This window comes from Streptomyces sp. AC627_RSS907, from assembly GCF_019049165.1.
This window is the reverse complement of record NZ_JAGMUE010000019.1, coordinates 1-49,966: the sequence shown is the minus strand read 5'-3', so window position 1 is coordinate 49,966 and position 49,966 is coordinate 1. Positions and strand designations below refer to the sequence as shown.

42 protein-coding genes, 1 tRNA gene and 2 pseudogenes are annotated in these 49,966 nt (G+C 72.9%); 10 read left to right on the top strand and 35 right to left on the bottom strand.

Going from position 1 to position 49,966, the window contains the following annotated elements; translation table 11 throughout:
* Positions 1 to 251: 251 nt before the first annotated feature.
* Entirely contained in the window at positions 252 to 1,802 is a 1,551-nt protein-coding gene (gene dacB, locus KUM32_RS06115; RefSeq protein WP_217140761.1) for a D-alanyl-D-alanine carboxypeptidase/D-alanyl-D-alanine-endopeptidase, read from the bottom strand.
* A 124-nt stretch (positions 1,803 to 1,926) separates the two neighbouring features.
* Between dacB and KUM32_RS06110 the strand changes: the two genes are divergently transcribed.
* Both KUM32_RS06110 and KUM32_RS06105 read left to right on the top strand, forming a co-directional pair.
* Positions 1,927 to 2,418: an inorganic diphosphatase gene (locus tag KUM32_RS06110; protein ID WP_064731883.1), complete on the top strand. Its 492-nt coding sequence runs from the start codon at positions 1,927 to 1,929 to the stop codon at positions 2,416 to 2,418.
* A gap of 122 nt (positions 2,419 to 2,540) precedes the next feature.
* Positions 2,541 to 4,253 carry a threonine/serine exporter ThrE family protein gene (locus KUM32_RS06105; protein WP_217140760.1) on the top strand — a complete coding sequence of 571 codons (1,713 nt, stop codon included), beginning with the start codon at positions 2,541 to 2,543 and terminating at the stop codon, positions 4,251 to 4,253.
* A 130-nt stretch (positions 4,254 to 4,383) separates the two neighbouring features.
* Here the strand turns inward: KUM32_RS06105 and KUM32_RS06100 are convergent, their stop codons facing one another.
* Positions 4,384 to 5,301, bottom strand: coding sequence for a DedA family protein (locus tag KUM32_RS06100; RefSeq protein WP_217140759.1), 918 nt, complete (start codon positions 5,299 to 5,301; stop codon positions 4,384 to 4,386).
* A gap of 134 nt (positions 5,302 to 5,435) precedes the next feature.
* Here KUM32_RS06100 and KUM32_RS06095 point away from each other — a divergent pair, with 134 nt between their 5' ends.
* A complete protein-coding gene (locus KUM32_RS06095) occupies positions 5,436 to 5,801 on the top strand; it encodes a YbjQ family protein (RefSeq protein WP_217140758.1) in 366 nt (121 codons plus the stop codon).
* 21 nt (positions 5,802 to 5,822) lie between these two features.
* Here KUM32_RS06095 and KUM32_RS06090 read toward each other — a convergent pair whose 3' ends face one another.
* Positions 5,823 to 6,584 carry a MerR family transcriptional regulator gene (locus KUM32_RS06090; RefSeq protein WP_217140757.1) on the bottom strand — a complete coding sequence of 254 codons (762 nt, stop codon included), beginning with the start codon at positions 6,582 to 6,584 and terminating at the stop codon, positions 5,823 to 5,825.
* A gap of 238 nt (positions 6,585 to 6,822) precedes the next feature.
* On the opposite strand from KUM32_RS06090, the gene KUM32_RS06085 reads away from it, so the two are divergent.
* A complete protein-coding gene (locus KUM32_RS06085) occupies positions 6,823 to 7,662 on the top strand; it encodes a CPBP family intramembrane glutamic endopeptidase (RefSeq protein WP_217140756.1) in 840 nt (279 codons plus the stop codon).
* A gap of 119 nt (positions 7,663 to 7,781) precedes the next feature.
* Positions 7,782 to 8,033: pseudogene (locus KUM32_RS43255) on the top strand (glutamate decarboxylase); the annotation flags it as partial.
* 174 nt (positions 8,034 to 8,207) lie between these two features.
* Here KUM32_RS43255 and KUM32_RS06080 read toward each other — a convergent pair.
* The 6 genes from KUM32_RS06080 to KUM32_RS06055 form a co-directional block, all read right to left on the bottom strand.
* Positions 8,208 to 8,936, bottom strand: a complete 729-nt coding sequence (locus KUM32_RS06080; RefSeq protein WP_217140766.1) for an ABC transporter permease — start codon at positions 8,934 to 8,936, stop codon at positions 8,208 to 8,210.
* A gap of 50 nt (positions 8,937 to 8,986) precedes the next feature.
* Positions 8,987 to 9,928 carry an ATP-binding cassette domain-containing protein gene (locus KUM32_RS06075; protein ID WP_217140755.1) on the bottom strand — a complete coding sequence of 314 codons (942 nt, stop codon included), beginning with the start codon at positions 9,926 to 9,928 and terminating at the stop codon, positions 8,987 to 8,989.
* Positions 9,929 to 10,004: 76 nt separating this feature from the next.
* Positions 10,005 to 10,646 (bottom strand): PadR family transcriptional regulator, encoded by a 642-nt coding sequence (locus KUM32_RS06070; protein WP_217140754.1) that lies wholly within the window; start codon positions 10,644 to 10,646, stop codon positions 10,005 to 10,007.
* 10 nt (positions 10,647 to 10,656) lie between these two features.
* Complete coding sequence (locus KUM32_RS06065; RefSeq protein WP_217140753.1) at positions 10,657 to 11,202, bottom strand: DinB family protein; 546 nt, start codon at positions 11,200 to 11,202, stop codon at positions 10,657 to 10,659.
* Between the two features lie 140 nt (positions 11,203 to 11,342).
* Positions 11,343 to 12,803 (bottom strand): aldehyde dehydrogenase family protein, encoded by a 1,461-nt coding sequence (locus KUM32_RS06060; protein ID WP_217140752.1) that lies wholly within the window; start codon positions 12,801 to 12,803, stop codon positions 11,343 to 11,345.
* Between the two features lie 65 nt (positions 12,804 to 12,868).
* On the bottom strand, positions 12,869 to 13,693 hold the full coding sequence (locus KUM32_RS06055) for a helix-turn-helix transcriptional regulator (RefSeq protein ID WP_217140765.1): 825 nt from the start codon (positions 13,691 to 13,693) through the stop codon (positions 12,869 to 12,871).
* A 397-nt stretch (positions 13,694 to 14,090) separates the two neighbouring features.
* On the opposite strand from KUM32_RS06055, the gene KUM32_RS06050 reads away from it, so the two are divergent.
* Positions 14,091 to 14,582 carry an ATP-binding protein gene (locus tag KUM32_RS06050; protein ID WP_254405105.1) on the top strand — a complete coding sequence of 164 codons (492 nt, stop codon included), beginning with the start codon at positions 14,091 to 14,093 and terminating at the stop codon, positions 14,580 to 14,582.
* Positions 14,583 to 14,619: 37 nt separating this feature from the next.
* Here the strand turns inward: KUM32_RS06050 and KUM32_RS06045 are convergent, their stop codons facing one another.
* The 5 genes from KUM32_RS06045 to rpmG all read right to left on the bottom strand — a co-directional run bounded on the left by KUM32_RS06045 (position 14,620) and on the right by rpmG (position 17,082).
* The gene (locus tag KUM32_RS06045) at positions 14,620 to 14,889 is read right to left on the bottom strand and encodes a DUF397 domain-containing protein (protein ID WP_217140750.1); all 270 of its coding nucleotides are present in this window, start codon (positions 14,887 to 14,889) and stop codon (positions 14,620 to 14,622) included.
* A gap of 334 nt (positions 14,890 to 15,223) precedes the next feature.
* A complete protein-coding gene (rpsR, locus tag KUM32_RS06040) occupies positions 15,224 to 15,457 on the bottom strand; it encodes a 30S ribosomal protein S18 (protein ID WP_217140749.1) in 234 nt (77 codons plus the stop codon).
* 4 nt (positions 15,458 to 15,461) lie between these two features.
* A complete protein-coding gene (locus KUM32_RS06035) occupies positions 15,462 to 16,658 on the bottom strand; it encodes a GTP-binding protein (RefSeq protein WP_217140748.1) in 1,197 nt (398 codons plus the stop codon).
* Positions 16,655 to 16,909 (bottom strand): type B 50S ribosomal protein L31, encoded by a 255-nt coding sequence (locus KUM32_RS06030; RefSeq protein ID WP_217140747.1) that lies wholly within the window; start codon positions 16,907 to 16,909, stop codon positions 16,655 to 16,657. Before KUM32_RS06030 ends, KUM32_RS06035 begins: the two co-directional genes overlap by 4 nt.
* An 8-nt stretch (positions 16,910 to 16,917) precedes the next feature.
* A complete protein-coding gene (rpmG, locus tag KUM32_RS06025; RefSeq protein WP_019329852.1) occupies positions 16,918 to 17,082 on the bottom strand; it encodes a 50S ribosomal protein L33 in 165 nt (54 codons plus the stop codon).
* A gap of 196 nt (positions 17,083 to 17,278) precedes the next feature.
* Between rpmG and KUM32_RS06020 the strand changes: the two genes are divergently transcribed.
* The gene (locus KUM32_RS06020) at positions 17,279 to 17,896 is read left to right on the top strand and encodes a hypothetical protein (protein WP_308408602.1); all 618 of its coding nucleotides are present in this window, start codon (positions 17,279 to 17,281) and stop codon (positions 17,894 to 17,896) included.
* Positions 17,897 to 17,975: 79 nt separating this feature from the next.
* On the opposite strand, the gene KUM32_RS06015 is transcribed toward KUM32_RS06020, so the two are convergent.
* Positions 17,976 to 19,139: a DUF2786 domain-containing protein gene (locus KUM32_RS06015; protein ID WP_308408601.1), complete on the bottom strand. Its 1,164-nt coding sequence runs from the start codon at positions 19,137 to 19,139 to the stop codon at positions 17,976 to 17,978.
* 239 nt (positions 19,140 to 19,378) lie between these two features.
* Here KUM32_RS06015 and KUM32_RS06010 point away from each other — a divergent pair, with 239 nt between their 5' ends.
* Positions 19,379 to 20,161, top strand: a complete 783-nt coding sequence (locus tag KUM32_RS06010; RefSeq protein ID WP_217140746.1) for a Clp protease N-terminal domain-containing protein — start codon at positions 19,379 to 19,381, stop codon at positions 20,159 to 20,161.
* Positions 20,162 to 20,220: 59 nt separating this feature from the next.
* The gene (locus KUM32_RS06005; RefSeq protein ID WP_217140745.1) at positions 20,221 to 21,909 is read left to right on the top strand and encodes a bifunctional 3'-5' exonuclease/DNA polymerase; all 1,689 of its coding nucleotides are present in this window, start codon (positions 20,221 to 20,223) and stop codon (positions 21,907 to 21,909) included.
* Positions 21,910 to 21,975: 66 nt separating this feature from the next.
* On the opposite strand, the gene KUM32_RS06000 is transcribed toward KUM32_RS06005, so the two are convergent.
* From KUM32_RS06000 to bldG, 14 genes are all read right to left on the bottom strand, one after another.
* A complete protein-coding gene (locus tag KUM32_RS06000; RefSeq protein WP_217140744.1) occupies positions 21,976 to 22,629 on the bottom strand; it encodes a response regulator transcription factor in 654 nt (217 codons plus the stop codon).
* A 4-nt stretch (positions 22,630 to 22,633) separates the two neighbouring features.
* The gene (locus tag KUM32_RS05995; RefSeq protein WP_217140743.1) at positions 22,634 to 24,238 is read right to left on the bottom strand and encodes a histidine kinase; all 1,605 of its coding nucleotides are present in this window, start codon (positions 24,236 to 24,238) and stop codon (positions 22,634 to 22,636) included.
* Between the two features lie 79 nt (positions 24,239 to 24,317).
* Positions 24,318 to 25,583, bottom strand: coding sequence for a Clp protease N-terminal domain-containing protein (locus tag KUM32_RS05990; RefSeq protein WP_217140742.1), 1,266 nt, complete (start codon positions 25,581 to 25,583; stop codon positions 24,318 to 24,320).
* A gap of 182 nt (positions 25,584 to 25,765) precedes the next feature.
* Positions 25,766 to 25,842: transfer RNA gene (locus KUM32_RS05985), tRNA-Thr, on the bottom strand.
* Between the two features lie 124 nt (positions 25,843 to 25,966).
* Entirely contained in the window at positions 25,967 to 27,592 is a 1,626-nt protein-coding gene (locus tag KUM32_RS05980) for an alpha/beta hydrolase (RefSeq protein WP_217140741.1), read from the bottom strand.
* Between the two features lie 125 nt (positions 27,593 to 27,717).
* Positions 27,718 to 28,923 (bottom strand): DNA polymerase III subunit delta', encoded by a 1,206-nt coding sequence (locus tag KUM32_RS05975; protein ID WP_217140740.1) that lies wholly within the window; start codon positions 28,921 to 28,923, stop codon positions 27,718 to 27,720.
* Between the two features lie 146 nt (positions 28,924 to 29,069).
* Positions 29,070 to 32,441, bottom strand: a complete 3,372-nt coding sequence (gene tmk, locus KUM32_RS05970; protein ID WP_217140739.1) for a dTMP kinase — start codon at positions 32,439 to 32,441, stop codon at positions 29,070 to 29,072.
* A 133-nt stretch (positions 32,442 to 32,574) separates the two neighbouring features.
* Complete coding sequence (gene topA, locus KUM32_RS05965) at positions 32,575 to 35,412, bottom strand: type I DNA topoisomerase (protein WP_217140738.1); 2,838 nt, start codon at positions 35,410 to 35,412, stop codon at positions 32,575 to 32,577.
* A gap of 270 nt (positions 35,413 to 35,682) precedes the next feature.
* The gene (locus tag KUM32_RS05960) at positions 35,683 to 35,880 is read right to left on the bottom strand and encodes a hypothetical protein (protein WP_217140737.1); all 198 of its coding nucleotides are present in this window, start codon (positions 35,878 to 35,880) and stop codon (positions 35,683 to 35,685) included.
* A gap of 157 nt (positions 35,881 to 36,037) precedes the next feature.
* Entirely contained in the window at positions 36,038 to 37,555 is a 1,518-nt protein-coding gene (locus KUM32_RS05955) for a class I SAM-dependent methyltransferase (protein ID WP_217140736.1), read from the bottom strand.
* A 46-nt stretch (positions 37,556 to 37,601) separates the two neighbouring features.
* Positions 37,602 to 38,192 carry a small secreted protein gene (locus KUM32_RS05950; RefSeq protein WP_217140735.1) on the bottom strand — a complete coding sequence of 197 codons (591 nt, stop codon included), beginning with the start codon at positions 38,190 to 38,192 and terminating at the stop codon, positions 37,602 to 37,604.
* Between the two features lie 205 nt (positions 38,193 to 38,397).
* Positions 38,398 to 40,803 (bottom strand): sodium-translocating pyrophosphatase, encoded by a 2,406-nt coding sequence (locus KUM32_RS05945; protein ID WP_217140734.1) that lies wholly within the window; start codon positions 40,801 to 40,803, stop codon positions 38,398 to 38,400.
* A gap of 327 nt (positions 40,804 to 41,130) precedes the next feature.
* Positions 41,131 to 41,562, bottom strand: coding sequence for an ATP-binding protein (locus tag KUM32_RS05940; RefSeq protein WP_217140733.1), 432 nt, complete (start codon positions 41,560 to 41,562; stop codon positions 41,131 to 41,133).
* Between the two features lie 107 nt (positions 41,563 to 41,669).
* Entirely contained in the window at positions 41,670 to 42,011 is a 342-nt protein-coding gene (gene bldG / locus KUM32_RS05935) for an anti-sigma factor antagonist BldG (protein WP_003975386.1), read from the bottom strand.
* Between the two features lie 82 nt (positions 42,012 to 42,093).
* On the opposite strand from bldG, the gene KUM32_RS05930 reads away from it, so the two are divergent.
* Entirely contained in the window at positions 42,094 to 44,844 is a 2,751-nt protein-coding gene (locus tag KUM32_RS05930; protein WP_254405103.1) for a DEAD/DEAH box helicase, read from the top strand.
* 52 nt (positions 44,845 to 44,896) lie between these two features.
* Here KUM32_RS05930 and KUM32_RS05925 read toward each other — a convergent pair.
* From KUM32_RS05925 to KUM32_RS05900, 6 genes and pseudogenes are all read right to left on the bottom strand, one after another.
* Positions 44,897 to 45,244 (bottom strand): annotated as a pseudogene (locus tag KUM32_RS05925) (Rv3654c family TadE-like protein); the annotation flags it as partial.
* A 353-nt stretch (positions 45,245 to 45,597) separates the two neighbouring features.
* Positions 45,598 to 46,017 (bottom strand): TadE family type IV pilus minor pilin, encoded by a 420-nt coding sequence (locus KUM32_RS05920; protein ID WP_217140732.1) that lies wholly within the window; start codon positions 46,015 to 46,017, stop codon positions 45,598 to 45,600.
* Positions 46,004 to 46,231 carry a DUF4244 domain-containing protein gene (locus KUM32_RS05915; protein ID WP_217140731.1) on the bottom strand — a complete coding sequence of 76 codons (228 nt, stop codon included), beginning with the start codon at positions 46,229 to 46,231 and terminating at the stop codon, positions 46,004 to 46,006. Before KUM32_RS05915 ends, KUM32_RS05920 begins: the two co-directional genes overlap by 14 nt.
* An 88-nt stretch (positions 46,232 to 46,319) precedes the next feature.
* Positions 46,320 to 47,117: a type II secretion system F family protein gene (locus tag KUM32_RS05910; RefSeq protein ID WP_217140730.1), complete on the bottom strand. Its 798-nt coding sequence runs from the start codon at positions 47,115 to 47,117 to the stop codon at positions 46,320 to 46,322.
* The gene (locus KUM32_RS05905; protein ID WP_217140762.1) at positions 47,114 to 47,989 is read right to left on the bottom strand and encodes a type II secretion system F family protein; all 876 of its coding nucleotides are present in this window, start codon (positions 47,987 to 47,989) and stop codon (positions 47,114 to 47,116) included. Before KUM32_RS05905 ends, KUM32_RS05910 begins: the two co-directional genes overlap by 4 nt.
* Complete coding sequence (locus tag KUM32_RS05900) at positions 47,986 to 49,158, bottom strand: TadA family conjugal transfer-associated ATPase (RefSeq protein ID WP_217140729.1); 1,173 nt, start codon at positions 49,156 to 49,158, stop codon at positions 47,986 to 47,988. The genes KUM32_RS05905 and KUM32_RS05900 overlap by 4 nt, the downstream gene beginning before the upstream one ends.
* Positions 49,159 to 49,966: the final 808 nt, after the last annotated feature.

Sequence of the window (49,966 nt, the reverse complement as noted above, 5' to 3'; positions counted from 1 at the left end):
ACCATGCCGGAAGATGCGCCGATGCTCGTCATGCGTCAACGGTACGTGAGCGCCGCCCCTGGGGGCAGGCTGTGCGGGGCGGTGGGGTGGGCGGCGGGCGGGCGGTGCCACGGGGCGGCCGGTGGGGTGGCGACACCGGTGCGGGGCGGGGTGGGACGCGCGGCCCGGCGCGACGGGTGCCTCCCCGGCCGTTCGGCACGGAGCGAGGCACGGCCGCCGGCGGCCACGGCGTCCCGGCCACGGCGTCCCGGCTACGGCGTCAGGGCCGTAGCCGCCCGGTCCAGCGCCCTCTGGGCGGCCCACGCGTCCGTCGTGTCGTGCGCCAGGAAGGCGAAGCCCAGCAGGCGGCCGTCGGCGGTGACCACCGTGCCGGCGAGGGTGTTGACGCCCGTCAGGGTGCCGGTCTTGGCGCGGACGTGGCCGGCCGCTCCGTCGGTGTAGCGGTCGGCCAGCGTGCCGGTGAAGCCGGCGACCGGGAGGCCCGTGAGGACGGGGCGGAGCTCGGGGCGGGCCGGGTCGGCGGCCTTGGCGAGCAGGGCGGTGAGCAGGTCGGCGGTGATCCGGTCCGTGCGGTCCAGGCCGCTGCCGTCGTGGAAGCGAGCGCCGCGCACGGGGAGGCCCAGCTGTTTCAGGCGGGCCGTGACGGCGGCGGAGACACCGTCGAAGTCGGCGGGCTCGCCGGTGGCCACGGCGGTGTGGCGGGCCAGGGCCTCGGCGAGGTCGTTGTCGCTGTTGGTCAGCATCCGCTCGACCAGGGCGGTCACGGGGGGCGAGGAGACGGTGGCGAGGGTGTCGGCGCGGTCGGTGGCCTCGGCGGGGCCCGGGGGCGACGCGGTGATGCCGTGCTCCTCCAGGAAACCGGCGAAGGTGCCGGCCGCGTCCGCCGCCGGGTCCGCCGCGCGGGGGGCCGGGCCGCTGGTGGAGTCGTCCGTACGGGCCTCGTCGGCCATCAGGGCGGTGACGCGGGCGAGGTTCTCGTTGACGCCGATCGGGTGCGTCTCGGTACCGGAGTAGAGCGTCGTGTCGTACGACAGCGTCACCTTGCGCAGGTCCCGCTTCTTCAGGGCCGTGGCGGTCTTCTCGGCGAGGGCGCGCAGGCTGGCGAGGCCCCGGGCGTCCTCCCGCGCGGTGAGGGTGGGGTCGCCGCCGCCGATCAGGACGAGTTCGCCGGTGCCGGGCTCCAGGGCGGTGCGGGTGGTGAGGCGGTGGTCGGGGCCGAGGGCGGTGAGGGCGGCGACGGCGGTGGCGATCTTGGTGGTGGAGGCCGGGGTGAGGGGGAGGCCGGCGCCGAGGCCGTAGAGGCGCTTGCCGGTGGTGAGGTCGACGACGGCCGCCCCGCGGCGGGCGCCGAGCGCCGGGTCCTCCAGGAGCGGGCCGAGGACGTCACTCACGGCCTTCCCGCCGGGCGCCGCCTTGGCGCCGCCCGGCACGCCGTCCGAGGCGCCGCCGAGCCCGGCCAGGACGGGTCCGGCGCTGGGAGCGGGGCGGGGCGCTCCGGACGTCGTACCGGAGTCCGCGGTTCCGTGGCCGTGATCCGCGTCACCCGCCTGCTCCCACGCGACGGCCCGGTCCCGCTCGGCCGTACGCTGACCCGTGGAGTCCCAGGGGCCGGCGGCGGTCACCACACCGGCGGCCAGGGCCAGCCCGGCCGTGGCGGCACCGGCGGTGTACTGCCAGGTCTTCGGCCTGGTGATCCGGGCGAGCTGCGGCACGGTGGCCCGTGCGAACCGCGCGATCCGCGGTTCGGCGGCCCGCACGGCACGTGCGAGGCGCGGACGTACGGCGTCCGCTGCCCGCGCCACACGCGGTCTCGCGGCCCGCCAAGGCCTCAGCTCTGGCACTACCACCAGCCCCTTTCGCGATCACACACCTGCGTGAGGGACACTTAACCACCAGAACGATGTGCTGATCATGGAGGAGCGTCCGGTGGAGTTCGACGTCACGATCGAGATCCCGAAGGGTTCGCGGAACAAGTACGAGGTGGACCACGAGACGGGTCGGATCCGCCTGGACCGTCGGCTCTTCACCTCGACCGCCTACCCGACCGACTACGGCTTCGTCGAGAACACCCTCGGCGAGGACGGCGACCCGCTGGACGCGCTGGTCATCCTGGACGAGCCGACCTTCCCGGGCTGCCTCATCCGCTGCCGCGCGATCGGCATGTTCCGGATGACGGACGAGGCCGGCGGCGACGACAAGCTGCTGTGCGTCCCGTCGACCGACCCGCGCGTGGAGCACCTGCGGGACATCCACCACGTGTCGGAGTTCGACCGCCTGGAGATCCAGCACTTCTTCGAGGTCTACAAGGACCTGGAGCCCGGCAAGTCCGTCGAGGGCGCCAACTGGGTCGGCCGCACCGACGCCGAGATCGAGATCGAGCGGTCCTACAAGCGTTTCAAGGAGCAGGGCGGCCACTGAGCAGCACCCCTCCCGCCCATCCTGTGACGGGCCGCACGCACACGCGTGCGGCCCGTTCGCGTTTGGGTACGCATACTGAGGGCTACAGGGGGGCCGTGCACGCATCAGGGAGCGCTACGCAAGTGACGGAGGCGGAGGACCGCAAACCGCAGACGGACGAGGCCCGCAGTGCCTTCCGGCAGCCCGGTGGGGTCGCGACGCCGGCCGACGGCGAGTCGTCGACGACGTCCGAGTTCGAGATCCCGCAGGGCCTGGCCGTCCCGCGGCACACCGGCACGGAGTCCGAGACCACCTCGGAGTTCGCGCTGCCGGAAGGGCTGGACGTGCCCCCGGCGCCGCCCGCCGAGGGCGAGGGGTCGGCGTTCAGCACGCCGAGCACGTACAGCGCGTGGACCGCGCCGACCGCGTTCACGCCGGCGAGCGGCGTCCCGATGCTGAGCCTCACCAAGGACGTGCCCTGGCAGGACCGGATGCGCGCGATGCTGCGGATGCCGGTGGCCGAGCGGCCCGCGCCCGAGACGGTCCAGCGGCACGACGACGAGACGGGCCCCGCCGTGCCGCGCGTGCTCGACCTGACGCTGCGCATCGGTGAGCTGCTCCTGGCGGGCGGTGAGGGCGCCGAGGACGTGGAGGCGGCGATGTTCGCCGTCTGCCGTTCCTACGGTCTGGACCGCTGCGAGCCGAACGTCACCTTCACCCTGCTGTCGATCTCCCACCAGCCGTCCCTGGTGGAGGATCCGGTGACGGCCTCGCGGACGGTACGCCGCCGGGGCACCGACTACACCCGGCTCGCGGCCGTCTTCCAGCTGGTGGACGACCTCAGCGACCCGGAGGCGCACATCTCCCTGGAGGAGGCCTACCGGCGCCTCGCCGAGATCCGCCGCAACCGGCACCCCTACCCCACGTGGGTGCTGACCACGGCGAGCGGTCTGCTGGCGGGCGCGGCCTCGCTGCTCGTCGGCGGTGACGTGATCGTGTTCTTCGCCGCCCTGTTCGGCGCGATGCTCGGCGACCGGCTGGCCTGGCTGTGCGCGGGCCGGGGGCTGCCCGAGTTCTACCAGTTCGCGGTGGCCGCGATGCCGCCGGCCGCGATCGGCATCACGCTGACGCTGGCGCACGTCGACGTGAAGGCGTCCGCGGTCATCACCGGTGGCCTGTTCGCGCTGCTGCCGGGGCGGGCACTGGTCGCGGGGGTGCAGGACGGTCTGACCGGGTTCTACATCACCGCCGCCGCGCGTCTGCTGGAGGTCATGTACTTCTTCGTCAGCATCGTCGGCGGGGTGCTGATCGTGCTGTACTTCGGCGTCCAGCTGGGCGCCAAGCTCAACCCGGACGCCGCACTGGGCACGGGCGACCAGCCGGTGGTGCAGATCCTCGCGTCGATGCTGCTGTCGCTGGCCTTCGCGATCCTGCTCCAGCAGGAACGATCCACCGTGCTGGCGGTGACGCTGAACGGGGGCGTCGCCTGGTGCGTGTACGGCGCCATGCACTACGCGGGCGACATCTCACCGGTGGCCTCCACGGCCGCCGCGGCGGGACTGGTGGGCCTGTTCGGACAGCTGATGTCCCGGTACCGGTTCGCGTCGGCGCTGCCGTACACGACCGCGGCGATCGGGCCGCTGCTGCCCGGTTCGGCGACGTACTTCGGGCTGCTGGCGATCGCGCAGAGCGAGGTCGACGCGGGACTGCTGTCGCTGTCGAAGGCCGTGGCGCTGGCGATGGCCATCGCCATCGGGGTGAACCTCGGCGGGGAGATCTCCCGGCTGTTCCTGAAGGTGCCGGGGGCCGCGAGTGCGGCGGGGCGCCGGGCGGCGAAGCGGACGCGGGGCTTCTAGCACCGGGGCGCCCCCGGGCCCGGGGTTTCCTGCCGGTCGACGGGCGCGGGCTCGTCATGGCTGGTCGTGGCTGGTCGCGCCCACGCCGCGGAGCCGCACATCGATACGGCCCCGCGCCCCCTGGACGGGTTCAGCGCCCCTGGTTGTAGGGGTACTGCCCGCCCTGCTGGTCACCGTAGGGCTGCTGCTGTCCGTACCCCTGCTGGTCACCGTAGGGCTGCTGCTGTCCGTACCCCTGCGGGTACTGCTGGGCGTACTGCTGCTGCTGGCCGTAGTCCTGGTCGCCGTAGCCCTGTCCGTACTGCTGCTGGGGCTGCTGCGGCTGCTGGTACGGGTCCACGCGGCGCAGCTGGGTCGTCGCGTCGTCCATGACCGGGTACGGGGGCTGCTGCTGGGCCGCCGGCGGCCGCGGCTCGGTGGCGGCGGCGCGCTTCTTCTTGCCGCGTTCGCGGAGGTACTCGATCGCGATCGGGACGACCGAGACCACGACGATCAGGACGAGGATGGCCTCGACGTTGGTCCGGATGAACTCGATCTGGCCGAGCCAGTAGCCCGCGAGGGTGACGCCCGTGCCCCAGGCCACGCCGCCGATGACGTTGTACGTGAGGAAGGTGCGGTACTGCATGCGTCCGGCGCCCGCCACGATGGGGGCGAAGGTGCGCACGATCGGCACGAAGCGGGCCAGGACGATCGCCTTGGGGCCGTACTTCTCCATGAACTCGTGGGCCTTCTCCAGGTTCTCCTGTTTGAAGAGCTTGGAGTTGGGGCGGTTGAAGAGCCTGGGGCCGAAGAACTTGCCGATCATGTAACCCACTTGGTCACCGATGACGGCGGCCAGCACGATCAGGACGCACACCAGCCACAGCGGCTGGCTGATGTACTCGCCCTGGGCGACGAAGAGGCCCGCGGTGAACAGCAGCGAGTCGCCGGGCAGGAACGCGAAGAGGCCGGACTCGGCGAAGACGATCAGCAGGATGCCGGGCAGACTGAAGGTCTCGATCAGATAGTCCGGGCTGATCCACTCGGGGCCGAGCGCAAGCGTGGTCACGGGATTGTGGCTCCTGCTGCTGGGGGAGGCGGGCTGGACCTGGCTGCCCAAACGTACAACGCAGCCGTGGCGTACCAGGTTCCACGGGGGTTTTCGGGGTGCACTGTGACGCGGCCCGGGGAAACCTGAGAACCATGGGTATTGAAGAATACGGCGGCGGACAGAGTCCTCAGCCCGAGGTACTCGTCGTGACCACGAACGACCTGCCCGGCCACCGCGTGCAGGAGGTGCTCGGGGAGGTCTTCGGGCTGACCGTGCGTTCCCGGCACCTGGGGAGCCAGATCGGTGCGGGGCTGAAGTCGCTGGTCGGCGGTGAGCTGCGCGGTCTCACCAAGACACTGGTCGAGACCCGCAACGAGGCCATGGCGCGGCTCGTCGAGCAGGCACGCGCGCGGGGGGCCAACGCGGTACTGGCGTTCCGCTTCGACGTGACGGAGGCGGCGGACGTGGGCACCGAGGTGTGCGCGTACGGGACGGCGGTGGTCGTGGCCCGGGAGTGAGCCGGGTCACGACCACCGGCCTCAGGCCGTGTGCCGGGCGGCGTTGGCGAGGATCGCGTCGCGCAGGTAGACGGCGAAGCCCGGCCGGGCTGCGTCGAGGTTCCGCGTGAAACGCTCGTCCGAGACGTACATCTCGCCCAGGCAGGTGTGCATCTCGTACCCGCAGTCGTAGTGGTTGCGGGCGATCCCCTGCCGGTGGTCCTCGGCGGCGTCCATGGCCGCCTCGGAGTCGGCGGGCTCACCGGCCTCCATCAGAGCGACGAAACGCCGGGTGAGCTCGTCGGCCTCGTCCTGGATGCGCTGCCAGTCCTCCTTGGTGTACGAGGCCGCGCGCTGCTGCGACTGGCGGTAGGCGTCGGTGTGCCCCCAGCGTTCCCGCACCTCCTCCCGGTGCTCGTCGGGGTCGAAGTCACCGAAGACCTCGAACTTCTCCTCCGGCGTGAGGTTGATCCCCATCGTGCGTGCCTCCATGGCGTGCTCCACGGCCGCCGCCATCTTCCGCAGCTTCTCGATCCGGGCGGTCAGCAGCTCGTGCTGGCGGCGCAGGTGCGCGCGCGGGTCCGCGGCCGGGTCGTCGAGCAGGACGGCGACCTCGTCGAGCGGGAAGCCCAGCTCCCGGTAGAACAGGATCTGCTGCAGCCGGTCGAGGTCGGCGTCGCTGTAGCGCCGGTGGCCCGCGTGGCTGCGCTCGCTCGGTACGAGCAGGCCGATGTCGTCGTAGTGGTGCAGGGTGCGCACCGTCACTCCGGCGAAGCCGGCCACCTGTCCCACGGAGTAGCTCACTTCCGCTCCCTTCTGTGACGCCCTCCACGCTGCCGCCTCACGCGACGTGAGGTGCAAGCCCGGGCGTCCGCGTGCCCCACCGTGAACGGCCCCGCCTTTCGCGGCGCCCGGCGCCCCGTGTCCCCCGTAGGAGCTACCCGGACTGTCCACTCGGGGGTGATTCGGGAACGTCGCCGCCTACGTAGCGTTCGTGGCAGGTCGCCGGAAGGCACGCGGCCGTTGCCCTACGGAGGTCACCATGAGTACGACGCGCACCGCGCCGCTCCAGCCCACAGGCCGGGAGGGTGGCCGGTTCTCCCAGTCTCCCCTCGTCTGGATGCTGACCGGGATAGTGGGTGTGGGTGCGGTGTCCGGGCTCACCTCGGCGGGTGGGGTGGTCGCCGTCCTGGGTGCGGTCATGGCGGTTGCCGCCTACTGGGCGGTCATGCGCTTCGTCGCCCGGCGGAGCATGCCGGAGCTCGCGAAGTCGGGGGCCGTGCCACAGACGTTGTTCGGCGCCGCGATCGGCTTCGGGTTCATCACCGTGTCGATGCTCATGCTCCTCACCGAGTTCTCGTTCGCCGAACGGCCCGGTAACGGCCTGTCGATCGTGGCGAGCATGGCCGCGATGCAGGTCGGCGCCGCCGTGACCGAGGAACTCCTCTTCCGCGGCCTCGCCCTCCAGGCGCTGGAGAAGCTGTGCGGCAGTTGGGCGGCTCTGGCGATCACCGCGGCGGTGTTCGGCGGTCTGCACCTGGCCAACCCGGACGCCACGCTGTGGACCTCGACCGCGATCGCCATCGAGGCCGGCGTCCTCCTCGGCGCCGCGTTCCTGTGGACGCGCAACATCTGGTTCGTCGTGGGCCTGCACTTCGCCTGGAACACCGCCCTGGGCCTGATCGGCATCCCGGTCTCCGGCCACGCCTCGGAGGGTCTGATGACCACCACCCCGACCGGCCCCGGCCTGCTGACCGGCGGAGAGTTCGGGCTGGAGGCGTCGATCGTGCCCGTCATCGTCAGCCTGCTGATCGCGATCCCCATGCTCATCGCCGCCCGCCGGCGGGGCAACCTGGTACCCATGCGCCGCAGGCACAGCTGAACACCCGTCGCCCGACGGCCACGAGATCTCGCCCCCGTTCGCCGTGCGAGCGGCGGCGAGATCGCCGTATGTCCACGCCTGAGGCCGTGGCACACAGGTGGTCGCGCAGTACTGCAACGGCGTACGACGTCTGCGACGCGTCCCGGCGGCTTCGGGAGGGCGGCCGGCTGATGGGCGGCGTACCGGTTCCCGCCCCACCGCGAGGTCCTGTCGGTGCCGCGGGTGGTGTGCCGCAACGGCTTCTCGGCCGACATGGCCGGCCTGCTGCCGGCCCGCTGCCGGCGGACCTGGAGCGGCGGCTGCCGGAGCCGCGCCGGCAGCCGCACCCGCTGACCCGTGACAGGGGCGCGGTGACCGGGTTCCACCACTGACGGGTCCGCCGACTGGTCAGGAGGGGAACTCGCCGCTCCTGGCCCCCGTGACGGACGCACGCACGCCCGAGGCCCTGACCGGTGCTGCCGCATCGCGGAGAGCAGAGGAGCCCGCCGTCCCGCGCATGCGGACGTCAAGGCCGGTTCGCGGCAGGACGGCCGGCGTCTGCGCGCTCACCGGCTGAGCCGTGTGAAGCGCGCCACCGCCAGTGGGAAGAACACCGCGAGGAGTGCCAGCGGCCATGCGACCGCCGCCCACACCTGGCCCGCCTCACCACCGGGGCTGCCGAACAGGTCGCGGACGGCGGTGGCGGTCTGGGACATCGGGTTCCACTGGACGACCGTGCCCAGCCAGCCCGGCATGGAGTCGGGCGTGGCGAAGGCGTTGGAGAGGAAGCCGACCGGCCAGACCAGGATCTGCACCGCCTGCACCAGCTCGGGCTTGCCGGCCAGCAGGGCCAGGAAGATGCCGATCCAGAGCATGGCGAAGCGGAAGAGCAGGAGCAGGCCGACCGCGCCGAGGAAGGCGCCGGGGCCGCCCTGAGCCCGCCAGCCGAGCGCGTACCCCACGCCGGTCAGCACGGCGAGACCGAGTGCCGACTGGAGCATGTCGGCGGCGGAACGGCCGACCAGGACGGCCCCGTCGGCCATCGGCAGGGAGCGGAAGCGGTCGATGACGCCCTTGTCGAAATCCTGGGTGACGGCGATCATCGTGCCCTCCAGGCCGAAGGCCATGGTGAGCGCCAGCATTCCGGGGACCAGGTAGTCGACGTAGTCGCCGTTCACGCCCCGGCCGCCGCCGACGAGGTAGCCGAACATCAGCAGCAGCATGACGGGGAAGACCAGGTTGACGACGACGGTGACCGGCTGCCGCGCCCAGCGGGCGAGCTCCCGGCGGGTCATGGTCCAGGAGTCGGTCAGGGCGTACGTCGCGGCGTCCTTGGTTTTCGCGCTCACACGGCCTCCTTCGTGCGGTCGGTGAGGTGCAGGAAGACCTCGTCCAGCGTCGGCCGGCGCACGGCCACGTCCTCGGCCGTCAGACCGGCCTCCTCCAGCGCCCGTACGACGGCGGAGAGCGCCGCCATGCGGTCGGCGACCGGGGCGCTGATCAGCCGGCGGTCGGGGTCGACGCGGACGCCCGTGAGCGGCAGCAGTGCCACCGCGGCGCCGAGCTGTCCGGCGTCGCGCAGGACGACGTCGACGCGGTCGCCGCCGGTGGCCGCCTTCAGCTCGTCGGCCGTGCCGTCGGCGACGACCCGGCCCGCGTCGACGACCGAGATGCGGTCGGCGAGCTGGTCGGCCTCCTCCAGGTACTGGGTGGTGAGCAGGACCGTCGTACCGCCGCCGACCAGAGAGCGGACCGACTCCCACACCTCGGCACGGCCGCGCGGGTCGAGGCCCGTGGTCGGTTCGTCCAGGAAGAGCACCTCCGGTTCGGTGATCAGGGACGCGGCCAGGTCCAGGCGGCGCCGCATGCCGCCGCTGTAGGCGCTGACCGGTTTGCGGCCGGTGTCGGCGAGGTCGAAGCGCGCCAGGAGTTCGTCGGCACGCGCGCGGGCCCGCCGGGCGCCCAGGTGGTGGAGGCGGCCGAACATCTCCAGGTTCTGCCGGCCGCCGAGCTCCTCGTCGAGCGCCGCGTGCTGGCCGAGCAGGCCGATGCGCAGCCGTACGGCGTACGCCTCGCTGACGACGTCGTGGCCCGCCACCTCGATCCGGCCCGCGTCGGGGCGCAGGAGGGTGGACAGGATGCGGACCAGGGTCGTCTTGCCCGCGCCGTTCGGCCCCAGCACCCCGTGCACCGTGCCTCGCGCGACCGTCAGGTCGAGTCCGTCCAGCGCGTCCTTGCTGCCGTATGTCTTGCGTGCCCCTTTGACGGTGATCACCGCGTCGGCCACTGACACCCCTCCGATTAATCAAACTTGACTACCGACCCGGGACCATATCCCCGCCGATCCCCTTAGTCAAACTTGATTAGTCGCGGTCTCCCGGGTGCCGCTCCCCCGTCGCGTACGGGTTCTCCTCGCCCTCCCCCAGGACGCCGACGAACGGCTCGCCCTCTCCGGCGAAGGTGTACGCCCCGCCCCGGATGCGCTCGACGAGCGCACGCGTCCACTCCGCGCCGGTGTCGGCCGAGTGCACCCAGAAGTTCATGATCTCGCCGATGTGACCGAACTGCCCGGGGCCGCCCTCGGGCGTGTAGTACTCGGTGACGGCCTTGCGCCACTCCCGGATGGCCCGGATCCGTTCCTCCAGGAGGGCGAGCACCTCGTCGCGGCCGAGGTCGACCATCAGGCCGAGGCCGGCGGAGAGCACGTCCGGCTTCTGGTCGTAGGCGGTGAGGGACTTCCGGAGCAGGGCGAAGTACTCCTCGGTGCCCTCGTCGGTGATCTCGTACTCGGTGCGCGGCGGGCCGCCGGCGGTCGACGGGGCGATCTCGTGCGCGTGCAGCAGGCCCTGCTTCGCCATCTGCTTCAGCGCGTGGTAGATCGAGCCGGGCTTGGCGTTGGACCACTCGTGCGCGCCCCAGTACTCCAGGTCGTTGCGCACCTGGTAGCCGTGGGCCCGCCCGTGCTGGCGGACCGCGCCGAGCACCAGGAGACGCATCACTGACATGGGGTCCAGGTTAGGCCTGGGCGCCCTGTTCCCCCGCCACCAGGTCCCAGGCCACGGCGCCGTCCAGGGACTCGCGGATGATGTCGGCGTGGCCGGCGTGCCGGGCCGTCTCGCGGATCAGGTGCAGGCACAGCCAGCGCATGGAGACGTGCTCGTCCGGGGGGAACCAGGGCTCGTCCGGCAGCGGGAAGGTGTCGTCCAGGCTGGGTACCGAGCGGATGAACGCCTCCGTCTCCGCGGCGACCTCCTCCCAGTACGCCAGTTGCGAGGCGACCGTCTCGTCACCCACGAGCCGAAAGCACTCGTGCCAGTTGGTCTCGTCCCGCTTGACGGCCGGCGGCTCCTGCCTGGCGCGGGCGATCCAGCCCTGCTCCACCTCGGCGACGTGCTTGAGCAGTCCGGCCAGGGACAGTTCGCTGGCGCTCGGACGGGACGCCGCCTGCTCCTCCGTCAGCCCCTGCACCGACCGGCGGACGCCGCCGCGCTGCTCGGCGAGGAAGGACAGCAGCGCTCCGCGCTCGTCGCCCTGGGCTTCGGCTCGTACGTGAGTGACCATGACCGGCCGCCTTTCGTCGGTTTCGGTTGCGATCGCGGCTTCGGAAGGGGGCTTCCTTGCCTGGCACCGACGACGCTACGGGCCCTTGCGGTCAGCTTCTGTCCGCAAGGGCCCGGGTGTTCCGGCACGATCCGAAAGGCCTAGAAGGGGAACCCGCTCCGGCCGTGCTGGACGGAGATCCACTTCTGCGTGGTGAAGGCGTCCAGCATCGTGTGGCCGTTCAGGCGGCCGATGCCGGAGTGCTTCTCGCCGCCGAAGGGCACGATCGGCTCGTCGTGCACGGTGCCGTCGTTCACGTGGAACATGCCGGTGTCGACCTGCCGGGCGAAGCGCACGCCGCGCTCGATGTCACCGGTGTGCACGGCGCCGCTCAGGCCGTACGGGGTGTCGTTGACGAGGCGCAGGGCCTCGTCCTCGCCGTCGAACGGGACGAGGAGGGCGACCGGCCCGAAGACCTCCTGCCGCAGCAGCGCGGAGTCGGCGGGCAGGCCGGTCAGGACCGAGGGCTCGACCAGGTTGTCCGTGGTCGAGCCGTGCAGCAGGGCGGTCGCGCCCTCGGCGACCGCCTGCTCGACGACGGCGGAGAGGGCGTCCGCCTGCGAGGAGTTGATCACCGGGCCGATGACGGTCGACGGGTCGCGCGGGTCACCGACCTTGAGGGCCCTGACCTTGGCGACGAACTTCTCGGTGAACTCGTCGGCGACCGAGCGGTCGACCAGGATGCGGTTGGCGGCCATGCATACCTGGCCCTGGTGGACGTACCGGCTGAAGACGGCGGCGTCGACCGCGTAGTCGACGTCGGCGTCGTCGAGGACGACCAGGGCGCTGTTGCCGCCGAGTTCCAGCACCGAGCGCTTGAAGTGGGCGGCACAGACCGTGGCCACATGGCGGCCGACCTGGTCGGAGCCGGTGAAGGAGATCACCTTCGGGACCGGGTGTTCCAGGAAGGCGTCGCCTATCTCCGCGATGTCGGTGATGACGACGTTGAGCAGGCCGCCCGGCAGGCCGGCGTCCTCCAGGATCTTCGCGACCAGGGTGCCGCCGACGACCGGCGTGTTCTGGTGCGGCTTGAGGACCACGGCGTTGCCGAGCGCGAGCGCCGGGGCGACCGACTTGAGGGAGAGGAGGAACGGGAAGTTGAAGGGGCTGATGACGCCCACGACGCCGACCGGCACCCGGTAGACGCGGTTCTCCTTGCCGTCGACCGGGGAGGGGAGGATCCGGCCCTCGGGCCGCAGCGCCAGGTGGATCGCCTCGCGCAGGAACTCCTTGGCGAGGTGCAGCTCGAAGCCGGCCTTCAGACGCGTGCCGCCGAGCTCGGCGGCGATCGCCTCGCTGATCTCCGCCTCGCGCTCCTCGACGAGCCGCAGCGCCTTCTCGAACACCGCGCGGCGCGCGTACGGGTTGGTCGCCGCCCACTGCTTCTGCGCGCGCTCGGCCGCCCGGTACGCGGCGTCGACCTCGTCGACCGTGGCTGTCGTGATCGAGGCCAGCTTCTCGTTGTCGTACGGGTTGAAGTCGATGATGTCCCAGGAGCCGGTGCCCGGGCGCCACTCGCCGTCGATGTACTGCTGGGCGAGGTCGGTGAAGTACGACGACATGTGTTCCCTCAATCCCCTAGCTGCCGCTCGGAAGCCGCCTGATGGGGTGTCATCGTACTTATGTTTCAAGAGAGTTGGAGGAGACCCCGGAGAAGGTCACGGCTCTGGTCCGGGCCCGGACTGTCCTGCTGCAGTTCCTTCAGCGCCGTCTCGTACTGGGTGACGTCCTCGTGCTTGTCCAGGTACAGCGCGCTGGTGAGCTGCTCCAGGTACACCACGTCCGACAGGTCCGACTCGGGGAAGCTCAGGATCGTGAACGCGCCGCTCTCGCCGGAGTGCCCGCCGAAGCCGAACGGCATGATCTGCAGCCGGATGTTGGGGCGTTCGGACATCTCGATCAGGTGCTGGAGCTGGCCGCGCATCACCTCGCGGTCGCCGTACGGGCGGCGCAGCGCGGCCTCGTCGAGGACGATGTGGAACTCGGGCGCGTTCTCGGCGACGAGATGCTTCTGCCGCTCCAGACGCAGCGCCACCCGCCGCTCGACGTCCGCGTCCGCCGCGCCCTTCATGCCGCGCCGGACGACCGCGCGGGCGTACTCCTCGGTCTGCAGCAGGCCGTGCACGAACTGCACCTCGTACACACGGATCAGCGAGGCCGCGCCCTCCAGGCCCACGTAGGTGGGGAACCAGCTGGGCAGCACGTCGGAGTAACTGTGCCACCAGCCCGCGACGTTGGCCTCCTTGGCCAGGGAGAGCAGGGAGGAGCGCTCCTGCTCGTCCGTGACGCCGTACAGCGTCAGCAGGTCCTCGACGTCCCGCGTCTTGAAGCTCACCCGGCCCAGCTCCATCCGGCTGATCTTCGATTCGGAGGCGCGGATCGAGTAGCCCGCCGCCTCGCGCGTGATCCCCCGCGTCTCACGCAGTCGCCTGAGTTGTGATCCGAGCAGCATGCGCCGCACCACCGATCCGGGCTCTCCCGCGCTCACGTTCGCCAGCCTCCCCAGCCGTCTTCAGGGGCCGAAGTCTGCCACTAAAACACTCCGAGCAGTACTCGCCCGGTTACGGAAACGGAATCGGGCCATCACAAACGCGCAGGTCCCTGCACGGAAGGAGCCGACGACGGCCCCCGAGCGCGGCTGAACGAGGCTGAACGAGATGAAGAGGAGACGAAGATGGCGGAAAAATTGACCAACAAGCGGTACGGTCAGGTCCATTTCGGTCACGTGCACGTGCATCTGCCCTTGCATCTGCGGTACGCATCCGAAACCATGGTCCCGCACCACCGCGCCGCATCGCTACGACCGCGAATTCCCGGGAGTGCCTCGCATGGGGACGAATGGATCGACCATGCTCGAGCCGTTACGGCAGGGCCTTCCGCCACTCGATCCCGCGGCCGTGTCCAACGCCGCCTCCTGCTCCCTTCCACCCCGTTACGACGCGGTGCGCGAGGCCCGGCGGTTCACCCGCAGGACACTCGACGGCTGGGACACGGGCGACCGCTTCGACGACGTGTGCCTGGTCGTCTCCGAACTGGTCACCAACGCCCTCCGGCACGCGCTGCCGGCGAACACCCCGCGGCAGGCGGACCGGACCGGTCCCGTCCGGCTGCATCTGATGCGCTGGACCGGGCGGCTGGTGTGCGCGGTGCGCGATCCCAGCCACGACAGCCCGGTGGCCCGCGAGACGGACGACTTCTCGGCGGAGTCGGGACGGGGCCTGTTCCTCGTCGACTCCTTCAGCGACAGCTGGGGCTGGCACCCGCTCGCCGGCACGCTCGACGGCAAGGTGGTCTGGGCGCTGTTCCGGCTCCACCAGTCCGGCGAGCACCCCTGCGGATGACGGACCGCGGTGCCTCCAGGTGCCGCGGTCTCGCGGCTCAGCTCGCGACCAGGTGGTCGAACTCGCCGTCCTTGACGCCCAGCAGCATGGCCTCGATCTCGGCGCGCGTGTAGACGAGCGCGGGACCGTCGGGGAAGCGGGAGTTGCGCACCGCCACCGCGCCGTCGGGCAGCCGCGCGAACTCCACGCAGGAACCCTGCGAGTTGCTGTGCCGGCTCTTCTGCCAGGCCACGTCGTGCAACTGCGTGGCGGCCATGCCGTTGTACACGCCGGACGCGTCGTCAACGTCGTACACGTCGTGGTCCACAGGTCGCTCCCCGGTGGTGCACTGGCTGATGTGGCCATTGATGCAGTGGTCAACTGGTCCGGATCATAGCCCCGTTCACGTGCGGATGCATGAGCAAATGCACGTGCACGCGCGGTGCTCTTTCGGTTACAGCTTTGACGACCGCTTTACCGAGCCTTGTCCTCTTTGACGCCCGCTCCGAAGAACTCGTTCCCGCTTGTTCCCGCTTGTGCCCCGGAATTCGTCAAATATGCAACGAACCGGGGGCCCGCTCCCCGAGCGGGCCCCCGGTCGCGGTCGCGGCGCCGGCCTGCGGCACGGCGCGCACGGCGCGGCACGGCGCATACGGCGCGGATCAGCGCGCGGGGTACGGCAGCAGTGCCATCTCCCGCGCGTTCTTGATCGCCCTGGCCAACTGCCGCTGCTGCTGCGACGACACGCGGGTGACGCGACGGCTGCGGATCTTGCCGCGGTCGGAGATGAACTTCCGCAACAGGTCGGTGTCCTTGTGGTCGACGTACGTCACCCCGGCCTGGTCCAGCGGGTTGGGTCGTTGCCTGACGGGCTTGCGGTCGCTCGTGCGGGGCATGGGGTCAGACCTCCAGGAGGGTGTCGAAGGCGGACGGCAGCCGCTGCCAGGCGGCCCGTCCGGCGGCGTACTCGGCGTCGGTCAGCAGGCAGGACTCCAGGAGCCGTTCCAGGCCCTCGCGGTCGAGGCCGGGCGACGTGAAGACCAGGTGCTGGCAGCGGTCGCCGTGCTCGGGGTCCCAGTCCAGCGCGGCGGCGGCCCGGCGCACCGGCGGGACCAGGTCCCAGGCGGCGTCGGGGAGCGCGGCGAGCCAGGGCCCCGCGCTCTCCACGCAGAGGGCTCCGCCGGCGGCGTCCCAGTGCAGCAGCGTGTCCGTCCTGTCGGCGAGCCAGAACCGGCCCCGGCTGCGGGCGGCGGCGCAGGTCAGGTCCTCCAGCGCCGCGTACAGCCGCTCCGGGTGGAAGGGGCGGCGCCGGCGCCAGACGAGGGTGGCGACACCGTGCGCGTCGGCCTCGGCGGGCAGCAGGGCGCAGGCCGGATGCTGGGCCGCCGCCGCGGCCTCCACGTCGAAGCCGGCGAGGGCGGCCCGTGCGAGCTCCGGTCCCGCCGCGCCCGCCGGATCGCCGTGGCCGGTCGGGACGATCGGGACCTGCCGTGCCGTCGGGTGCAGCTGGGCCAGCAGCTCGCGGTCCTCGTCGTCGGCCACCGGTACGTCGGCGTCGGAGCCCGCGCCGGAGTCGGCGACGGCCAGGACGGGGGCGTACTCCAGCTGGCGCGCGAAGGTGTCGGCGACGGTGCGCTGGTCGGTGGCCGCGGCGGCGAGACCCCGCTCGGCGAGGTCGTCGCCGTTGCCGAGGTACGGCAACACCAGCGCCGGGTCGACGGCGGTGATCACGCCGGTGACGGTGAAGCCGCCGGCCGTCACCACCTCCGCCATCGCCTTGGGCTCGACGGAGTCCCACAGCTCGACGACGGCCAGCGGGGTGCCGCCGGCGTCCGCGAGCCGTTCGAGCTCGGGAACGAGGTCCTCGCGCAGGGCGCAGCACGCGCAGTCGTCGACCAGGGGCGCCTCGCCGGCGGACAGGACGCCGGTGGCGTCCCGGACGGTCCGTACGACCGTGCCCGCGGGGGCCGTCGCCAGGTCGTGGTGCAGGACGACGCTGCCGGGCACGTCGGCCAGCAGCCGGGCGACGGCCGCCCGACGGGCGTCCGCGTGCAGCCCGGCGACGATCACCACAGGCAGCGCCGCCGGAGCGCTCATGCCCCGCCCTCCTTCCCGTACCGCCGCTCGAAGCGCTCCACGCGTCCGGCGGTGTCCAGGACGCGGGCGGTGCCGGTGTAGAAGGGGTGGCTGACGTTCGAGATCTCGACGTCGACGACCGGGTAGGTGGTGCCGTCCTCCCACTCGATCGTCCGCTCGCTGGTCATGGTCGAGCGGGTGAGGAAGGCGTGGTTCGCGGCGCGGTCGCGGAAGACGACCGGACCGTACTGCGGGTGGATTCCCTCGCGCATGGCGGTGGTCAGCGCTCCTCTCGGAAATCGACGTGCCGGCCGGCGACCGGGTCGTACTTGCGCAGGACGAGCCGGTCCGGGTCGTTGCGGCGGTTCTTGCGGGTGACGTAGGTGAAGCCGGTGCCGGCGGTGGACCGGAGCTTGATCACCGGACGGAGTTCGTTGCGAGCCATGCCCACATCTTACTGAAAATGAATTCCATTAGCCGTCCAGGAGGGGCGGGCCTGAAAGAGAGGTGCGTCACCGTGTCCGCGCCCTGCGTGCCGACAGCCCCGGGGCGCGAACCCCACCCGCGTGCGCGAGACGTCCTGGTAGCTTGCGGCTGTCTTGGGGCCGACCCGGCCGTCCGGCTACAGCTTGGAGCTTCCGGTGACGTGGGTGACTGCGGAGAGCACGGCGAGTACGGCGAGCGTGACGAGTGCGGCGAACGTGCGGAGTACGGCCGCCCGTGCGCCGGGTCCGGGCGGCTCGCGCCGGCGCGCGCGACGGCCCTTCCGGGCGGCGGCCGCGGCCGTGGGGCTGGTCGGCGCGCTGGTGCTGACCGCGTGCACCGACGAGGGTGGCTCCGATGACGGCGCGGGCGGGGGCGACGCGCCCTCGGCCGTTCCCAGCGGGTCCGCGAGCCCGTCCCCGAGCCCGTCCGCGAGCGCGGATCCGGGCGCCGGCACCGGTGGCGGGCTGGACGGCAGCTGGCTGGCCACCACCGGCGGTGATGCCGTCGCGCTGATGGTCACGGGCGACAAGGCCGCCCTCTTCGCCACGGGCGGAGCCGTGTGCAGCGGCACCGCCGACGAGGGCTCCGGCGCCCGGACGATCCGCCTGAAGTGCACGGACGGCAGCGACGACCGGGCGACCGGGACGGTGGAGTCGGTCGACGGGACGTCGCTCACGGTGAAGTGGCGGGGCGCCCTCGGCGAGGAGACGTACACCAGGTCCGAGGGCGGTTCGTTGCCCCCGGGGCTGCCGACGGCCGGTCTCGGCTCCTGAACCGCGCGCCGGCGTCCACGCGGGGCAGGACGACGGCCGCGCGGGCCGGGGCCCCGCACCCGTCCCGCACGGGCGTCGCCTACGGCAGCGGCCGCCGGTGGCCGACCCGGGCGCGGTCGGCCGCGCGGGTGCCCTCCGTCCAGCCCGCCGCGTCACCCGCACCGCGCAGGCGGGTCGTGGTCGTCTCCGGGAACATGCGCTCCAGACGATCGGTGACCGCGACCTCGCGGGAGGCCAGGACCGGCAGGAGGTCCACGTCCGTCTCCGTACCGGTCTGGGCGGTGGCCGCCTCGGCCGCCGCCCGGAGCCGGGTTCCCGCGCGGTGGGCGTAGGCGGCGAGGAACGACTGACGGAAGGTCTTGGTCCGCTTGCGCCCGCCCGCACGCTGGGCGGCCTCCGCCTTCGTCATCGCGGCCTCGGCCTGCACCAGCAGCGAGGTGTAGAGGAGTTCGACCGCCTCCAGGTCCGCCTCGAAGCCGACGACAGTGGAGAAGCCGAGAGGTTCGTTCCACACGGCCCGGCAGTGGTTGGCGTCGGCCACCGCGTCCAGCAGGACCGCCTTGGCCTGCTCGTACGGCGGCTCCACCCCGATCCGGCACGCGCCCGGGGCGTCGGGCGCGGGCGCGTGGGCCGCCAGCAGCGCCTCGTCGATGCTGTGCCGGGCCATCAGCTCCTGCGCCTTGGCGCTGAGCGCCTCCGCCTCCTCCGGATATCCGGTCGCCTCCGCCTTGGCGAGCAGTGCGCGGATGCGGGCGAGGGCTCGGGACTCCGGCCGGCTCTCCCGCCGAGGGTCCTCCTCCTTCCCCGGCCGCCCCGTTTCCCCCGTTTCCCCCGATTCCAGGGGTTCCAAGGAGGGCAGGCGCAGCAGCAGGCGGTACAGCTCCAGTACGGCGGTGGCGTGCGAGAAGCGGTCGGTACGGGGCGGCGCCTGATCCGGTACACCGGCGAGCTGCGCGGCCCAGCGGGGACCGCGCGGGCGGTCGTCCGGCGCCTGGGCCCGGATCAGCGCCGCCACCAGCCCTACGTGGACGTCGTCCAGTTCGCGCCGCACGATCCGTATGAGGTCGGCGGGCTGCCAGCCGCGTCGCCAGGCCGAGGCCACGAACTCCTCGCCCCGGCGGGCCAGTTCCGCGTCCGCCGCCGGGTCGGCCGCGAGTAGCGAGGCGGCGCTGTCGAGGGCGGCGTCGGCGGTGTCGTACAGGGCGGTCTCGAAGGCACGGTCGATGGTGCGGGACGTACTCACCCGGCGATGGTGCCACGATCCCCCGGAACGTCTCACTCCGCGGAATTCACCCGGGCCCGCGCCACCCGGGACCGCGCCCACCCGGCGCCGCGCCCACCCGGCGCCGACCATGGCGCGCATGGTGGGCATGACCCTCCACACGGCTTTCCTCATCGCCGCCTTCGCCCAGTGCCCGTGCCGTCCGACCCCACTGTCAACCAGTGGTTGACAGTGGTCGAGGCGCAACCTACGGTTGACACATGACGACGAACCCGAGCATCACGTCATCCGTACGGCTCGACGAACTCATCACCGCGATCAAGAAGGTGCACGCGGAGCCCCTCGAACAGCTCCAGGACGCCGTCATCGCCGGCGAGCACCTCGGCGAGGTGGCCGATCACCTCATCGGACACTTCGTGGACCAGGCCCGGCGTTCGGGTGCGTCCTGGACGGACATCGGCAAGAGCATGGGCGTCACCCGGCAGGCGGCGCAGAAGCGCTTCGTGCCGAAGGAGTCGGCCGGGCTCGACCCGAACGAGGGCTTCAACCGCTACACACCGCGTGCCCGCAACGTGGTGATGGCCGCGCACAACGAGGCCAAGGCCGCGCACCACGCCGAGGGCCTGCCCGAACACCTCGTCCTCGGGCTGCTCGCCGAGCCGGAGGCCCTCGCCGTCAAGGCGATCGCCGACCAGGGCGTCACCCCCGACGCGGTCCGCGCGGCGGCGACCGCCGTGCTCCCGCCGGCCGTCGAGGAGGCCCCCGACCTGGTGCCGTACGGCCCGGCGGCCAAGAAGGTCCTGGAGCTCACCTTCCGCGAGGCCCTACGCCTGGGCCACAACTACATCGGCACCGAGCACCTCCTGCTCGCCCTGCTGGAGCACGAGAACGGCGAGGGCGTCCTCAGCGGCCTCGGCCTCACCAAGGCCAGGACCGAGGACTGGATCGCCAGGGTGCTCGCACAGATCCAGATCCAGCACACGGACGGCGAACAGGGCGATCGGGGCGTGCAAGGCGAGCAGGGCGCGCGCGAGGAGGGCTGAGCCCGCGTGACAGGGGCGTTGTCAGACCCCCTGTCAGACCCCCCTGTCAGACTCGCGGTATGGCCGAACGGTGGGCGCTCGCCGTGGCCGAGGACGGTGGTGTGGACGTCGCCCCCCTCGGCCCCGACGGGCTGCCCGCCGGCCCGGTGCGCCGGGAGCCCGGCCCCGCCGAGGCCGTGCGCGGCCGGCCGCACGCCGCGCGGTGGGTGTGGCGGTCCACCGCGGAGGTCTACCCGCGCCTGCTCGCCGCGGGGGTGCGAGTGGACCGGTGCTACGACGTGGAGGCCGCCGAGACCCTGCTGCTCGGCCACGAGGGGCGGTACGGCGAGCCGCGCTCGGCGGCGGCGGCCCTGGCGCGGCTGCGCGGCGGCCCTGTGCCGCCCGACCCGCCGCAGCGCTCCGCCGAGCCGGGCGCGCAGTCCCCTCTCTTCGAGCCGCAGGGCGTCCGCCTGCCGCTGGACGACCTGCTCGCCGTCTACGCCGAGCAGCAGCGCCGCCACGACCGGTCCGCCCACCCCGACCGGCTGCGGCTGCTGACGGCGGCCGAGTCCGCGGGGACGCTGGTGGCCACCGAGATGAACCGGGCGGGGCTGCCCTGGCGGGCCGACGTGCACCGCGAGGTACTGCACGACCTGCTCGGCGAGCGGTACGCGGGAGGGGGCGAGCCGCGCCGCCTGGCCGAGCTGGCGGAGGAGGTGTCCGCCGCCTTCGGCCGCCGGGTGCGGCCCGACCTGCCCGCGGACGTCGTCAAGGCGTTCGCACAGGCCGGGATCAAGGTCGGCTCCACCCGCCGGTGGGAGCTCGAGTCGGTCGACCATCCGGCCGTGCAGCCGCTGATCGAGTACAAGAAGCTGTACCGCATATGGGTCGCCCACGGCTGGTCCTGGCTGCAGGACTGGGTGCGCGACGGACGGTTCCGCCCCGAGTTCCTCGCCGGCGGCACCGTGACCGGCCGCTGGGTGACCAACGGCGGGGGCGGGCTGCAGATCCCCAAGGTCATCCGGCGGGCCGTCGTCGCGGACCCGGGCTGGCGGCTGGTGGTCGCGGACGCCGACCAGATGGAGCCGCGCGTGCTGGCGGCGATCTCCCGGGACCCCGGTCTGATGGAGGTGGCCGGCCGGGAGACCGACCTCTACCAGTCGGTGTCCGACCGCGCCTTCTCCGGCGACCGTGCCCAGGCCAAGCTCGCCGTGCTCGGCGCGGTCTACGGCCAGACCTCCGGCGACGGCCTGAAGAACCTCGCCGCGCTCAGACGCAGATTCCCCAGGGCGGTGGCGTACGTGGACGACGCGGCCCGCGCGGGCGAGGAGGGGCGGCTCGTACGCACCTGGCTGGGGCGCACCTGCCCGCCGGCGGCCGGAGCGGCCGACGGCGCCGAGGAGGCGGGGCTGCCGCAGGACGGCCCCTCCGACGCCCCCGGCCCGCAGGAGTGGGTGCCCGGCTACGCCTCCACCAACGCCCGCGCGCGGGGCCGCTTCGCCCGCAACTTCGTCGTCCAGGGCAGCGCCGCCGACTGGGCCCTGCTGCTGCTCGCCGCGCTGCGGCAGGCCTGCGCGGACAAGGCGGCGGAGCTGGTCTTCTTCCAGCACGACGAGGTGATCGTGCACTGTCCCGAGGAGGAGGCCGACGCCGTCGTCGCCGCGATCCGGGAGGCGGCGGAGCTGGCGGGACGGCTGACGTTCGGCCGGACACCGGTGCGGTTCCCGTTCACGACGGCGGTGGTGCGGTGCTACGCGGACGCCAAGTGACCGCCGGGCGGTGACCCGGGTGATGCCGGTGGTTCCGGTGATACCGGCGGCCCCCCAGGGGGCGGTTCAGCGATCGGTGAGCAGCCCGGCGTCGTGCGCGAGGACGGCGGCCTGCACCCGGTTGGCGCAGCCGGTGCGGGTGAGGATCCGGCTGATGTGCGCCTTGACCGTGCCGGCGCTCAGATACAGCTCGTCGGCGATCTCCGCGTTGGACAGGCCCGTACCGAGCAGCCGCAGGACGTCCCGTTCGGCCGGGGTCAGCTCTTCGGTCCTGCGCAGGGCGGCCTCCGTGTCCCGGCCGGACCGTACGTGCCGGTCCAGCAGTTGCCGGGTGATACGGGGGGCCAGGACCGGTTCGCCCCTGGCGGCGAGCTGCACGGCGCGTATCAGGTCGGCGGGCCCGGTGTCCTTGAGGAGGAAACCGCTCGCGCCGGCCCGCAGGGCGCGTGTCACACTCGCCTCCTCGCCGAACGCCGTCAGCATCACGACACAGGTGCGGGGCGAGAGCCGGGCGATCTCCTCGGCGGCCGTGATTCCGTCACCGGCCGGCATCTGGATGTCGAGCAGGGCGACGTCGATGTCCTGGGTGCGGCAGGCGGCCACGGCCTCCTGGCCGTCGCCCGCCTCGGCGACCACCTCGATGTCCTCGGCGTTCTCCAGGATCAGCCGGATCCCCACGCGCATCAGCGCCTCGTCGTCGGCGACCAGGACTCGGATCATCAGCTCATCTTAGAGCCGCCATCATCAGCAGGACGATGAGGAATCCCGCCGTCGGCAGGACCACGAGCAGCGCCGCGCAGCCCGATCCCAGGACACGCGGCCAGGTCAGGATCTCGTCGGGCAGCGGGGCACGGGCTCCTGACGGCCCTAGGCGGCCGGGGGCGCCGGGGGGTCCGGGATGACCGGGGGGCCCAGGGTGACCGGGGGGCCCAGGGTGACCGGGGGGCCCGGGGTGACCGACGTGGCCGGGGGGTTCCACGAGGTGCCCTCCGCCGCCGGGATCCCCCGCGCCGCCGGACGTGAGGAGCGGCGTTCCCGGCGCGGTGCCGTCGAGGGACCGGTGCCCGTGGACGGGCAGCCAGGCGGCCAGACGGAACCCACCGTCCGCCAGGGCGCCCGCCTCGAACGTCCCGCCGAGCAACGCGATCCGCTCGTGACAGCCGGCCAGCCCGCTGTGGGTCCCCCCGTGGGAGTGGACCGCAGCACGCGGTGCCTCGTTGGTGACGGACACCCCGACCCCCCTGTCCGTGGCCCTGACCTCCACCCTGGTGGGCGCGCCGGACGCGTGTTTCAGCACGTTCGTCAGCCCTTCGCGGACCACCCGGTGGATCGCCTGCCGCGTGCGGAGCCCCACCTCGACCGTGTCGGGCACGGCCCAGTCCAGCTGGACGGTACTGCCCGTCTGCCGGGATTCCGTCACGAGGGCGGTGATGTCCTCCCGCGTCCCCCGCTCGTCCCCGGCTCGGTCCGCCGGGTCCGCCAGGTCCGCGTGGCGCAGTACCCCGAGGACTTCGCGGAGTTCCTCCATGGCCGTACCGGCGGTCGTGCGCAGCAGCTCGGCCTGCGCGACGAGGGCCGGCGCCTGTCGCGCGGCGGCGAACTCGAGGGCCCCGGCGTGCACCGAGATCAGGCTCAGACGGTGGCCCAGGAGATCGTGCATCTCTCCCGCGATCCGGTTCCGTTCCTCCATCCGGGCCGCGGCGGCAGTCAGCGTGCGGGCCTGCTCCAGATAGGCGTTGCGCTCCCGCAACAGGCTGACCAGGGGCCGCCGACGCCCCAGCAGGGTTCCGGAGAGGGCGGGGAGCAGCAGAAGCAGGACCACGGAGAGCGCGGTGCCCGCCAGCGCCACCGGCAGCGCGTCGGACCGGACCAGGGCGTCGGCGACGGTCAGGACACCGACGACGGCGCAGGCCGCCCCCACGGTCCGCCACGCGCGCCGCGGCGGTGCGATACGGCGGGTGGCGGACAGCACGATCAGCGGCAGCACCACCAGCGACCACACGTTGTCGCCCGCGACCAGCACGGCGGAGCCCAGGACCGCCGCGACCGGCGCCCCGCGCCGGGCGGGGACGAGCAGCGCCGCCCACAACGCCTCCAGCACCGCCGTCACCGGCCGCTCCGGGGGCACCAGCAGCAGCGGGACCAGACCGAGGGCCGCCGTCAGGGCACAGAGCAGGGCCTCGACGACGACCGTACGGCGCCCCGCGGCACGCACCCCGCTCCAGCCCCCGGCCACCTCCCGGCGGACCGCCCCCCATATGCCGGCCGTCGTGCGTCCCGGATGTCCGGACGGGCGCGACGGCCGTGCGGCCTCGGACAACCGACTCATGACCAACTCCTGCTCGCCACCGTGCGTCTTGAGGGAGGAACGGTAGCCGCGCCGTTCATCGCAGGGCGTGCCCCGGGGGTCACACGGCCGCCCGGAGGGCCGGCTCCGCCCGCAACGCGGCCACGTCCACCTGCTCGGCGGCCAGCAGCCGTACGACCGTGCCGCCGGACCCGGCGTCCCCGTCCGGCGCCGGCTCGTCGAGCAGCGCGGACAGCAGGTGGACCGTACCGACCGTGGGCGAACCGTGCTCGGCGGCGGTCAGCCGCGCGACGGCCTTGATCCGGTCGGCGGCGGCGGTCAGCGGCGAAGGGTCGTCGTCGCCGTCCCCGGCATCACCGCCGTCGTCACCACCCGGTGCGCCGGGTATGCCGGCGGACGGGATCGCCGCGGCCGCGGAGACGAGAGCGTCCTGCCGCACGCCGTGCCGGCGCAGCAGCTCCGGAGCCGCGTTGGCGTCCGCCAGACTCGCGGGGAGGGAGCGCCCGGCGACGTACAGGGCCCGGTCCAGGGCCAGTATCCCCAGCAGCAGATCCACCGGCTCCGCCGCGAGGCGCCCGCACCGTACCGCTTGCCGCACGGCCTCGACGGACACCGCGAACAGGAACGGTGAGCCGTCCAGGCCGGCGCCGGAGGTCCACGACGTGAGCGCCCGCGTGAGCCGGTTACCGCTCTTGCCCAGCGTCCCGGCGCGGCGGAGCAGGGTGACGCCGCGGGACTCCACCCCCTCGGTCTCCGCCGGGGCGGCGGCGTCCAGCCGGTCGAGCGCGGTCGCCGCGGCGGCCGGGTCCAGCCGCTCCAGCAGCAGGGCTTCGCCCGCCCTGCTGTCCGGCACCTCCAGCAGGGCACGGGCCACATGCCGGCACCGCACCGAGACCGTCCCCTCGGCACGGGCCGCCCGCAGCGCGAGCAGCAGGCAGGCACGCATCGCCCCGGTCATCCGGGGCGGCACCCGCCCGCTCTCCGGGGCCGGTCCGCGCCGTCCAAGCCCATGCCGCCACCACGCCTCACGCCAGGCGGCGTCGACCTCCGCCTCGTCGACCTGCCGATCGGCGACGACCGGCGCACCGTGCACCTCGTCGTCCCTCGCCCAGCCCTCGCCCGCGTGACCCCGGATCCGGCCGCTGAGGGAACCGGCCTTCCGCATCCCCGGGGCGATCGCCGCTCCCGCGTCCGTGTCCCCCATCACGAGCTCCCCCAGCAGGGTGTCCGTCCCCACGGCCGGCAACCCGCTCCTGTCGGCACGGCGCATCGTCTGTACGAGCAGGTCCATGACGTCCGGCTCGAACTCCGTGGTCACCCCGGCCATCGCACCGGCATGGGCCCCCATCGCCCCTCGCTGCTCCATCGAGCGTCCTCCTCGCACCGCGTCGGTCTGCTTCGAACGACGCTAGGCGCCCCCCTCCCGCCACCGCGTCGGCCGACCGGCCACACCCGCGATCCGACCGGCCACACCCGGCGTCCGGTCATCGGACGGACGGAACAAAAAAAGACCCGCAGGCCAGAAAGATCTGACCTGCGGGTCTCCAGTGGAGCCGCCTTCGGGATTCGAACCCGAGACCTACGCATTACGAGTGCGTTGCTCTGGCCATCTGAGCTAAGGCGGCGCGCTGCGCACCCATGGTGCGATCAGCAACGTCGGTAAGTCTACACAGTTTCGCGGGGTGCTTCGTACCCGCCCCGGAGGCCGGGGTTCCGGTGCTCCGGGGCGGGAGGGCGGGCGTGGCCCGGTTACGAGCAGCGCTTGCCGTCCTCCGGTGCGGTGCCGTCCAGGAGGTAGGTGTTGATCGCGGAGTCGACGCAGGCGCTGCCGCGGCCGTAGGCGGTGTGGCCGTCGCCCTCATGGGTGAGGAGGCGGCCGGAGGCGAGCTGGCCGGCCAGGGCCTGCGCCCAGCGGTACGGGGTGGCCGGGTCGCGGGTGGTGCCGACCACGACGATCGGGGCGGCGCCGGCGGCCTCGATGCGGTGCGGCTCCCCCGTGGGCGCCACCGGCCAGTACGCGCAGTTCAGGGAGGCCCAGGCGAGGCCCTCGCCGAAGACGGGGGACGCCTTCTCGAAGTCGGGGAGCGCGTCGCGCACCTCGTCCGGGGAGGAGAAGGCCGCGGGGAGGTCCAGGCAGTTCACCGCGGCGTTGGCGAACATCATGTTGCTGTAGCGCCCGCCGGCCTCGCGCTCGTAGTAGCTGTCGGACAGGGCCAGCAGGCCCGCGCCGTCGTTCTTCTTCATCGCCGAGGTCAGCGACTCGCGTAGTTGCTGCCAGGCGCCCTCGTCGTACATCGCCGCGATCACGCCGATGGTGGCGAGGGACTCGGTGAGCCGGCGGCCGTCCGCGTCACCGGTGGGGGCGGGCCGCGCGTCCAGCTTGGCGAAGAACGCCTTCAGGTTCCTGCCGACCTGGTCGGGGGAGGTGCCCCGGCCGCCGAGCGGGCAGTCCGGCTGCCGTACGCAGTCCTCGGCGAAGGCCCGGAACGCCGTGTCGAAGCCCGCCGTCTGCTCCAGGTTGAGCCGCCGGGCGGGCAGGGACGGGTCCATCGCGCCGTCCAGAACCATGCGGCCCGCCCGCTCCGGGAACAGACCGGCGTACGTCGCCCCCAGGAACGTGCCGTACGAGGCTCCGACATAGGTCAGCTTGCGGTCGCCCAGGACCACCCGCAGTACGTCCATGTCCCGGGCCGCCTCCACGGTCGAGACGTGGCGCAGCAGCTTCGGCGCGTCCGCTCCGCAGCCCTCGGCGAAGTCCTTGTAGGCGTCGACCAGCACGTCCGTCTCGCGCTCGTCGTCCGGAGTGACGTCCGTCTGCGTGTACGCGTCCATCTCGCGGCCGTCGAGGCACTCCACGGGCTCGCTGCGGGCCACGCCCCGCGGGTCGACCGCGACCATGTCGTACCGGGCGCGGACCTTCGCCGGATAGCCGATGCCCGCGTACTGCTGGAGGTAGCCGATCGCCGAGCCGCCCGGGCCGCCCGGGTTCACCAGCAGCGAGCCCAGCCGCTCGCCCGGACCGGTGGCCTTCTTGCGGGCCACGGCGAGCCGGACGTCCCCCTCGGCCGGCTTCGCGTAGTCGAGCGGGGCCTTCATGGTGGCGCACTGGAAGCCGGGGACACCGCAGTCGCGCCAGCTCAGCTTCTGCTCGTAGTACGGCGACAGCTCGGAGGGCGTGCCCTCGGGCAGCGCGGCCAGAGTGGTCTTCGCCGCCTCCGTCGACCCGGCGGCCTGCGCCGCCTCCGCCGCCGAACCGGCGGACGTCGACGCGCCCCCGGCCGAGCATGCGGTGGCGAGCAACGCGGCGGCGAGAAGCGTGGCTCCGGTACGAGGGCCGCCGATGCGTGTCCTGCGGTGTGTGCGCCTTGAGTGCATCCAGCGAGCGTAACTCTCCGCGATCATCCCGATGCGGTGCGTGCCCGACGTGGCTCGTACGAGTTACGCCGTCAACCGCTCCCGGTCTCCCGGCCCCTCCCGTGGTCTCCCCCGTCCCCGGAGGCTCAGCCCGCTCTGAGCGCCATCGTCATCGCCTCCACCGCGAGCAGCGGCGGCACATTGCGGTCGAGGGCCTCCCCGCAGGCGGCGATCGCCTCGATGCGGCGGAGCGTGGACTCCGGAGAGCTGTCACGGGCAAGACGCTCCAGGGCGTCCTCGGCGTCGGTGCTGGCGATCGCCACCCGGGAGCCGAGCTGGAGGGCGAGAACGTCGCGGTAGAAGGCGGTGAGTTCGGCCAGCGCCAGGTCCAGGCTGTCGCGCTGCGTGCGCTTCTTGCGGCGCTTCTGGTCCTCCTCCAGGTCCTTCATCACGCCCGCCGTGCCGCGCGGCAGCCGGCCGCCCTGGGCCGCTCCCAGCGCCGCCTTCAGTTCCTCGGTCTCCTTGGCGTCCCTCTCCTCGGCGAGTTCCTTGGCGTCGGCGGCCGCCGCGTCGACCAGCTCCTGCGCCGCCCTGAGCGCGCCCCCGACGTCGTCGACCCGCAGTGGCAGCTTGAGCACGGCGGCCCGGCGCTCGCGGGCGGCCGGGTCGGTGGCCAGGCGGCGGGCCCGGTCGACGTGGCCCTGGGTGGCACGGGCCGCCGCGGCGGCGACGTCCGGCTCGATGCCCTCACGGCGTACGAGCATGTCGGCGACGGCCTCGACCGACGGCGTGCGCAGGTTCAGGTGGCGGCAGCGGGAGCGGATCGTGGGCAGCACGTCCTCGACGGACGGGGCGCACAGCAGCCACACCGTGCGGGGAGCGGGCTCCTCGACGGCCTTGAGGACGGCGTTGGCGGATCTCTCGTTCAGCCGCTCGGCGTCCTCGACGAGGATGATCTGCCAGCGGCCGTTCGCCGGCGAGGTGAACGACTTGCGGACGGTGTCCCGCATGTCCCCGACGCGGATCTCCGCGCCGACTGCGGCCACCGTGCTGACGTCGGCGTGGGTGCCGATGAGCGCCGTGTGGCACCCGTCGCAGAACCCGCAGCCGGGGACGCCGCCGAGCGCGCGGTCGGGGCTCACGCACTGGAGCGCGGCGGCGAAGGCCCGCGCCGTCTGCGTCACCCCCGCGCCGGGCGGTCCGGTGAACAGCCAGGCGTGCGTCATGCTCGACGCCTCGGGGAGCGGTCCGGCGGCCGCGGCGGCGGTGACGAAGGCGTCGGCGTCCCGGGCGGCGGCGGCGAGCCGCTCGCTCACCGTCTCCTGCCCGACGAGGTCGTCCCACACGGTCATGGGTCACGCCGTCCTTCCGTCACACGCCGTTCTTCCGTCACGCGCCGCCGCATCGTCCGCGCCGCGCCATCCATTGTGGAGGCCCCCACTGACAACGGGCGCCGACGGGACGGGCCGGCGACGGCGGCGGGCCGGCGACGGGCCGCTCAGCGGCGGCCCCGGCCCCTTCCCCGGCGTCCTCCGTCGTCGTCGCCCCCGCTGCCCTGACCGCCGTCCCGGCCACCGTCCCGGCCGTCGTCACGCGGTCCGAGCAGCTCGTCCGCCAGGGACGGCAGGTCGTCCAGCGGCGTCTCCTCGGCCCAGTCCGAGCGGTGCCTGCGGGACGCCACGGCCCCGGGGTCGATCTGGGGCAGCTCGCGGGTGCGGTCCTCGGGCTCGACGAAGCGGTCGGGCCGGACGGCGGGGTCTTCCTTGCGGAAGTAGTCCACCGGGACCCGGTCGACGGGGTCGTCCCCGCGCACGGGCGGCAACACGGCCGTCTCGTCGGCGTCCCCCGGTGTCACGGGCGGCAGGACCGCCGTCTCCTCCGCGGCCCCCGGATCCACCGCCGGCAGGACCGCCGTCTCCTCCGCCGCGCTCGGCGGGACCGGCGGCTTCGGCAGCTCCGCCGTCACCTCGGACTCGGACGGGGCGGGCGCCCCGGCCGTCCGCCCGTCGTCGCCCCGCGCGTCCGTGCGGGGACCGGCGTCACGCGTACCGTCGTCGGCGTCGGCGTCACGCGTACCGTCGTCGGCGTCACGGTCGTCCCGCACCGGCCGCAGTACCGTCGTGTCCTCCACCGAGCCGCCGGAGGTGTCCGCCGGTGACACGACCGGTGTCGGCACGGTCACCGCGTCCGAAGGGGCGGCGGCCGGCGCCGGACGGGGCGCGTCCGCCGCGGGAGGGGCCGTCGGCCTGGGACCGGCGGCGGCCGCGGCGGCCGCCTGCTCCGCCGCCCGGCGTGCCTCCTCGGCCCGCATCAGGGCCTCCTCGGCCTTGCGCTGCTTCTCCAGGCGCCGGGCCTCGGCCTCGGCCCGCAGCCGTTCCTCCTCCTCGGCCTGCTTGCGACGCCGCTCCTCCTCAGCCCGGCGCCGCGCCTCCTCCTCGGCTCGTGCCTTCTCCTCCGCGAGGAGCCGTGCCCGCTCCTCCTCGGCCTTCCGACGGGCTTCCTCGGCCCGCTGACGGGCCTCCTCTGCCTGCCGTTCCGCCTCCCGCCGCTGCGCCTCCTCCAGCTCGCGGCGCTTGCGCTCCTCCTCCTCGGCGCGCAGCCTCTCCAACTGCTCGAGGCGCTCGCGCTCCAGGCGCTCCTCCTCGGCCTTGCGCGCGGCCTCCTCCTCGGCCTTGCGCCGCGCCTCCTCCTCGGCCTTGCGGCGCGCCTCCTCCTGGGCCTTGACCTCCGCCTCGGACAGCGGCAGCACCTGGTCGAGCCGGTGGCGTACGACAGTGGTGACGGCCTCGGGCTCCTGGCTCGCGTCGACGACGAGGTAGCGCCCGGGGTCGGCCGCGGCCAGCGTCAGGAAACCGGAGCGCACGCGCGCGTGGAACTCGGCGGGCTCCGACTCCAGCCGGTCCGGCGCCTCGGTGAACCGCTCGCGCGCGGCCTCCGGCGAGACGTCCAGCAGGACGGTGAGGTGCGGTACGAGCCCGTTGGTCGCCCAGCGGTTCATCCGGGCGATCTCGGTCGGCGAAAGGTCACGGCCGGCGCCCTGGTAGGCCACCGAGGAGTCGATGTAGCGGTCGGAGATCACCACCGCGCCGCGCTCCAGAGCGGGCCGGACCACCGTGTCGACGTGCTCCGCGCGGTCGGCGGCGTACAGCAGCGCCTCCGCGCGGTGCGACAGTCCGGCGCTGGAGACGTCCAGCAGGATCGACCGCAGCCGCTTGCCCACCGGGGTCGCTCCCGGCTCACGGGTGAGCACGACCTCGTGCCCCTTGCCCCGGATCCACTCGGCGAGGGCCTCGGCCTGGGTGGACTTCCCGGCGCCGTCGCCGCCCTCCAGGGCGATGAAGAACCCGTTCGCCGCGGGCGTCGGCACCGGGTCGTCGCCGCCGAGCAGCGCGTCCCGCAGGTCATGGCGCAGCGGCACCCCGGAGCGGTCGTCGACCTTGGCCAGCACCAGCGCGGCCACCGGCAGCAGCAGCGCGCCGACCAGCATCAGGACGAACGCGGCACCGCCGTGCGCGAAGACGAACTTGCCGTTCTCCAGGCGGTGCGGGCCGATCGCCGCCGCCATCACGGGGGCGATCACCGCGCCGAGCGCCACGCACACCCGGACGACCGCGTGCAGGTGCTCGGTGGTCCGCGCCCGCCGGTGGTCCTCGGTCTCCTGGTCGAGCAGCGCGTGCCCGGTGTTCGCGCTCACGCCGGCGCCGACACCGGCCAGCGCGAGGAGCAGCAGCACGGTGGTGTCGTCCGGGACGAGCCCGGCGGCCAGCAGGGCGACGCCGGCGAAGGCGATCGCCAGGGCCAGCAGCCGCCGACGCGACAGGGACGGCAGCAGGGCGGGTGCGGTACGGATGCCGACGACGACCCCGCCGGTCAGCGCGCCGACCATCAGCCCGTACAGCACGGGTCCGCCGCCCAGGTCCTTGGCGTGCAGCACCGCCACGGCGACCGCGGCGGCCACCACCATGGCGACCGCCGCGCAGGCGAGCACCAGCAGGGGCAGCACCCCGGTGCGGCCCCTGTCGACGCTCGCGCCGCTCTTCGGCCGGCGCACGCCCTCCAGCGGCGACCGCGCGCGGGGGGTGCGGAGGCCGGGCAGCTCCAGGAAGGTCAGCACGGACAGCGAGGCGGCGAACAGCCCGGCCGCGGCGTACGAGCCGAGCGCCGCCTGGTGCTCGGCGAACCAGTCGACGCCGGCCCCCAGCAGGTTGTTCAGCAACCCCGCGACGACCAGCAGGACGCCGGCGAGCGGGATCGCCACGAAGCTCGTGCGCAGGGACAGGCGGCGCAGCGCGTCCATGTGGTCAGGCAGCGGTCGTACCGTCGCGCCCTCCAGGGGCGGCGCCGGCAGCAGCGCGGGGGCCGCGCTCTCCCGGCACACCGTCCAGAAGCGCTCGGCGACGCCGGAGAGGAAGACGGTCACCAGGAGGACGGCCAGGGCCTCGTCCGGAGTCCAGTCGATCCACAGCGGCGCGACGATGAGCAGCGCGGCCCGCAGACCGTCGGCGCCGACCATGGTCCAGCGGCGGTCGAGCGGGCCGTCCTGCGAGGTGAGGGAGGTGAGGGCCCCGAGCAGCACGGCGCCGAAGAGCAGCGTCGCGAGGATGCGTACGCCGAAAACGGTCGCCACTGCGAACGCCACGCCCCGGTAGCCACCGCCGAAGGAGCCCGCGCCGATCGCGGCCTGGACGGCGAGGAGGACCAGCACCAGCAGGGCGAGGATGTCGCCGACACCCCCCACGAGCTGTGCGCTCCACAACCGCCTCAGCTGCGGACGGCGCAGCAGGGCGCGGACGGCGCGCTCGCGGGAGTCCGCGACCAGGGCGTCGTCCGGGGCGGAGTGAGGGGCCGTTGGCTGGTCGGCTCGCGTCATGCGTTCAGCCTATCGGTCGTCACCGACAGCCCGGCGTGCCCGGCCGAACGTACGCACGCCCCGACATCGAAATGATGCCGGGGCGTTCGTTTCGCGAAGAGCGGATGCGGCGCTCAGTGGTTGCGCGCCGGGGTCACTCCTCCGACGCCTTCGACGCGGTCGCCTTCTTGGCGGCCGTCGTCTTCGTCGTGCTCTTGGCGGCCGTCTTCTTCGCGGCCGTCGTCTTCGCCGCCGCCGTCTTCTTGGTGGCCGCCGCCTTCTTGGCCGGGGCCTTCTTCGCGGTGGTCTTCTTGACGGCCTTCTTCGCCGTCTTCTTGGCGGGGCCCTTGGCGCGCTTCTCGGCGAGCAGCTCGTAGCCGCGCTCCGGCGTGATCTCCTCGACGCTGTCGCCGGAGCGCAGGGTCGCGTTGGTCTCGCCGTCGGTGACGTACGGGCCGAAGCGGCCGTCCTTGACGACGACGGGCTTCTCGCTGACCGGGTCGGTGCCCAGCTCCTTCAGCGGCGGCTTGGCCGCGGCCCGGCCACGCTGCTTGGGCTGGGCGTAGATCGCCAGCGCCTCGTCCAGCGTGATCGTGAAGAGCTGGTCCTCGGAGGTGAGGGACCGCGAGTCCGTGCCCTTCTTCAGGTACGGGCCGTAGCGGCCGTTCTGCGCGGTGATCTCGACGCCCTCCGCGTCGGTGCCGACGACGCGCGGCAGCGACATGAGCTTCAGGGCGTCGTCCAGGGTGACCGTGTCCAGCGCCATCGACTTGAACAGCGAGGCCGTCCTCGGCTTCACGGCGTTCTTGCCGGTCTTCGGGGTGCCCTCGGGGAGCACCTCGGTGACGTAGGGCCCGTAGCGGCCGTCCTTGGCGACGATGGTGTGGCCGGTGGCGGGGTCGGTGCCCAGCTCGAAGTCGCCGCTCGGCTTGGCGAGCAGTTCCTCGGCCAGCTCGACGGACAGTTCGTCGGGCGCCAGGTCGTCGGGCACGTCGGCGCGCTGGTGGTTCTCGGAGTCCTTCTCGCCGCGCTCGACGTACGGGCCGTAGCGTCCGACGCGCAGCACGATGTCGTTGCCGACGGGGAAGGACGACACCTCGCGCGCGTCGATCGCGCCGAGGTCGGTCACGAGTTCCTTGAGGCCGCCGAGGTGGTCCCCGTCGCCGTTGCCCGCGTCGGCCGCGCCGCCGCCCGCGCCCTCACCGAAGTAGAACCGTCGCAGCCACGGCACGGCCTGCGCCTCGCCGCGGGCGATGGCGTCGAGGTCGTCCTCCATCTTGGCGGTGAAGTCGTAGTCGACGAGCCGCCCGAAGTGCTTCTCCAGGAGGTTGACGACGGCGAAGGACAGGAAGGACGGGACGAGTGCCGTGCCCTTCTTGAACACGTAGCCGCGGTCCAGGATCGTGCCGATGATCGACGCGTACGTCGACGGGCGGCCGATCTCGCGCTCCTCCAGCTCCTTGACCAGCGACGCCTCGGTGTAGCGGGCCGGGGGCTTGGTGGCGTGGCCGTCGACCGTGATCTCCTCGGCCGTCAGGGCGTCGCCCTCGCCGACCTGCGGCAGGCGGCGCTCGCGGTCGTCCAGCTCGGCGTTCGGGTCGTCGGCGCCCTCGACGTACGCCTTCAGGAAGCCGTGGAAGGTGATCGTCTTGCCGGACGCGCTGAACTCGACGTCCCGGCCGTCGGAGGCGGCGCCGCCGATCTTCACGGTGACGCTGTTGCCGGTCGCGTCCTTCATCTGGGAGGCGACGGTCCGCTTCCAGATCAGCTCGTAGAGCTTGAACTGGTCGCCGGTGAGTCCCGTCTCGGCCGGTGTCCGGAAGCGGTCGCCCGAGGGGCGGATCGCCTCGTGCGCCTCCTGCGCGTTCTTGACCTTGCCGGCGTACGTCCGCGGCTGCGCCGGGAGGTAGTCGGCCCCGTACAGCTGCGTGACCTGGGCGCGGGCGGCGGTGATCGCCGTGTCGCTCAGGGTCGTCGAGTCCGTACGCATGTAGGTGATGTAGCCGTTCTCGTACAGCTTCTGGGCGATCTGCATGGTCGCCTTGGCGCCGAAGCCGAGCTTGCGGCTGGCCTCCTGCTGCAGCGTCGTCGTACGGAACGGGGCGTACGGCGAGCGGCGGTACGGCTTGGACTCGACGGAGCGGACGGCGAAGCGCGTGTTCTCCAGCGCGGCGGCGAGCGCCCGGGCGTTCGCCTCGTCGAGGTGGAGGGTGTTCGCGCCCTTGAGCTGCCCCAGGGAGTCGAAGTCGCGGCCCTGCGCGACGCGCCTTCCGTCGACGGTCTGCAGGCGGGCGACCAGCGACGACGGGTCGGAGGCGTCCCCCGCGCGGCCGGTCGCGAAGGTGCCCGTCAGGTCCCAGTACTCGGCGGAGCGGAACGCCATGCGCTCGCGCTCCCGCTCGACGACGAGGCGGGTGGCGACGGACTGGACGCGGCCCGCCGACAGCTTCGGCATGACCTTCTTCCACAGGACCGGCGAGACCTCGTAGCCGTAGAGGCGGTCGAGGATGCGGCGGGTCTCCTGGGCGTCGACGAGCTTCTGGTTGAGCTCGCGCGGGTTGGCGACGGCGGCCCGGATCGCGTCCTTGGTGATCTCGTGGAACACCATGCGCTTGACCGGGATCTTCGGCTTGAGGACTTCCTGGAGGTGCCAGGCGATGGCCTCGCCCTCGCGGTCCTCATCGGTGGCGAGGAAGAGCTCGTCGGAGTCCTTCAGCAGGTCCTTGAGCTTCTTGACCTGGGACTTCTTGTCGGCGTTGACCACATAGACGGGCTGGAAGTCGTGTTCGACGTCCACACCGAGGCGGCGGACCTCGCCGGTGTACTTCTCCGGCACCTCCGCCGCGCCGCTGGGAAGGTCGCGAATGTGCCCGACGCTCGCCTCGACGACGTAGCCAGGGCCGAGATAGCCCTTGATCGTCTTCGCCTTGGCAGGCGACTCGACGATGACGAGTCGGCGGCCGCCCTTCGCGGTCTCGCTGGTCGGGGACAACTTCGCTCTTCTCTCCGGTCGACGCTGGGGCCTCCCCAGGCGGTGGTCCCGGGGTCGGGTGGCACTGCTTTTCGGTCGTGACGCTGCGGAGTGTGACGGTACCTCCCGCCCCCGTGTCAAACGGGAAAAGCCCGCAACGGCCACTCGAACGGTAACCCGACGAACCCTGTTCCTGCCGCCCGGAGTGCCCATCGACCCCGATGCGTGTATCCGGAGCGCGACCTCCCGATTACGTGGACGGGGGTGCGGCCGACGTCCGGAACCGGCCCCTCACAGGCGCGTCAGGCACCACGCGCCGAGGGCGAGCGCCACCAGCGCGGCGACGCTCGCGACGGTCGCCGATGCGACGGGGCTCACACCGTGGGCGACGGGTCGGCCGTGCCGGACCCGGCTCGCGGTCCACACCAGCAGCCCGGCCCCGAACAGGGCGAACACCATTCCCGCGAAGATCGCCGGCCCGCTCTCCATGGTCCCCGTGCCCCTTTTCTCCAGCCCGCGAGTACCCAGCCTCCGGGAGGCTGTCACGCGCGGGCGGCGCAGCGGCGAACCCGAGGTGAACGAAGGGCCGACGGCACCCGCGGGTGGCTCGTTCCCGACCGGTGGCCACGGGGGCGCCGGCGCGTCGCTACGCCGGTTCGAGGAATCCCTGCTCCACCAGCAGCCGGATCTGCGCGGGCGTACGGTCGCGCAGCGCCACCGGGTCCTCGCCCACCAGCTGGGCGATGGCGTCCAGGATGCGGCCCGCGCTCATGCTGCCGTCGCAGACGCCCGCGAAACCGGCACCGACCGTGTCGACCCGGGTGGCCCGGCGCATGCCGCGGTTCTGGCGCAGGACGACGTGCTCCGGGTCCTCGGCGCCGGGCAGCCCGACCTGCTCCTGGACGACCTCGGCGGCCAGCAGGAAGTGCCCTTCGAGCAGGGCGGCGTCGTCGTGCGCGCGCAGGTAGTCGACGCGGTCGAAATGGGCCCGCACGGTCTCGCCGAGCGGCTGCTCGATCGGGTGCGGCCACTCCTCCGCCGTGATCGACGGCTCGGCGGCCCCGGTCCTGCGCAGGGTGATCCATCCGAAGCCCACGGCCCGGACCTTGCGCGCCTCGAACTCGTCCAGCCAGGCGTCGTACCGCGCCTGGTACTCGGCCGCGTCACCGCGGTGGTCGCCCGCGTCCCTGAGCCACAGCTCGGCGTACTGCGTGACGTCCTGCACCTCGCGCTGCACGATCCAGGCGTCACAGCCGCGCGGCACCCAGGAGCGCAGCCGGTCCGTCCAGTCCTCTCCCTCCACGTGCTCCCAGTTGGCGAGGAAGTGCGCGAACCCTCCCTCGTTCAGACGCTCCCCCGTCTGCTGAACGAGCGAGCGGCACAGATCGTCCCCGGCCATCCCGCCGTCGCGGTAGGTGAGGCGGGCCCCCGGAGAGATCACGAACGGCGGGTTGGACACGATGAGGTCGTACGTCTCGCTGTCGTCGATCGGCTCGTAGAGCGAGCCCTCGCGCAGGTCGGCCGACGGCGTCCCGGACAGGGCGAGCGTGAGCGCGGTGATGTGCAGCGCGCGCGGATTGACGTCGGTCGCCGTCACGCGCGTGGCGTGCGCGGCGGCGTGCAGCGCCTGGATGCCGGAGCCGGTACCGAGGTCGAGGGCGGCGGAGACGGGCGTGCGCACGGTGAGGCCGGCCAGCGTCATGGACGCGCCGCCCACGCCGAGGACGACGCCCTCGGCGCGGTTGCCGATGCCGCCGGCACCGCCGACCGCACAGCCCAGGTCGGAGACGATGAACCAGTCCTCGCCACCGGGCCCGCCGTAGGGCCGGACGTCCACCGTGGCCGCCACCTCGTCGTCGCCCACGCGCACGAGCCACCCGCCGTCCAGGCACGCGTCGACGGGCAGCACGTCCGCCACACGCGCATGGAACACGGGCTGCTGGAGCAGGAACAGCCGTACGAGCAGCTCCAGCGGCGTGTCGCCGCGGGTGGCCCGGAGGGCGGGCACGGTCTCGCTGCGCGACAGCGCCGCGTAGGCGGGGGCGCCGAGCAGCTCCAGCAGTCCGTCGGCGGTGAAGGAGGCCCCGAGCAGGGCTTCCCGCAGCCGGGCCGTGACGTCGGGGCGGTCGGCGGAGGGCAGGGGGGACAGGCTGGCGTTACTCACACCCCCATTGTGGCCCGCACCCCGCCCCGCGCTCGCGCAGCCGAGGTCAGCCGGCCGCGGCCGACGGCGTCACCGAGGCCGACTTGCAGCTGGCCTGCTTGGCCATCGCCTGACCGACGTCGCCCTCCTCCAGGGTCTTCAGCGCGTCGCTGCCGCTCTTGCTGAGCTTGTTCAGCTCGGTGGCGATGTCCTTGAGGCCGTCGGCGAACTTCGCCTGGTCCTTGGTGTCGAGTCCCTCCACCTGCTTGCGCAGGGAGGCGTACGAGGAGGAGAGGCCGTTGAGCTCGGTGACCGCGTCCTTCTGCTTCTTCTCACCCTCGTCGACGTCCGGCGCTCCGGCCTTCTGGACGGCGCCGCCCATCGCCCTGTAGGCGTCGGACATGTCCTGGAACGCCTTCGCGTCGGTCCTCTGGACCTCCGCCGGCGTGCTGTTGTCCGAGGTCTCCTTCTGGATCGCCGCGTTGGCCGCCTCGATCTTCTTGGCCTGCGGCTGCACCGCGTCGCAGACCTCCTTCGCCCAGGAGTCCAGCTTGTCGTTGTCGTCGCTGCTGCCGCATCCCGTCAGCGCCAGTACCAGTACCGCACCGCCGGACAGTGCGGCCGCGAGCTTCTTGTTCACCGGATTGGTCCCTTCCATGGCTCTCGGCCCCGGAACATACACGCCGGATGGGGGACACTCGCAGGACGAACATCCATTAAGACCGTATTGAAGCCATTTGCACCAAGAGAGAGAAGGCTCACGGTGAGGGGCGCGCGCACGCACGGCGCGGGCGGACGACGCGTCAACACGCGCCGTCCGCCCGCGCTTTGATTCGAGCACCGTACGGAACTCCGGGCGCTGCCTACGAAACCACCGCCGGGTCGGCCGACTTGGGTTCCTGATCGGTGTTGTCCTCGTCGCCCACGGCGATCCCACGGCGTTTGGACACGTAGACGGCCGCGACGATGACGACGAACGCGACGACGGCGACCAGCACCCGCACGCCGACGCTCCTGTCCGCGCCGTAGGAGAACTCGATGACCGCCGGCGCGATGAGCAGCGCCACCAGGTTCATGACCTTCAGCAGCGGGTTGATCGCCGGTCCGGCGGTGTCCTTGAAGGGGTCGCCGACCGTGTCACCGATGACGGTGGCCTCGTGGGCGTCGCTGCCCTTGCCGCCGTGGTTGCCGTCCTCGACGAGTTTCTTGGCGTTGTCCCAGGCGCCACCGGAGTTGGCGAGGAACACCGCCATCAGCGTGCCCGCGCCGATCGCGCCCGCGAGGAAGGCGCCGAGCGCCCCCACACCGAGCGTGAAGCCGATGAAGATGGGTGCCATCACGGCGAGCAGTCCGGGCGTGGCGAGTTCGCGCAGGGCGTCCCTGGTGCAGATGTCGACGACCTTGCCGTACTCCGGTTTCTCGCTGTAGTCCATGATCCCGGGTTTCTCGCGGAACTGCCGCCGCACCTCGAAGACCACCGCGCCCGCCGACCGCGACACCGCGTTGATCGCCAGCCCCGAGAAGAGGAAGACGACCGCCGCCCCCGCGATCAGGCCGACGAGGTTGTTGGGCTGCGAGATGTCCATCATCAGGCTCATCGGCGCACCCTCACCGGTGAGTTTCTCGCCCACGTCCGCCGCTCCGGTGGTGATGGCGTCGCGGTACGACCCGAACAGGGCCGCCGCCGCGAGGACGGCCGTGGCGATCGCGATGCCCTTGGTGATCGCCTTCGTGGTGTTGCCGACCGCGTCCAGGTTGGTGAGCACCTGGGCGCCGGCGCCCTCGACGTCACCGGACATCTCCGCGATGCCCTGCGCGTTGTCGGAGACCGGCCCGAAGGTGTCCATGGCGACGATGACACCGACCGTGGTGAGCAGGCCGGTGCCGGCCAGCGCCACCGCGAACAGCGCCAGCATGATCGACGTGCCGCCGAGCAGGAAGGCCCCGTAGACGCCGAGGCCGATCAACAGGGCGGTGTAGACGGCCGATTCGAGGCCGACGGAGATGCCGGCGAGGACGACGGTGGCGGGGCCGGTGAGCGAGGTCCTGCCGATGTCCCTGACGGGACGTCGGGTGGTCTCGGTGAAGTAGCCGGTGAGCTGCTGGATCAGGGCCGCGAGCACGATGCCGATCGCCACCGCGACGAGTGCGAGGATCCGCGGGTCACCGTCCCGGCCCGCGATCGCCGCGTCGGTGACGCCGTCGAGGTCGGAGTACTTCCCGGGCAGGTAGACGAAGACGGCCACCGCCACCAGCACCAGCGAGATCACCGCGGAGATGAAGAATCCCCGGTTGATCGCGCTCATGCCGCTGCGGTCGGACCGCCGGGGCGCCACCGCGAAGATGCCGATCATGGCGGTGATCACACCGATCGCCGGCACCAGCAGCGGGAACGCCAGTCCGGCGTCGCCGAAGGCCACCTTCCCGAGGATCAGCGCGGCCACCAGGGTCACGGCGTACGACTCGAAGAGGTCGGCCGCCATGCCCGCGCAGTCGCCGACGTTGTCGCCCACGTTGTCGGCGATGGTCGCGGCATTGCGCGGATCGTCCTCCGGAATGCCCTGCTCGACCTTGCCGACCAGGTCGGCGCCGACGTCGGCGGCCTTGGTGAAGATGCCGCCGCCGACCCGCATGAACATCGCGATCAGCGCGGCGCCGAGGCCGAAACCCTCCAGGACCTTCGGCGCGTCGGCCGCGTACACCAGGACCACGCAGCAGGCGCCCAGCAGGCCGAGCCCCACCGTGAACATGCCGACCACGCCGCCCGTGCGAAAGGCGATCTTCATCGCTCTGTGCGACACGAGGGTGAGATCCTTTTCCGGTTCACCCGGGGCCGGTGTCGCTTCCCGCGCCGCCGCGGCGACACGCACATTGCTGCGCACGGCGAGCCACATGCCGATATAGCCGGTGGCCGCCGAGAACGCCGCACCGATCAGGAAGAACACCGATCGTCCGGCCCGTTGATTCCAGTCGTCCGCGGGCAGCAGCATGAGCAGAAAGAACACGACGACGGCGAATACGCCGAGCGTGCGAAGCTGCCGGGCCAGATAGGCGTTCGCGCCTTCCTGGACGGCCGCGGCGATCTTCTTCATGCTGTCGGTACCCTCGCCCGCCGCTAGCACCTGGCGTACCAGGACGCCCGCGAGGACCAGTGCGGCCAGTGCGACGACCGCGATGCACGCGACCAGGACGCGGTTCCCGTCGGTGAGCACGGCGGCCGCCAGGGGCGAGGGATCGCCCAGCTGATGAGGGGTGGAAAGCTCCGCCATTCGTCCTCCTTGACGCTTGGGCTGAGCTCAAGATGTGGACGGGATTGTAGGTATCGGAACCTGATCAAAACAGTGCACGACAAATAGAAATGGCCTGTCAACCACAAGGGGCCCGGAAAGTAGTAATGCCCTTCCACCGTTAATGGCGATCACGTGACTTCGGGCTGCCGTGATCCATTTTTTTGTGCGTTTGATCGTGAATGAATTCACTTGACGCCCGCACGGCACCACTGTATGCGTGGACCCTGACTTCCGCACACGACGAAGGGCCCTACGAGGTAGGGCCCTTCGAGTGTCTGCCGTGAGGCTTCGGGTGTCGGGGTGGGGTCAGACCGGCGGCAGCACCGTCGGCGAGATCGGCCAGGTCATGCGGATCAGTCCGCCGTCCTCGCCGGCCGTGACCTCCACATCGTCGACGAGTCCGCTGATGACCGCGAGGCCCATCTCGTCCTCCTCGGCCTCCAGGTCGTCGACGGCGGCGCCCGGGGGCCCGGCCCCGCGTGCCGCGTGCGGCGCCTCGTCGCCGACCTCGATGGAGAACTGCTTCTCCTCCTCGATCAGCGACACCGTGACCGGCGCCGTGATGCCGACGTGCTGATGCAGGCCCACAGCCCGGGAGCAGGCCTCGCCGACGGCGAGTCTGACCTCGTCGAGGACGGCCTCGTCCACTCCGGCCCTGCGTGCCACCGCGGCCGCCACCAGGCGGGCGGTGCGGACATGCTCGGGCAACGCGCTGAAGCGGAGTTCAACGGTGGCCATGCATCCCCCCTCGGAACTACGGGCGTGCTGTCGAAGGCCCGGGCGGCCGACAGCCCGGACCCTCCTTGCTCTGCTGCGGTCCCGGGCCCAGGGCCCGGGACCGGTCGTCAGTCGGTGGCCGCCACCGCTTCCTCGACCGAGGTGTGAATGGGGAACACCTTGGTGAGGCCGGTGATACGGAAGATCTTGAGAATGCGCTCCTGGTTGCAGACCAGGCGCAGCGAGCCCTCATGGGCACGCACCCGCTTCAGTCCGCCGACCAGCACGCCGAGCCCGGTGGAGTCGAGGAAGTCCACGCCCTCCATGTCGACGACGAGGTGGAAACTCCCGTCGTTCACGAGCTCGACCAGCTGCTCACGCAGCTTGGGCGCGGTGTATACGTCAATTTCGCCACCGACCTCGACGACCGTACGATCGCCGACGGTACGGGTCGACAGGGACAGGTCCACGGATCCTCCAGCACCTTGCTATCGAGCGGTCGTCCCTCGGGACACCTCGGCTTGAAGCTCCCAGGACGGTTCGCCAGCCGCGATGGCATTCAATCACTTACCGGCAGGCGTGCACGACGCCTTGGTCCCATTGTCCGTCACGCCAGTGACAGACTCGGTGCCGATGGCCAAGAATCACCGACCCGATCGACCCCCGGCGGAGCCCGGCTCCCGGCCGGAACCGGGCACGGTCCTGGACCGGCTCGCCGCGGGACCGAGCCGGGCCACGCGTATCACTCATACGGAGCACTTGCCCCCGCGAGCGGGCCGTCATGCCGTCTGGCCCGACCGGATTCGCCCGGAGGTCGTCGCCGCGGTGCGGACCGCCGGCATCGAACACCCCTGGGCCCACCAGGCACGCGCGGCCGAGCACGCGCTGGACGGCGACTCCGTGGTCGTCGCCACCGGCACCGCGTCCGGCAAGTCGCTGGCGTACCTGGTGCCGGTGCTGTCGACGCTGCTGGACGGTTCCGAGGCCCCGAACGGGCGGGGCGCCACCGCCCTCTACCTCGCTCCGACCAAGGCGCTCGCCGCCGACCAGTGCCGGTCCGTGAAGGAACTTTCACAACCTCTCGGCACATCTGTGCGAGCCGCGGTGTACGACGGCGACACGCCCTTCGAGGAACGCGAGTGGATCCGCCAGTACGGCACCTACGTGCTGACCAACCCGGACATGCTGCACCGCGGCATCCTGCCGTCCCACCCCCGCTGGTCCTCCTTCCTCAAGGCGCTGAAGTACGTCGTCATCGACGAGTGCCACACCTACCGCGGCGTCTTCGGCTCCCACGTCGCCCAGGTGCTGCGCCGACTGCGCCGACTGTGTGCCCGCTACGGCGCGTCGCCGGTGTTCCTGCTCGCCTCCGCCACCGCCGCCGAGCCCTCGGTGGCGGCCCGCCGGCTCACCGGGCTGCCGGTGGTGGAGGTCGCCGACGACGCCTCCCCGCGCGGTGAACTGGTGTTCGCCCTCTGGGAGCCGCCGCTGACCGAGATGGAGGGCGAGAAGGGCGCCCCGGTCCGCCGCACCGCCACCGCCGAGGCCGCCGACCTGCTCACCGACCTCACCGTCCAGGGCATGCGGTCGATCACCTTCGTGCGCTCCCGGCGCGGCGCCGAGTTGATCTCGGTGATCGCCCAGGAACGCCTGGCCGAGATCGACCGTTCACTGTCCCGGCGCGTGGCCGCGTACCGCGGCGGCTACCTCCCCGAGGAACGCCGCGCCCTGGAACGCGCCCTGCACTCCGGCGAGCTCCTCGGCCTGGCGGCGACGAACGCCCTCGAGCTGGGCCTCGACGTGTCCGGCCTGGACGCCGTGGTGATCGCCGGGTATCCCGGCACCCGGGCGTCGCTGTGGCAGCAGGCGGGCCGGGCCGGGCGGGCGGGGCAGGGGGCCCTGGCGGTGCTGGTCGCCCGGGACGACCCACTGGACACCTTCCTCGTCCACCATCCGGAGGCCCTCTTCGACCAGCCCGTGGAGTCCACGGTCCTCGACCCCGACAACCCGTACGTCCTCGCTCCCCATCTGTGCGCGGCGGCGGCCGAGCTGCCCCTGACGGAGGATGACCTGAGCCTCTTCGGCCCCGCCTGCGAGGAACTGCTGCCCCAGCTGGAGGCGGCGAGGCTGCTGCGCCGGCGGACCCGGGCCTGGCACTGGACACGCCGTGAGCGGGCCGCCGACCTGACCGACATCCGCGGGGAGGGCGGGCGTCCGGTCCAGGTCGTCGAGGCCGGTACGGGCCGGCTGCTGGGCACGGTGGACGCCGGCGCCGCCCACACGACCGTCCACGAGGGCGCCGTCCACCTCCACCAGGGGCGCACGTACCTCGTCCGGTCCCTGGACCTCGAGGACTCCGTCGCGCTGGTCGAGCAGGCCACCCCGTCCTACTCGACGGTCGCCCGTGACACGACGGCGATCTCGGTCCTGGAGACCGACACCGAGGTCCCGTGGGGTGACGGACGCCTGTGTTACGGCTCCGTCGAGGTCACCAACCAAGTGGTCTCCTTTCTGCGCCGGCGGCTGATCACCGGCGAGGTCCTGGGCGAGACGAAGCTCGACCTCCCTCCTCGGACACTGCGCACGCGCGCGGTGTGGTGGACGGTCACCGAGGACCAGCTGGACGCGGCCCGGATCAACCCGGAGATCCTCGGCGGGGCCCTGCACGCCGCCGAACACGCCTCCATCGGAATGCTGCCCCTGTTCGCGACCTGCGACCGCTGGGACATCGGTGGCGTGTCGGTCCCCCTGCACCCCGACACGCTGCTGCCGACGGTCTTCGTGTACGACGGCCACCCTGGCGGCGCGGGCTTCGCCGAGCGCGCCTTCCACACCGCCCGCGACTGGCTCACGGCCACCCGGGAGGCCATCGCCTCCTGCGAATGCGACGCCGGCTGCCCCTCCTGCATCCAGTCCCCCAAGTGCGGCAACGGCAACGAACCGCTGCACAAACGGGGGGCCGTACGCCTGCTCACGGTGCTGCTACGGGGCGTGGTGGAGGCGGAGGCGGGTGCCCCGGCGAGTCGAGGGGCAGGGGCGGGGTCCGCTGCGGGAGCGGGCCGGGGGGCGGGTTCCGCTGCGGGGCCGGGCCACCCCGGGGAGGCGGGGTCGGGGGCAGGTCCCACTCTGGAGACGGGTCCGGAGACAGGTCTCACCACGGAGGCGGGCCACCTTACGGAGGCGGGTCCGGAGGCGGCCCACCCTGCGGAGGCGAGCCACCCTGCGGAGCCAGGGGCGGAGGCAGGCTCCCCTCCAGGGGCGGAACCGGAGACGGGTACCGCTGACGGTACGGAGGCGAGGTAGGCGGGACCTCCGCCGCGAGGCCCGCCTGCGGGATCCCGGCCACGCGCCCCGCCGACGGGGCCTCGGCCGCCGGTACGGCCGTCGCCGGGCCCGCCCGCGCCCGGACCTCCGCCGTGAACGGCCCTCGGCCCGACGACGCCGTCACGTCCGCGACCTGGCCGGTGAGCACGCACCGCACCAGCCGCGTCCCCTGTGCCCGCGCGACCCGGTCCGCTCGCGCGCATGCGGCCGCGCCGCCCCCTGCCCAGTGGTCCGCCGCGGCAAGCGCCGCCAGATCGGCGCCGCCGGCCGCACGGTGCCGGGCCACGACGGCCTCTCCCAAGGCCAGCACGATGCCGAACACGAGGCACAGCACGGTGATGGCACCGAGGCTCCAGACCGTGGCGGACCCTCGGTCGGACCCGAGGCTCGGACCCGAGGCCGGGCCCTGGGTCCGACCCGGGCCCGTGCCGGGGCTGGGCGCCTGAACGAGGTCGAAGGCGTGGCCGGAATTGGGAGGAGCCTGACCGTGGTCGGGGGCCTGGCCGGGTCCGGGGACCTGACCGAGGTCGGGGACCTGGCCGGGTCCGGGGACCTGACCGAGGTCGGGAGCCTGACCGGGTCCGCGGGTCTGGTCGGCGCCGGGGGCCTGGCCGACGTCGGAGACCCAGTCGGTGCCGGGGGCCTGTTCGCGGCCGAAACCCGCGTCGGAGCCGGAGCCCCCGACCCCGTCGCGCCCCTGTCCGATCGCCGCCCCGCGTGCGAGACCGCACCTCATGGCTCCGCCCCCACCGCCTGCTCCACCGATGCCACGGCCTCCTCCCGTACTTCGAAGGGCAGTCCGTGCAACACCGACGGCCTGGCCACCACAACCACGCGGACCCGGCCCGCTTCCCGGCTGACCGTGACCCGCGCGCCACGCGGCGCCGCCTTCCGGGCGACCTCGACGACCGCATCGGCCGGATCCTGACGGGCAGCCGCGCGGGCACCCGCCCGAGCCGCGTCCACGCACTGGATCTGATCGGCCACCACGAGCAGCCACCACACCAACGCCATCGCGAACAACACCAGCACCGGCAGCACCACGGCCGTCTCCGCCGTCACGAAGCCCCTGTCGGAAGCGCCGGCAGACCTCCTGCCGGATTCCCCGCGGGCCCCCGCCTCCGCCCTCGCCACCCGCTCACATCCGCGCATCGAGTGCCCGCTTCACGATGCCCTGCAGCTCCGCGCTGACCGCCCCGCTCGTCACCACCTTGTAGAGGACCACGGCGAACGCCACCGCCGCGACGATCCCCATCGCGTACTCGGAGGTGACCATTCCCGCGTCCTTCCGCGCGGACAACCCACGCCCTGCCGCACGTGCGCCGCACACCAAGGCACGCAGCCGTGCCCGTACCGCCTGATACATCACAACCCCCGTAAGGTCCGTTCCCGTTGATCACTTGCTCGTCCGTGGTCATGCACGCGCCGGCTCCACACCGGACAGTCCCGTCCCGTCAGCCACCACCTCCTCCCGCTCCCAGCACCCCACCGGCGAGTCCGATCACGACCGGCAGTACCCCCACCGCGATGAACGCGGGCAGGAAGCACAGCCCCACCGGTGCGGTGACCATGACGGCCGCCCGGCGGGCCCTCGCCGTCGTGGTGCGCGCCCAGTCGGCGCGGGCCTGTGTGGCGAGTCGGGCGACCGGGCCGGCGGCGGGAAGGCCGGTCACGTCGGCCCGTTCCAGCAGCCGCGCCAGGGGCCCGGCACCCGGGAGCTCGGCCAACCCACGCCAGGCACCTCGCGGTTCACCGCCCAGCCTGACCTCCGCGGCGCCGCGCCCCAGCGCGTCACCGACGGGCCCGCCGAGGGCATCACCCACCGCCTGGGCCGCCGCCACCGGACCGGCGCCCGCCGCGATGCAGGCCGCCAGCAGGTCCGCGGCAAGCGGCAGTTGGCGGGTGGCTTCCGAGACACGGGTCTCAGCCTCGGCCGTACCGGCGGCGGTCCGACGCGCCTGCCAACGCCACAGCCCGGCCGCGAGCACACAACCCACCACGACACCGACCACATCCCCGACCAGGGCCCAGCCGGCACCCACGGTGCCCACCAGGGGCAGCCATCCACGGACGGCACCCAGCGCCCCGGCCCGTCGCGGGACCACGCGCTCCGGCTCCGGGACCAGTAGTCCGGTGAGCCGCCTGTGTACCGCCCGCTTCCGCCGGACGGATCCGACGCCGCGCGCCAGCCACCCGGCAAGCAGTGCCACCCCCAGCAGTGTCCCCAGCCTGTGGACGACTTCCCCGTTCACGACGCCGCCTCCGCTCCACGGACGATCCGACCCACCCACCACATGCCGAGGCCCTCCAGAACTCCGCCGACCAGCAGGCAGCCGAGTCCGGCTCCGGTGTGCAGCAGCACATGCAACGGGTCGGAACCGAGGGCGACACCGAGAAGGAGTCCCAGGGCCGGCAGGCCGGCGAGCATCACCGCCGTGGCGCGGGCGCCCGCCAACTGCGCCCGCAGGTCGGACCGCTGGTCCCGTTCGGCGCGCAGGGCGCCCTCCAGCCGGTCGAGCCCGGCCGCGAGCCCGGCACCCTGGTCGACGGCGACCCGCCAGCATGCCGCGAGACCCCGCAGCCCCTCGGCCCCCGGTTGCCGTGCCGCCGCGGTGAGCGCCCCCGGCACGTCCCCGCCGAACCGGGCCGCCGCCAGCACTGCCGCCCGCGCGTCACCGAGCCCTGCGAAGTCGTGCGCGGCGCACAACAGCGCCTCGGCCGGTTGCCGCCCCGCCTTCACCTCCCCGGCAACCGCCCCGCACAGGGCGATCACCGCGTCCTGGCGGCGCTCTCGGTCCCTCCTCGCCCGGCCGGCCAGCCGCGTCCGCCGCAGCAGTGGCACTCCCGCCGCCCCCGCGAGGACCGGCAGCACCGAGTCGGCCGACACCGCCACGGCCAGCCCGGCCGCCAGCGACCACCACTCGGCCCTCAACCGTCCGTGGACAAGCCGCAGCCCGTCCGCAACCCGGCGCGCCGTGGGCGGCCCGGCCCCGACCGCCCCGCCGTCGGCGAGCACCATCCGCGCCCGCCGCACCCCGGAGTGCCACCCGCTCCCGGCCGACCACGCCGCCGCCCCCAGACACGCAAGGGCCACACCCGTCGCCAGCCCGCCCGCCCCCGTCACCTGCACGCCTCCCGTCCGACAGCGCGCGTTTCGGACCCGTCAGCGCTCAGCAGCTCCCGCAGCCGCTCCCAGCCCCGCTCGGCCACGAAGGCCTCAGCGCCCCACCGCAGCGCCGGCACCGTACGCACCAGCCCCGACGGGTCCCTTTCCAGTACGTGCACCTCGGCGATCCGACGCCGTCCGGCCCGGTCGCGGACCAGGTGCAGGACGACCGAGAGGGCGGCGGCGAGCTGGCTGTGCAGTGCGGCCCGGTCCAGCCCGGCGGCCGTGCCGAGCGCTTCCAGCCGGGCCGGCACATCGGCTGCGGCATTGGCATGCACCGTCCCGCACCCGCCTTCGTGACCGGTGTTCAACGCCGCCAGCAGGTGGACGACCTCGGGGCCGCGCACCTCGCCGACGACGAGCCGGTCCGGCCGCATGCGCAGCGCCTGCCGCACCAGGTCCTCCAAGGTGACCAGGCCGGCGGCCTCCTGATTGGCGGGCCTGGTCTCCAGGCGGACCACGTGCGGATGATCCGGCCGCAACTCTGCCGAGTCCTCGGCGAGCACGATCCGCTCCCCCGGCCCGACGAGCCCGAGCAGCGCACTCAGCAACGTCGTCTTGCCGCTCCCGGTGCCACCGCTGACGAGGAAGGACAGCCGTGCCCGCAGCAGAGCGCGCAGCACCCGGTCACCGCCGGGTGGCACGGTGCCCGCCGCCACCAGTTCGTCGAGCGTGAACGCCCGCGGTCGCACCACGCGGAGGGACAGGCATGCGCAGCCGACGGCGACCGGAGGCAGCACCGCGTGCAGCCGGGTGCCGTCGGGCAGCCGGGCGTCCACCCACGGCCGGGCGTCGTCGAGCCGCCGTCCGGCGACCGTGGCGAGGCGCTGCGCGAGCCGCCGTACCGCCCCGGCGTCCGGGAAGGAAACGGGCGTCAGCTCCAGGCCGCCGCCGCGGTCCACCCAGACCCGGTCCGGGGCGGACACCAGTACATCGGTCACCGACGGGTCGGCGAGCAGCGGCTCGAGCGGCCCGGTGCCGACGAGTTCCGACCTCAGCTGCTCCGCGGCGCCGAGGACCTCGGCGTCCCCGAGTACCCGCCCCTGCTCCCGCAGGGCCTGCGCCACGCGCGCGGGCGTCGGCTCGGCCCCGCTCTCGGCGAGCCACCGCCGTACACCGTCGAGCATCGCGGAGACAGGTCCCGGACCTCTCCCGGTGTCCGCTGCCGGGGGTGCCTCCGAAGCCCGCCCCGGAGGCGTCCGGGGTGCCGTCCCCAGGGCCGACCGGTTGGCCCAGCCCGGCACCGCCCGGGCAGCCGTCCCCACGGGCACCTCGGTTCCCCGGCTTGCACCCTCCCTGGTGGGCAATCCCGCACCCGCACCCGCGGTCATCCCTGGAGCCGTTCCCGCGGGCATCCCTGGAGCCGTTCCCGCGGGCATCCCGGGAGCCGTTCCCGCGGGCATCCTGACAGCCCTCCACGCGGACAACCGGGAAGCCCCTTCCGGTGACCGCCCCATGGCCGATCCCGGTGCCGTACCCGAAGGCGCTCCCGCGGTCACCGCAGAGGCCGTCCCTGCCGCTGGACCTCCCGCGAACGGCGCGGGAGCCACCTCGTCAGCCACCTCCACGCCCGTAGTGGCCGAGGCCCCTACGGGCGCCCCCGCAGGGGGTCCGGAGGCCGTCCCCGCGGACACCGCGCCCGGCGTTCCTTCAGCAGCCCTCCCGGGCCTCCCGGGCCTCCCGGCGTCCTCCCCCGCAACCACACGTGTCGGCAACGGCCCCGGCACCGCCCCCGAGGCCCCCGTGCCCGGCATCCCCGCAGAGACCGCCGGTCGCCTCCCACCACTCACCGCATCAAGCACCGCGCCACCCGCCATCTCAGACACCGCACCACCCACCACCTCACGGACCACACCACCCACCGCACCCGACGCCACACGACGCACCGCACCCGGCAACACGTCACCCACCACACCCGCCACCACGTCACCCACC

What these genes read in the sequence shown, in the direction of transcription:
- KUM32_RS06095 (WP_217140758.1), top strand. Translation starts at nt 5,436, where the DNA reads ATGGGTATTGAAGAATACGGCGGCGGACAGAGTCCTCAGCCCGAGGTA.
- KUM32_RS06085 (WP_217140756.1), top strand. Translation starts at nt 6,823, where the DNA reads ATGAGTACGACGCGCACCGCGCCGCTCCAGCCCACAGGCCGGGAGGGT.
- KUM32_RS06080 (WP_217140766.1), bottom strand. Translation starts at nt 8,936, where the DNA reads ATGACCCGCCGGGAGCTCGCCCGCTGGGCGCGGCAGCCGGTCACCGTC.
- KUM32_RS06070 (WP_217140754.1), bottom strand. Translation starts at nt 10,646, where the DNA reads ATGTCAGTGATGCGTCTCCTGGTGCTCGGCGCGGTCCGCCAGCACGGG.
- KUM32_RS06065 (WP_217140753.1), bottom strand. Translation starts at nt 11,202, where the DNA reads ATGGTCACTCACGTACGAGCCGAAGCCCAGGGCGACGAGCGCGGAGCG.
- KUM32_RS06060 (WP_217140752.1), bottom strand. Translation starts at nt 12,803, where the DNA reads ATGTCGTCGTACTTCACCGACCTCGCCCAGCAGTACATCGACGGCGAG.
- KUM32_RS06055 (WP_217140765.1), bottom strand. Translation starts at nt 13,693, where the DNA reads ATGCTGCTCGGATCACAACTCAGGCGACTGCGTGAGACGCGGGGGATC.
- KUM32_RS06050 (WP_254405105.1), top strand. Translation starts at nt 14,091, where the DNA reads ATGCTCGAGCCGTTACGGCAGGGCCTTCCGCCACTCGATCCCGCGGCC.
- rpsR (WP_217140749.1), bottom strand. Translation starts at nt 15,457, where the DNA reads ATGCCCCGCACGAGCGACCGCAAGCCCGTCAGGCAACGACCCAACCCG.
- KUM32_RS06035 (WP_217140748.1), bottom strand. Translation starts at nt 16,658, where the DNA reads ATGAGCGCTCCGGCGGCGCTGCCTGTGGTGATCGTCGCCGGGCTGCAC.
- KUM32_RS06030 (WP_217140747.1), bottom strand. Translation starts at nt 16,909, where the DNA reads ATGCGCGAGGGAATCCACCCGCAGTACGGTCCGGTCGTCTTCCGCGAC.
- rpmG (WP_019329852.1), bottom strand. Translation starts at nt 17,082, where the DNA reads ATGGCTCGCAACGAACTCCGTCCGGTGATCAAGCTCCGGTCCACCGCC.
- KUM32_RS06010 (WP_217140746.1), top strand. Translation starts at nt 19,379, where the DNA reads ATGACGACGAACCCGAGCATCACGTCATCCGTACGGCTCGACGAACTC.
- KUM32_RS06005 (WP_217140745.1), top strand. Translation starts at nt 20,221, where the DNA reads ATGGCCGAACGGTGGGCGCTCGCCGTGGCCGAGGACGGTGGTGTGGAC.
- KUM32_RS06000 (WP_217140744.1), bottom strand. Translation starts at nt 22,629, where the DNA reads ATGATCCGAGTCCTGGTCGCCGACGACGAGGCGCTGATGCGCGTGGGG.
- KUM32_RS05995 (WP_217140743.1), bottom strand. Translation starts at nt 24,238, where the DNA reads ATGAGTCGGTTGTCCGAGGCCGCACGGCCGTCGCGCCCGTCCGGACAT.
- KUM32_RS05990 (WP_217140742.1), bottom strand. Translation starts at nt 25,583, where the DNA reads ATGGAGCAGCGAGGGGCGATGGGGGCCCATGCCGGTGCGATGGCCGGG.
- KUM32_RS05980 (WP_217140741.1), bottom strand. Translation starts at nt 27,592, where the DNA reads ATGCACTCAAGGCGCACACACCGCAGGACACGCATCGGCGGCCCTCGT.
- KUM32_RS05975 (WP_217140740.1), bottom strand. Translation starts at nt 28,923, where the DNA reads ATGACCGTGTGGGACGACCTCGTCGGGCAGGAGACGGTGAGCGAGCGG.
- tmk (WP_217140739.1), bottom strand. Translation starts at nt 32,441, where the DNA reads ATGACGCGAGCCGACCAGCCAACGGCCCCTCACTCCGCCCCGGACGAC.
- KUM32_RS05960 (WP_217140737.1), bottom strand. Translation starts at nt 35,880, where the DNA reads ATGGAGAGCGGGCCGGCGATCTTCGCGGGAATGGTGTTCGCCCTGTTC.
- KUM32_RS05950 (WP_217140735.1), bottom strand. Translation starts at nt 38,192, where the DNA reads ATGGAAGGGACCAATCCGGTGAACAAGAAGCTCGCGGCCGCACTGTCC.
- KUM32_RS05945 (WP_217140734.1), bottom strand. Translation starts at nt 40,803, where the DNA reads ATGGCGGAGCTTTCCACCCCTCATCAGCTGGGCGATCCCTCGCCCCTG.
- KUM32_RS05940 (WP_217140733.1), bottom strand. Translation starts at nt 41,562, where the DNA reads ATGGCCACCGTTGAACTCCGCTTCAGCGCGTTGCCCGAGCATGTCCGC.
- KUM32_RS05930 (WP_254405103.1), top strand. Translation starts at nt 42,094, where the DNA reads ATGGCATTCAATCACTTACCGGCAGGCGTGCACGACGCCTTGGTCCCA.
- KUM32_RS05920 (WP_217140732.1), bottom strand. Translation starts at nt 46,017, where the DNA reads ATGCGCGGATGTGAGCGGGTGGCGAGGGCGGAGGCGGGGGCCCGCGGG.
- KUM32_RS05915 (WP_217140731.1), bottom strand. Translation starts at nt 46,231, where the DNA reads ATGTATCAGGCGGTACGGGCACGGCTGCGTGCCTTGGTGTGCGGCGCA.
- KUM32_RS05900 (WP_217140729.1), bottom strand. Translation starts at nt 49,158, where the DNA reads ATGCTCGACGGTGTACGGCGGTGGCTCGCCGAGAGCGGGGCCGAGCCG.